Origin of the sequence: Sporocytophaga myxococcoides (assembly GCF_000775915.1) — a bacterium.
GTDB classification, from domain to species: domain Bacteria; phylum Bacteroidota; class Bacteroidia; order Cytophagales; family Cytophagaceae; genus Sporocytophaga; species Sporocytophaga myxococcoides_A.
Window position 1 is genome coordinate 57,672 of record NZ_BBLT01000001.1, and the last position, 57,671, is coordinate 115,342.

A 57,671-nucleotide genomic window follows, 5' to 3' on the forward strand; every position below is an offset into this window, starting at 1 on the left:
GAGCAAGGTATTGCAGTTAAGAGATTGATAAAACAATAACATTATTGCTCTTAAAATAAAGAGAAGCGGCTACCTCATAAGGGTAGCCGCTTTTGTTTTGTGATGTCAAGAAAATGAAATTTAAATGGAAAGTTTTTCAAAGGAATTTGATCCTATGTAGATACCCACTTTTAAATTATCAGAATAGATTTTGAAGAACTGAAATTTTATTAAAGTGTCAGCACTTAAATGCTATATAGATAATATAACTTTCTCGTTTTTAAGTTTCTTAATCTATTTGTTTAAAACAGACTATAAGTAATATAGGGTTGGATCTTACAACAGATTTATTGATCAAAAAAAAGAGTGTGAAAAAGCGATTGCTTTGATTCACACTCTTGCATTTTGCAGAGAGAGAGGGATTCGAACCCCCGGACCTGTTACAGTCAACGGTTTTCAAGACCGCCGCATTCGACCGCTCTGCCATCTCTCTGTGATTTGGACTGCAAATATAGGTAAAATGATTTTTTGTCCAAATAATTTTAATGTTTTTTTATTGAATTTTTTCCTTTTTAAAGTAACTGCCTGTGTTTCTTTCAAATTCCTCTGGAGCTAAACATGGTTTTCCTGTTTCAGAATTTACAAATACCAATGTTGTTTCTCCTATATTGAGTAGGATATTCTGTTCATTATAAGTTTCGTATTCAAATTTTATTCTGACCTTCGGAACCTCTTTGATAAAGACTTTAATCCTGAGCAAATCATCATAGAGTGCAGGTTTAATAAACTTAGTTTTGTATTCCAGCACCGGCATCATTATTCCACTTTCTTCTAATTTTTTATAGCTTAATCCCAAATGACGCATCATTTCAACTCGGGCCACTTCATAGAAAGCTGCATAATTGCCATAATAGACATAACCCATTTTGTCAGTTTCAGCATATCTGACTCTTACCTGAACCTCAAATTCAATCATTATTTAATGTTCAGTTTATTTAAAGCTCTCCGATATTTTTCAGCATTTTTCTGATGTTGCTCATAAGTCTCGGCAAAATTATGATGCCCTGTTAGATCATCACTAGCGCAAAAGTACACATACTTATGGATGGCTGTATTTAAAACGGCATCAATACATTTGGTTGAAGGAAGGTTTATCGGGCCAGGTGGTAGTCCTGTATACTTGTAAGTATTATAGGGAGAATCAATAGCAAGGTGTCCATCATATATTCTCTTAATTGAGAAATCTCCCACTGCAAATTTAACAGTAGGGTCTGCTTGTAATGGCATCCCTTGTCTTAGTCTATTAATATATACTCCAGAAATGATGGATCTTTCATCTTGTTTATTAGTTTCAGCCTCTACGATAGATGCCAGAATTGTAATCTCTACTGGAGTAAATCCAAGACTTTTAGCTTGAGACTTCCTTTCATCATTCCAGAAAATATCATATTCCTTTTTCATTCTATCAAACAGATCCTTTCCTTTAATATTCCAGTATACTTCATATGTATTGGGAATAAACATGGTAAGGATTGTGGTTGTATCAAAGCCATATTGGGAGACAAATTTCGGATCACCTAATAATTTTAAAATATCCTCTTTGGAAAGAGATAATTGGTTATCAAGTTTTTCAGCTAAATCTTGTTTCAGCCTGATAGTATTAAAAACCAGTTTGGTAGGTTCCTGTCTTCCTCTTTTTAACATCCTTACCGCATATAAATTTGACATATTTGCAGATATACGATACATGCCTGGCTTTACCGCATCTTGATAGCCTAGTAATCTGGATATAAATGCAAAAGATAAATAGTCTGTAACTATATTATTCTTTTTTAAACTGTCAGAAACGGTCTGAAAGTTAGCACCTTCCGGAATAAACAAATATGTATCTCCTTTTTTAAATTGCAGATTAGGAGTAAAGAAAATCTGGTATGCATAAAATGAAAAGCATACAAATGAAATTGCAAAAACAACTGCAAAGACTTTAAATTTGTACTTTCTATCTCTCATAAGTCTTCAAAAATAATCAATTCATTTGGAAACAAGAAAAGGGAGCAAACAGGTTCTACTTAAAAAGTGAATTTTTAATAAATAAAAAAAGGTTAATACTAAAACTGAAACGATGAAAGCTAAATTAGTAAAAATAAATTCTACAAATCCACAAATGAATAAAATCTTGGAGGTAGTAGAAGTTTTGCGAAGGGGTGGTATTATAATTTATCCAACGGACACTGTTTATGGTATTGGCTGTGATATACATAACCAAAAGGCAGTTGAAAGGCTATGTCAAATAAAAAACATTAATCCTCAGAAAATTAACCTATCTTTTATATGCTATGATTTAAGTCATATTTCCGAATACACAAGAAATTTACCAACACACATTTTTAAAATTATGAAAAAGGCCTTACCAGGTCCTTTCACATTTATTTTAAACGCTAGCGGAAAAGTTCCTAAAATTCTTCATACAAAAAAGAATACAGTTGGAATAAGAGTTCCAGATAATGCTATTCCGAGGCTTATTGTTAAGGAATTAGGTAATCCAATTATAACGACTTCAATAAAAGATGAAGATGCAATATTAGAATATTCAACAGATCCGGAATTGATTTATGAAAAATATAAAGGACTTGTAGATATTGTTATTGATGGAGGTTTAGGGAATTTGGAGGCTTCTACAATTGTAGACTGCACAAATGATGATCCAGAGATTATTCGGGAAGGATTGGGGAAAATAGAAGAAGTGTTATAGTCGGAAGAACCATTAAGAGTCCTTTAGTCTGGTGTTTTTCCACCTTTTATGTGACCAAAGCCAGTCTGAAGGAGATTCTTTAATAGTCTTTTCCAAAGCATTGCTGTATTTTTCTACCAGTGAAAACTTTTCCTCTGGAAATGGAGGCTCAGACAAAAGTTCATATGTAGTCTCATAATATCCTCTTTTGCTTCTTTTCATGCTAAGGTAAAATACGGGAAAGGAAGTATTACGTGCTATTTTGTCAGCTCCTACAAAAAAAGGAGTATCTTGATTCAGAAATTTTGTCCAATATTGAATTTCTCCTCCCGGTGGTGTTTGATCAGCAACCATAGCAATACCTCTGGTTATGTCTTTTCTCTTAATTATACTCCTTAGGGTATCTTTCATTGGAATTAAATTAGCTCCGAACTTGGACCTGATTTTTAAGAAAAAACAATCTGATTGTTTACTTTTTAAAGGGCGATAGATTGCATCTACACTATATTCCGAAAGCATTGAGGAACTTAATAGGAGCCATTCCCAGTTACATTGATGGCCTGTCAGAACCAGGATAGATTGACCTTTTCTGAGGTATTCGAGAGGAAGTTCAATGTTTTTTTGAATGACTTGTTTCTTTAATTGTTCTTTGGTAAGAGATGGAATTAATAGAGTCTCTAGGATCGTATCAGTAAGGTTAGTATAAAATTTTCTGGAAATTTTATTTATTTCATGAACCGACTTTTCAGGAAATGAATTTTGAAGGTTTTGAAACACAACTTTCCTTCTGTATTTAATTACGTGATAGAGTATAAAACTTAAAAAATCTGAGAACCAATAAAGCAATGTATTTGGGATAAAATAAAATGCAATTTTTAAAATTGAATACATTAAAGGAGATAATTAATACGAATGGATAAAATTATTAAAATCATTTCTAAAATTGTACTAAATTTTTAGAACATTGATGCAACAAGAATCAGAAAGAATAGTATTAGACTTACAATACCTTCCCTGTATCGAATATTTTTTAAATATAATGAATGCGAAGGAAGTTGTTTTTGAAAATTCGGAAAATTATCTTAGGCATACATACAGAAATCGTTGTAAAATATTAACGGCAGACAAGGTTTTGGAATTGTCTGTACCTGTAAAGCATGAAGGTAAAAAGCTATATACTGAAGTAGAAATCGATTATTCCCAGAAATGGCTTCAGGTTCATCAAAGGGCAATTGCATCTGCTTATAGAAATGCTCCTTATTTTGAGTATTATTGGCCGTTTTTTGAAGGTATTTATTCCAAAAATCATACATCTTTATTTGATATGAATTTTGATTTTCTGACACTTTGTCTGAAATTATTTCAAATTGAAAAGAATATTTCCTTTACAAACAGTTATATAAAAGAGTACGAGGGTGTTTTTGATATGAGAAATCGTATTATCCCTAAAAAAAGTCAGATAGACAACCCCAAACTTGGCAGAATAACGTATAAACAAGTGTTTGGCAGGAATTTTGTAAACAATATGAGCATAATTGATTTACTATTTTGTGAAGGAAATAATGCAAAAAATGTTATAAATATGTAAGGGATTGGAATGGAAAAGTGAGGTGGATCGAACAAAGGGAAAAATCAATTTGTTCTCTAATCAGGAGAAAGAAGAATAAAATATATTAAATAGTTGGTTATTTATAGTAAAAATAATTTAGATTTACGCTATTACTAAATAGCTCCTTTATAATATGGAAGCAAAATTTTCAAACCGAGTTAAAGAAGTAATTTCCCTCAGCAGGGAAGAGGCGCTTCGTTTAGGCCATGATTATATTGGAGCAGAACATCTTTTGCTTGGAATGATCAGGGAAGGGGAAGGAGTTGCAATCAGCCTGTTAAAAAAACTGGGTGTTTCTCTTGAAGAGTTGAGACTTGCGGTGGAGCAAGCTACAAAAGGTACTGCTACAGGCAATGTTAAAAACCTGGCCAACATTCCCCTTACAAGGCAATCCGAGAAAGTATTAAAGATTACTTATCTGGAAGCCAAAATTTTTAAAAGTGAATTAATAGGAACAGAGCATCTGCTTCTGTCAATATTAAGAGATGAAGACAACATTGCAACTCAGATTCTGGAAAAATTTGAAGTGAGTTATGATGTAATCAAAGAATTATTAGAATATCATCAGCAAAATCCTATGGCATCAGGCGATACAGACGACTCTGACGAAGATAGCTCAAGAATCTTCGGAGGAAGTGGTTCAGGTGCTGGCAAAGAGCCGGCCAAGGGAACCACAGAAAAATCCAGAACACCTGTTTTGGATAATTTCGGCAGAGACCTTACAAAACTTGCAGAAGAAAATAAACTCGACCCTATAGTGGGAAGAGAAAAAGAAATTGAGAGAGTAGCACAGGTTCTTAGCCGTAGAAAAAAGAACAACCCAATTCTTATTGGAGAACCAGGTGTGGGTAAAACCGCAATTGCTGAAGGTCTGGCATTGAGGATTATTCAAAAGAAAGTTTCAAGGGTACTTTTCGGTAAAAGAGTTGTAACTCTGGATCTTGCATCTTTAGTTGCAGGAACGAAATACAGAGGACAATTCGAAGAAAGAATGAAAGCCGTAATGAACGAGCTGGAAAAATCTCCCGAAGTAATCCTGTTCATTGATGAAATTCATACTATTGTAGGAGCAGGTGGGGCTTCAGGATCGCTTGATGCGTCCAATATGTTTAAACCAGCTCTTGCCAGAGGAGATATACAATGTATTGGTGCTACTACTTTGGATGAATATAGACAATATATTGAAAAAGATGGAGCTCTTGCAAGAAGGTTCCAGATTGTTATGGTTGATGCAACTACTCCGGAAGAGACAATAGAGATATTGACTAACATTAAGGATAAGTATGAAGATCATCACCATGTTAATTATTCTGACGAAGCAATTGCTGCTTGTGTAAAATTATCAGACAGATATATCAGTGATAGATTTTTACCCGATAAAGCAATAGATGTTCTTGATGAAGCAGGAGCAAGAGTGCATATAAATAATATACACGTTCCGGCTGATATCGTGAAGCTTGAAGAGCAGATCGAAAACATCAAGAAGGAAAAAAATAAGGTTGTAAAAAGCCAGAAATACGAAGAAGCTGCTCAACTTCGTGATAAGGAGAAAAAATTCCTTGAACAGCTTGATGCTGCTAAAGTTAGATGGGAAGAAGAAACCCGTAAAAAGAGATACTCTGTTACTGAAGAAAATGTAGCTGAAGTAATTGCTATGATGACAGGAATTCCTGTAAACAGAGTAGCTCAAAATGAAGGTAATAAATTGCTTGGAATGGGTAACGAGCTTAAAGGCAAAGTTATCGGTCAGGATCAGGCAATTGAAAAGCTTGTGAAAGCAATTCAGAGAACAAGAGTAGGATTAAAAGATCCTAAAAAGCCAATAGGATCATTCATTTTCCTGGGCCCTACAGGGGTTGGTAAAACAGAGCTTGCTAAAGTACTAGCAACATATTTGTTCGACAAAGAAGATTCTCTTGTTAGAATAGATATGAGTGAATATATGGAGAAATTCTCCGTAAGCAGACTTGTTGGAGCACCTCCAGGATACGTTGGTTACGAAGAAGGTGGGCAGCTTACTGAAAAAATCAGAAGAAAGCCATATAGTGTTGTTCTTTTGGATGAAATTGAGAAAGCGCACCCTGACGTATTCAACCTATTGCTTCAGGTACTTGATGATGGTATTCTGACAGACGGTTTAGGAAGAAGAGTTGATTTCAGAAATACAATTATAATCATGACATCTAACATTGGTGCAAGAGATCTAAAAGATTTTGGTGCCGGTATCGGTTTCGCTACAAAAGCAAAACAGGATAATATAGATGAATTGATGAGAGGAACCATTCAAAATGCTCTTAGAAAGGCATTTTCTCCCGAGTTTCTGAACAGATTGGATGATGTTATTGTGTTCAACTCTTTAGGCAGAGAAGATCTTCACAAAATTATTGATATTACTTTGAATAATGTTTTCAAAAGAATCAATACTCTTGGCTATTCTGTTGAATTGACTGAAAAAGCAAAAGATTTTCTTGCAGAAAAAGGATACGATCCACAATATGGAGCTCGTCCTTTGAACAGGGCGATTCAGAAATATCTTGAAGATCCTGTAGCTGAGGAGATCCTTAAAGGGGAAGTTCAGGAAGGCGATACTCTTACAGCCGATTATGATGGAAAGAGCGAGACTCTTACTTTCAAAGTAAAAAAGAAAAAAGTTGAGAAAACTGATGAATAGCAAAAAGGCCCGTTATGGGCCTTTTTTAGTTTCAGCTTAAATATTTTTTAACACCTGATAAGTTACTCCTCAAGTATGTGATCCACGTATATTCCTGAGTTTTTCATATGGTGAAGCAAGGTTATTTTCCATCCACCTTTAGGTTTAAATTCTTCATAAGCTATACCCTGAAAATTTAAGCCAGTTTCAATAAATTTATCACTTGGATAAAAGGCTATCAGATTTTTTAGAGATGATTGTCCGATAAAATATCCCAGTTCAAGCATTACATTGGAATTAGTCTGAAATTTACCTGTAGTTCCAATTTCCTGATCTGCAGAAAATAAGAAGATTCCATATTCACAATCTTTAGCATATTTCACGAATGTTTCAGGAGAATAAGGAGTATCTTCTTCATCAATAACCACGAAATCCATTTTAGTTTTACCAAGAAAAGTACATACCTTATCTTTCATTCTAGATTCTCTGCCAAAACTTACAAAGATCTTTTTATTCTCTTCTTTTATTTGATAAAGTAAGTCAATAATATGCTTTTGGTTTCTTCTGAATGTCAGCTTCTCTTCATGACCAAGACTATGGGGAAGATCCATCATGATGCCATTGAATTCATCAAGAGATTTTATATAGATATTTCTTTTGGGATAAAGAGAATTGTTTAACAGTTCGTAGGACTTTTCATACAAATGATAATATTGCTCTTTCCACTCTCCCTTATACCCAAAATCCTGGAATCGTTTTAGTAAAAAATTAACCTCTTTCATCAATGTAAATTTAAAGAATAGATAAGGACTATAGCGAATTAGCGGCTAAAATGTTATAGTCTTAATTAAAGATTAACTTACGTTTAGTAGCTTCCTTTAAATTTTCTGAAAAACCATTCTAAAGTAATAAGGCTGATTAACAGGAAGAATACCCACTTTAAATTAATAATTTCAGTTAGTTCTTCATTACTGTGAATAATATTTTGCGGAGCTGCATTTTTTAGTATTTCAGGTAAAGTAGAAAGCTTGGCAACAGGAAGAAATAAGCCATTATTCTTTTCTGAAATTGACCTTAATAAATCGAAATCAGAAGTTCCGTTAATTAGCTCAATGTTTAACTCTTTAATTAAAAATTCACCTTCAGAAGTTTCCTTTTTGCCATTAAGAACTGTATTAGCAATATATTTATAAATTCCCTGACTTAATCCTTTAATTTCAAATCGTGAATTTTCATTATTCACATATGAATAATGTTTCTTTTCATTTTTTTCTGATATAATTGTCAAATCAATGTTTTGTCCATAAATTTTTTCATAGATATCATTGTAAACTTCTGTTTCAAAAAGTACAGGATCACTGGAATAAAATTCAGAATTAATAGGGTAAACTTTAAATTTTCTTTTTTCTTCCCTAGAAGATAATAACTGTATTAAATTACCTACCAGTTTGTCAAAAACTTTTGTAGTGCCAGTTTCTTTAAATTCAAGCAATCTCCATTCCCATAGTCCTTCACCACAGAATACTGCTACTTTTTTATCGTTTGAGTTGGAAAAAAGAAGGAGTGGCTTTACGGTTTGAATATTACCCAATCTTTGATAAATAATTACATCAGCGTTATTCATTGGTTTGAATTCACCAAACGGGACAGATACTGGGGGATATTTGGAAATAACAGCGGCCTCTTCAGAAGAAAGTGAAAATTTGTTGAAGTCAGGATTGAACACTGCTGTGACCTGATCAAGTTGTTGTCCTCTTTGGTTAATCTTCAAAGCATTGTTAATTTGATTAAAATTGGTATAGTTTACTTTATTACCTGTGATGTACCAGACTGAACTATTGTCTTTACCAAATTTACTCAGAATATCAGCCGCTGTATTTTGAATATCAGGAATTTGATGAAAAATGATAAGATCATATTTCTCGTTTTTAAATTCAGTAATTCCTGGAATATAAATATTCAGACTAAAGTTTTCTTTTTGATCGGTTACACTTTTAATTGCTTTGATATCTGGATGAGGAGAGGAGGCTACTAAAAGAATTTTTTCTTTACCCTCAATCACATCGATATAAACATGTCCTGTATTGTTTTTATCGGTAAACTCACCTTCTTGAGGGGGTACCTCAATTTCATAATGCTGAAGGCCTTTCTCGTCAGATGTCAATCGAAATTCTATTTCTTTTAAATCATAGTTTTTGGAAAAGTTAATGACTTTTTTGTCAAGAACTTTCCCTTTGTTTTTTACAATAACTGTAATATCCTTCCCTTCAAAGCCTTGATTTTGAATTTCTACGACAATTGGAAAAGAATTTCCCTGATAAGTAAGCTTGTTGTATAGTGTATTTTTAAGGATAATATCTTTTTTGGCAGTCGTGTCTCCCAAGCCTACAGTATATAAAGGATAAGTCAGTTCTTTATAGGCAGGAGATAAACCTTGATTATAAATACCATCAGAAAATAGGATAGTGCCGGCAAGATTTCTATTTTCATAGTTGGATTCAATCTTGTCGAGCAAATAGTCAAGGTTGGTTGATTGATTTTTAAAGATAATATCGTTGATTGTTTGTTTACCTGATAAAGTAATTATATCAACAGTATAATCTTCTTGTTGAATGATTTTTTTAGTTTGCTCAATTTCATTTTTTAGAGCGTTTAATTTGGAAGGTCCGGTTGATATAGCATTTGATTCAGAATCGTCAATTGCAAATACAAAAATTGGTTTTTCAATTTCATTTTTGATGTATTGGAGCAATGGTCCGATAAGCAGAAAACAAAGTAGAAAAATCAGTATGAACCTTATGGAAAAAAGTATTTTGTTTAACTGAGGAGACCAAGGGCCTTTTTTTGAATAAAGAAGCCAGGAATAAGCACCAGCAACGCAAATCGCAGGTATTATAAACCAAAGAGAATGTTCTGTTATTAGTTTAAAGCTTGACATTGAGGATATAAATGAAACAGCCTTTCAAAGAACGTGAAAGGCTGTATTTTTATTTTTATACTTTATAAAACTAGGTAAGCATACCACCATCAACCTGAAGGACCTGGCCGCTTATATATTTTGATAAATCAGAACCCAGGAATACAGCACAATCAGCTACTTCTTCAGGTAGACCTGCTCTCTTCATCGGAATTGAATCTTTCCAGCCTTGAACTACTTTCTCATCAAGTTCTCCTGTCATTTCTGTTTCAATAAATCCGGGAGCAATGGAATTACAACGAATATTTCTTGAACCTAATTCAAGAGCGACAGATTTGGAGAAGCCAATGATTCCCGCTTTTGATGCTGCATAATTTGCCTGACCCGCGTTACCTCTGATTCCGACAACTGAAGTTATATTAATGATAGAACCGTATTTTTGTTTCATAAGCTGTTTTGTAGCAGCTTTAGTAAGGTTAAAAACAGATTTTAGATTGGTATTAATAACATCATCCCAATGTTGTTCTGTCATTCTCATTAAAAGGGTATCGCGCGTGATACCTGCATTATTTATTAATACATCTAATGTTCCGAACTCTGTAATGAAGCTGTTGACTAATTCTTCTGCAGCAACAAAATTGGACGCATCGGATCTGAATCCTTTAGCTTTAATACCTTTAGATTGTAATTCTGCTTCTAAAGCCTGACCTTTTTCTATACTTGAAAGAAAAGTAAAGCCTACATTAGCTCCTTCCTGAGCATATCTTAGAGCTATTGCTCTACCTATTCCTTTTGAAGCACCTGTAACTAGTACATTTTTTCCGGATAATAGTCCCATTTAAATTTTACGTTTTGAGTCCAAAAATAACTATATAATCCGAAAATCCTAAAATGATGGTTCGAATTCAGACCTATTTAATTGAAATCTTGTCAGATTGATAATATTTAGTGCACTAAATTTCCCTGAATTTTTTTATAATCCTAAATAATTTAAATTTGCCCCTTATAAACTAAAAGTACTTTATGTCTGCAAAATATGATTTAATTGTGATAGGAAGCGGTCCTGGTGGATATGTTGCTGCTATCAGAGCTTCTCAACTTGGAATGAAAGTAGGAGTGGTAGAAAAGGCAGAGTTGGGCGGTATTTGCCTTAACTGGGGATGTATTCCTACAAAAGCTTTGTTGAAAAGCGCTCAGGTATTTGAGTATGTAAAGCATGCTAAAGAATATGGTATCAATGTCGGCGAAAGTCAGGCTGATTTCTCAGCTGTTGTAAAGAGGAGCCGTGACGTTGCCAGTGGAATGAGTAAAGGTATCCAATTCCTTTTCCGTAAAAATAAGATCGATCATATTTCAGGTTTTGGTAAAATACTTCCAGGTAAAAAAGTGGAAGTAACTGATGCTTCAGGAAAAAAAGAAGTTTACAATGCAGATCACATTATCCTTGCAACTGGTGGTAGATCCAGAGAGTTACCTAATGTGAAGATTGATAACGAAAAGATCATTGGATACAGAACAGCCATGGTTTTGGAGAAGAAACCTGAATCTATGGTTATAATGGGATCGGGAGCGATAGGTGTTGAGTTTGCCTATTTCTACAATTCAATGGGCACTAAAGTTACGATAGTTGAGTTTATGCCTAATATAGTTCCTGTTGAAGACGAAGATGTATCTAAGCAGCTTGAAAAAGAATTTAAAAAGGCAGGTATAGCAGTAATGACCAACTCTGCTGTAGAATCTGTGGATACAAGCGGTGCCAAATGCAAAGTTAAAGTTAAGACTGCTTCTGGTGTTGAAACAATTGAGGCTGATATCGTTCTTTCTGCTGTAGGTATTGCTACCAACATTGAAGGTATAGGGCTTGAGGAAGTTGGAGTTGCTACAGATAAAGGAAAAGTTTTGGTAGATGATTATTACAGAACCAATATTCCGGGCATTTATGCAATCGGTGATATTGTAAAAGGGCAGGCCCTTGCTCACGTTGCTTCTGCTGAAGGAATTATTTGTGTTGAAAAGATAGCAGGGCAAAATCCACATCCATTAAATTATAACAATATTCCTGGTTGTACTTATTGCACACCTGAAATTGCATCTGTTGGTCTTACTGAAAAACAAGCTAAAGAAAAAGGGTACGAAATTAAAGTTGGTAAATTCCCATTCACTGCTTCAGGGAAAGCAAAAGCAGCAGGAGCAAGCGAAGGATTTATTAAAGTTATTTTCGATGCGAAATATGGAGAGTGGCTTGGCGCTCATTTTATCGGAGCAAATGTAACCGAGATGATTGCCGAAGTTGTAGTTGCAAGAAATCTTGAAACTACTGGACACGAAATCATAAAATCAGTTCACCCGCATCCTACAATGTCTGAAGCTATTATGGAAGCTGCCGCAGCAGCATATAATGAAGTAATACATTTGTAGACATCTTAATACCAAAATAGATAAGAGGCAGTAAAATCTGCCTCTTTTATTTTTATCACCTCTCTGCTTTTTTAAATATCCGGAAAGCATCCCTTAATACCTTAGCACTTTCCTCCGCAAGTTGAGAGCTTATGTTAGCCCAGGCGCCCATTTCAGACCCACCATGGAATTTTACATTGGAGGCATCTTTGAGTACTGGAGAAAATTCAATATGCAAGCTGTAGTAATTTTTACAATCAGAATATTCTTTCGAATGAATCGGAGCCTGATGAATGGACATTGTATACGGTAAAGGTTTTTTATAAACGGCATCTAAAGCACCAGTAACATCCTTTAAAATCGTCGCCAGATCAGTTATTTCTTCATTAGTGAAGTCGGCCAAAAAATTCTTTTGCCTTCTGGAAGAAATGAATACCCCTAATGGATGTTCCGAAAAATATGGAATGTATGCAAGAAAACTATTGTTAGAAGTAATAATCCTTTTTTGGTCTCTTTCTTCCTGTTCATTTAATTCGAGTATAAGATTCTTGTTGGTTTGTAAAAAATGCTCCTTACAAGAATCCAGCTCTGTTTTAAGTTTCAGAGGAATAAATGGATAGCCATATATCTGACCATGGGGGTGATGTATTGAAGAACCTACTTCCTGACCTCTGTTTTCAAATATATGAATATATCTAATTGAATGATCCTTGCTCATTTCATTACAGCGGTCTCTCCAAAGCTTTATAAGTTTTTCAATATGTTGATTTTCCAAATCATATAGTGTCGCAAAATGATCCGGAGAATATAGAATTACTTCACATTGACCATTACTTGATCCAGATTTAAATAAAGATTCGGTTTCCTGAATGGGGGCATTAAATTTAGGTGATAATACAGGGAATTCATTTGGAAGTGAGAGGACATCATATGTTTCTTTTATTTTTCCACTTCCTGGACAAAATGGACATTCGTCCGGGAATATAGGTCTCTCAGTTCTATTTGTGGCAATTAAAGTATAAGTTTTAAGTAAAGGATTCCACCTTAAATGATTCATGCGGTAAAAATTTAATCAAAATATAATTTCGGATAAATTGTTCCGGAACTTTAATTTTTAACTGGATATAGATTTAAAAGGTTACCAGGATATTAATTTTTCTTTAAAAAGTAATATTAATGATGATTTAAGTTCTTTTTGAGTTAATCTTTTAAAAAATATCAAAATCTCGAAACTTTATAAATTCATTTTAATTAACTTTAAATGAACGGATTTTTATTATAATGGAAGGTAAAACAATATTAGTAACTGGCGGAGCCGGATATATCGGTTCTCATACCGTAAGACTTCTTGCGGAAAAAAAATATAAGGTAATTGTCGTAGATAATCTTGTTTATGGTCATGAAGAGGCAATCCTGGATAAAAATGTAAAGTTAGTAAAAGCCAATATTGCAGATGGAAAGGCTATGACTACTTTGTTTTCCGAAAATAAAATAGATGCAGTTCTCCATTTTGCTGCATATGCTTATGTTGGTGAATCTGTTAAAGACCCTGCAAAGTATTATTTGAATAACGTAGCCGCTCCGCTTAGTTTAATTGAAATAATGCGTGCATATAACTGTAATAATTTTATATTTTCTTCTACATGTGCTTCTTATGGAAATCCTGTCAGGTTGCCGATAGATGAGAATCATCCTCAGGATCCAATAAATCCTTATGGACAAAGCAAATTGATGCTTGAAAAAATTCTTAAGGACTATGGTCCTGCTTATAATTTGAATTACTTTTTTTTAAGATATTTTAATGCCTCAGGTGCATCCAAAGATGGACTTATTGGTGAAGATCATGATCCGGAAACTCACCTAATCCCATTAGTAATTGAAGCTGCTAAAGGTACTAGGGGGCCTGTAACAGTGTTTGGTACAGATTATGATACGCCTGACGGGACATGTATCAGAGATTATATCCATGTTGAAGATCTTGGGAGAGCCCACATACTTGCTCTGGAACATTTATTAAATGGCAAGGGATCCGCAATTTGTAATTTGGGAACAGGAAAAGGATGCTCAGTAAAAGAGGTAATTGAAACGGTGGAAAAAGTTACAGGCTTAAAAGTGCCTGTCAAATTTGGACCAAGAAGGGAAGGAGATCCTGCACTATTGGTTTCAGATCCATCTGCAGCAAAAAATATACTTGGGTGGGTTGCTGAGTATCAAGATCTTTCTGCAATAATTGAAACAGCCTGGAAATGGCATAATGGAAAGAAAAGTGGTAAATATACCCCCAAAAGTAAATCGATAAATGCGATATAATTAATTAAAATAATTTACCTTAAGGAGATCAGTTTGAATAAAGCTGATCTCTTATTTTTTTATGAGGTTGTTTATTTATAAAAAACACTCCTGCTAGTATTAATATGCTATAAGCAATTTTTTCCGGTGTCAATTCATCTTTGTCCAATATTAAAGCAATAACAGCAGCAAATACGGGTTGTAGGTAGATGTAACTTCCTGCTACAGATGGGTTTACCTTTTTTAATACTCCAACATTGAGAATGTAGGAAATGTACGTTGCGAAGATTATTATAAAACCAACAGAAAGATAGGCGGTGGTATCAAAGTTTTGCCATTGGGTTTCCCAAAATGAATTAATACTAAATGGAAAAACTATAAAGAATCCAAGGTTAAACATCCACTTGGAAACTGTAATAAAATGGTATTTTGCTAGCAGTGGCTTTGCAATTACCAGAAATAATGCCCAGCTAACTGCATTTAGAAGGACAAGTATATCACCAATAAAAAGTTCGTGAAACTGATCAGTCCCAGAAAGTAATAAAGCACCAGTACCTACAGTACCCAAAATTAATCCTAAAATCCTGACAGGGGTAATTCTTTCAAAACCATTGATAGCAGAGATAATAAGGACAATAATCGGGCTTATTGTCATCATTAAAGAAGCATTGATCGGAGAAGTCAGGCTTAAGCCTTTATAAAACAGTAACTGATTGCACGCAACACCGAATAGTGCACAAAGGAAAATTCTTTTCCTGTCAGATAAATCTATTTTTTCTTTTACGAATAACCCTAGTGCATTGAAAAGAAGAATTGTTGCAATGATTCTCAGTAAGATAATTGCAGAAGGTGCAATATATTCCGGGGTTGCAAATTTTGAGATTGTATAATTAGCTCCTGCTATAAGGGTTGACAATAATAACAACCCATGAGATTTTAAATCCTGCTTCAAAATTCTGTTTCGTTGATAAACCGGAAATTTTTTTAATTTGTTAAACATAAGAAAATTTTCAAATTTTGATTTCCTAAACTCAGTTTAATCATAGAAAATAAATATACTTCCGGACAACCATTGGCTGAAAGGCTAAGACCTACTAGCCTTGATGATTTTATAGGTCAGAAACATCTTGTAGGGAAAGGTGCTGTATTAAGAAAAATTATAGAGACAGGATCTATTCCATCTATGATTTTTTGGGGACCTCCTGGGGTGGGTAAGACTACACTTGCTAATATTATTGCAGCTCAGTTAAAGACTCCTTTTGTTACACTTAGTGCTATTAGTGCAGGCGTAAAGGATGTAAGAGAAGTAATCGAAAAAGCCAAAGGTACCCGTAAGACAGTCCTCTTTATTGACGAGATTCACAGGTTCAATAAATCCCAGCAAGATGCCCTGTTAAATGCAGTTGAGAAAGGGATAATAACACTGATCGGTGCTACAACAGAAAACCCTTCATTTGAGGTTAATAGTGCTCTATTGTCAAGGTCACAGGTTTATACTCTTAAAACCTTAGAAGAGGAAGAGTTGAAAGGCATGTTATCTCAGGCCATGGAGAAGGATTTCCTTTTGAAACAAAAAAAAATTGAAATAAAGGAATATGCTGCAATGCTCAATCTTTCCGGCGGTGATGGCAGGAAGTTGTTAAATTTGTTTGAACTGGTGGTTGATAATTTAAGTGATAAAGAACCGGTCGAAATTACGGATGAAGTCGTCTTAAAGATAGCGCAGAGGAAAGTTGCTTTATACGACAAACAAGGTGAGATGCATTATGATATTATTTCCGCCTTTATAAAGTCAATAAGAGGGAGTGATCCAAACGCCGCTGTTTACTGGCTCGCAAGAATGATAGAAGGGGGAGAGGATGTAAAATTCATAGCGAGAAGATTGGTTATACTTGCTTCAGAAGATATAGGAAATGCTAACCCTACTGCTCTTGTGATGGCTACTACCTGCTTTCAGGCTGTTCAGGTTATTGGATACCCCGAGTCTGATATTATCCTTTCTCAATGTGTTACTTATCTTGCATCTTCACCCAAGAGCAATGCCTCTTATGCTGCCATCAAAGGAGCTCATGAATTGGTAAGACAAACAGGAGATTTGCCAGTGCCCATTCATTTGAGGAATGCCCCAACCAAATTGATGAAAGAACAAGGTTATGGGAAAGAGTATAAATACGCACATGATTATGATAATAACTTTGTAGAGCAGGAGTTTTTACCAGATAAAATTAAGGGACGAAAATTATTTGAGCCTGGAAACAATGCCAGAGAAAATGAACTCCGCACCAGGCTGAAAAAACTGTGGAAAACCAAGTATGGTTATTAAACCATTCCTGCTAATTTTTAGCATTAAAGGTTAAAAGAATTATCTGTCTGCACTAAAGAATCTTCAATATTTGTTAATTTATTAAGAGTAAAATATTCAAGATTATGAAGGTAAGAAGTTTTGACGATCTCTATATAGACCTCTTTCGAGATCTATATAGTGCAGAAACCCAATTGGCAGAAGCTTTGCCGGAGATTATAGATTGCAGTTCTAATCCAGACTTAAAAAAGGCTTTTGAAAAAAGTTTGAAAACCACGTTAAAGGACAAGGAAAGACTGGAGATGATTGCAAAAGAAATAGACGTTGATCCATTGGGACAAACTTGTCCTGTGATGGGAGGCTTATTAAGCGAGATAAAAGAATACTTTAAGGATATTGAAGATGACAATGTGATGGATGCTGCTCTGATTGTTGGCCTTCAAAAGGCAAGACATTACGAAATTGCAAGTTATGGCACTGTTGCAACATTTGCCCATATCCTGGATTATGGCAATATTGGAAATGTCTTTCATGAAATAAAGGATGAAAAACAAGAAGATGATGCAGAGTTGACCAATCTTGCAAAAGGTATGATTAATCAAAAAGCATTATTGCATTATTAATCAATAGAATGAAAAGGTTGAATTTATAAGGATATGATTTCAACCTTTTTAAGATTATTTTTTATTTTTTGCAATAAATTCTGTTTACTTAAATGCGAATTTCTATATTAAGGTAATGAGCGTTAAAAACGTCTAGTTTCAGTTAAATTCGTGAGAAACTTTTTATACATTTTTTTGTCGTTGTTCTTTATTGCTATCCAATCAGTGAGAGCACAACCTTATAATTACAGATGTAAATATCATTCGATTGTCATAGGAGGAGCTGGGAGTTATGCTAACGGAGATATTAAATCTACTTTGAGTACCATTAGACCAGGTTTATCCTTTGGCTTTAACAAAAGAATTTATCCAAGACTTTCTTATGAATTCGACTTCCTATGGTTTAGGCTTTTAGGAGATGATTTTTTAGCTTCAGATAAAAAACTTGAATCTGCTGATTATCTTAGAAATCTTCATTTTAGAAATGATATAAAAGAATTGTCATTTACTTTAAGATATGATTTGCTGCCAAATACGGATCACTACAGAAAACGTCCAATTTACAATGCTTATGTTTTACTGGGAGGTGGTGTTTTCTATCATAATCCAAAGGCAAAAAATGACAGGGATCATTGGGTAAGTCTAAGAAAACTTCAAACTGAAGGAAAGTCATATTCAAATATCCAATTCTCTGTTCCTGCTGGTTTTGGCTTCCGATATAAGCTTGCAATTCAATGGGATCTTGAACTGGAATTTACATATCGTTATACTTCTACTGATTACCTGGATGATGTAAGTCGAAACTATATTAATCCTGATCAGTTAAAAAGTGATCAGTCCAGACAAATGTCGAACCGCTCAGCATCTCTATTCGGATCATACAACGGAGCCAAAAGAGATATTGATTTTATTAATAATACACTGGAAGAGCAATTTTTTTATTCAGGCTCCGGATATTCTTATTCAACTTCCAAAGCCCCAGGAAGCAAAAGGGGCAGTAAAATAGGGCCTGATAGTTATGTCTTGGTTTCTCTGAGGCTAATTTATATTATTCCTGGTAAGATATATTGCCCAAAATTCAGATAGTTAGCCTAAAAAGAATATAGGAAATTTCATTTTTTAAAGATTTAAGTATTTTATGCTTAGGATTTTTTTATAAGAACCAAAAACTTTTATTTTTGTGGGGTATAATCTAACTAAAGATTCATGAGCGTACTAGTCAATAAACAGTCCAAAGTGATAGTGCAGGGTTTTACAGGCTCTGAAGGAACATTCCATGCCGGTCAAATGATCGAATACGGAACAAACGTTGTTGGAGGAGTAACTCCTGGTAAAGGCGGCACTAAACATCTTGATAAACCAGTCTTCAATACCGTTGAAGACGCCGTTAAAGAAACAGGTGCTAATGTTTCTATAATTTTTGTACCTCCGGCTTTCGCTGCTGATGCTATTATGGAAGCTGCTGATGCAGGTATAAAAGTAATCATATGTATTACAGAAGGAATTCCTGTAAAAGATATGATTAAAGCAAAAGAATATATCAAAGGAAAAAATTTAACGCTTATTGGACCTAACTGTCCTGGAGTAATGACTCCTGGAGAAGCTAAGGTTGGTATAATGCCTGCATTTATTCATAAGCCAGGTAAAATAGGTATAGTATCTCGTTCTGGGACATTGACTTATGAAGCTGTGGATCAACTATCTAAAGTTGGTTTGGGACAATCAACTTGTATTGGTATCGGTGGAGATCCAGTAATCGGTACTACTACCAAAGAAGCTGTTAAGCTATTGATGGACGATCCTCATACAGAAGGCATCATCATGATCGGTGAAATTGGTGGAAGCATGGAGTCTGAGGCGGCTAAATGGATCAAAGAAAATGGTACTAAACCAGTGGTTGGTTTCATTGCTGGTCAAACTGCTCCTGCAGGAAGAAGAATGGGACATGCCGGTGCTATCGTTGGTGGTGCAGATGATACTGCTGCTGCAAAAATGAAAATCATGAAAGATTGCGGCTTGTTTGTAGTTGAATCTCCTGCTGATATTGGAGAGACTATGCTTAAGGCGCTTCAAAAAAGCAAAGCAACTGCTTAAAACATAAAGAGGCTGTTTTATTAAAACAGCCTCTCTTTTTATTTTCCCAACATCCTGTTTTTAAGATCCTCATCTGCCGGTTCATCTCCAAGCCAGATTGTGAATAATAATTTTTTAAAATCCAGACCTTCAACCTGCGTTTTTAATTTCCCGTTTTTATAAAGTTTTACCCCAGAACCAGGCAAATAGATGATATCAATTACGTCTTTATTGTGGATTTCCTCCTTAAATGCCACCATTAACTGGTCAATTTTAGATTTATAAGGTGCAGTATTACCCTTTGTAGCTTTTTCAAAACCCTCTTTAATGGTTTCTTCCATTTTTTTATTCGTGATCTTATCCGAAATAATATACATTCTGATAGCTTGAGGGGAATCTTGGTTGATAACAGCTTTGGGATCCTTAGTTTTTTCCTTTAGATAGAGAGCACCAACATAAAGGTCAAATATATATTTGGTTCTAATTCCGGCTCCGTTTAACAGAAGTTTGCCCTTTTCTGTCTCAATGGTACCTGGAACATCCACTCCTTTAATTTTTGTCTGAGCATGGCTTTTAAAGGAAGTCAGTATTAAAATGCCAATGAAAAAAAGGATCTGAAGTTTTTTCATATTATTAAGTCAGTTTTAGTAAATAATTGCAGTAGTGATATTTTGTTTATTCCTTTGATTTTTAAGGAAAATTCTGATTTAATTTGAATTATGAAAGCAGAGGAACTGATAAACCAACTTGAACTGGAAAAACATCCGGAAGGAGGATATTTTAGAGAAATTTACAGAAGTGAATCAGAAATTCCAGAATCGGTCTTACCAGGAGATTATTCAGGGAACAGAAATTATGCCACAAGCATTTATTTTTTACTTACAGACAAAGAGTTTTCGGCCTTCCACAAAATCAAATCAGATGAAATTTGGTATTACCACCAGGGTAATTCTATAGAAATTTATATGTTATCCGGGAAAGGGCTGGAGGTTCATAAGCTAGGCGCACAAAATGGAGAGCATTTTCAATTGCTTATACCCCAAAATACCTGGTTTGGTGCAAAAGTAGTTGGAGAAGGATATACTCTTGTTAGTTGTATGGTAGCTCCAGGATTTTCGTTTGATGATTTTGAGATTGCCAAAAGAGAAGATTTATTGAAACTTTTTCCTGAGCAGACTACAATCATTAGGGAACTTTCAAGGTAAGTTGCAAACAAAGCTTTTCTGAATTTCTTCAAAACCGGTATTATTTTTCTCCTCATCTTCCTGAGCAGTTTGAAAAATAAGGCCTAGCGTTCTGCCTTTACAATTAAAACAAACAATTTTTCCGGAATGCTTTAGTCCTGATAATTGGGTTACAAATCCAGTACTTGAAACCTGAAAATGGCCAAGGTTTTTGATGGGTTGAATTTCATTAAACAGAATTCCTGTGTTTTTATAAAAAGAATTTTGGGACAATTGTTTCTTTAAAAGCAGTAAAAATTCCTCTTTGCTCACCTCCTGATTAATCCAGCTAAGAGTAAACATTCCACTCTCATTCATCCCTTTCTTTTCACAAGTAAGGAAAAATCCTAATGTGTCATTAATATTTTCAGATTGTGTAATTACCCAGCCCTCAGGAATGGTAAAAGAAACCCCATGCTCAGAAAAAGTGTTCTTCTGTGGTTTTTTACATGAGAAAAGTGCTACAAAGAAAAAAGCCCAAATTAAGGAATTTTTCATTTTTGGCATCTGTTGGATAATTGACATAAATATTAATTGGTCTTTATTTCTATAAAATGAAACTGCTGAAACTACTTTTGGTTTTTTCCCTCTTTGTCGGAATTAGCTATTTCTCTAAACTTAAAAGTTCCTCACCGCAAGATTCATTATCTAAAAATCGAACTGTGTCCAGCTATTCGTTTTTAAAACAAATCAGCAGATTTTCTGTCCTGACCTTTCAATAGTGATTTTCCGGTAATACCTTTGGGTCCAAACTTATCTTGAAAGATGATAACCATCAGATTAGGCGGAGTACCCGAGCATTTTAATTTACCTATACATTTAGCTAAGCAAAGTGGAAAATTTGAAGAAGCTGGCATTGATCTTTTATGGACAGATTTTCCTGGAGGAACCGGAGCAATGTGTTCAGCTCTGAAAGAAGATCAGATTGATTGTGCAATATTACTTACTGAAGGAATCACAGCGGATATTGTGAAAGGAAGTCCTCTTAAGATTCTGAAAGTATACGTAGAGAGCCCATTAATCTGGGGAATTCATGTTTTCGCAAATTCACCCTACGTCGATGTGGATCAGTTGGAAGGCAAAAGGTATGCGATAAGCAAGCAAGGCTCAGGTTCTCATCTTATGTCTTATGTAGATGCAGCTCAAAGAGGTTGGCAGTTATCCGAAAGTCAAATGGTTGCTGTTGGCAATCTCGAGGGGGCAAGAACTTTTTTATCTGAAGAAAAAGCAGATATTTTTTTATGGGAAAAATATATGACTAAACCTTTAGTTGATTCAGGTGAATTCAGGAGACTTGGGGAACGACTCACTCCGTGGCCCTGCTTTGTATTTGCCGCATCAGAAAACTTTCTTGAAAAACACGGTTCCATATTGGTTACGTTTTTTAAAATTGTTAATAAATCTGTAGAAGCTTTCATGCAAAATCCTGAAGCTCCTGATTTAGTCTCTGAGCGATATTCATTGAAGAGAGAAGATTCAAAGGCGTGGTTTGAAAGTACAAAGTGGAATACTGAAAATGGTATTGACGAAAAAATTCTTGATCATATTCAGGAATGGTTGTATAGACTTCATATAATTCCTCATAAAAAACAATTCAGTCAATTAGTTTATAAATATTGACTTTACAGCTAAAACAGGTTGTATTTTTATTAATGAATGATCTGATTTTATTAATTTTGCCGGTAACTTTTAAGTTTAAATAATTCAAATTTTTAACAAACAAAACTGATTTTTAATTCATGAAACAAAATTTTAGGAAGTTGTTTATTGATGGGGCTTTGGCTTTACTTCTAGGAATGACGATGATGGGATGTAAAAAGGATGATAATAATGGACCTGTTGTTTCAAATGGAAGGGCTACTATTATTGGATATCTGAAGGCACAATTAAATACTAACACTGCTGATTATGAACCAGCGGCAAATGTTAAAGTTCAAGCTATTATTAATTCAGGAGATTTATTAGCGAATCCGGATCCCAATAAAAATTATCCTAATATCGTCTACAATACAATAACGGATGTTAATGGAAAGTATACTTTCAATGTCGACGCAAATGGAAGACCTGTAAAAGTAACAATTTACCCTCAGGACTTTGAAGCAAAGCAAAACTATAATGGAGACGAAAGAGCAATGATTTATAAATACCCTGGATCATTTGTGGTATCTAAACTTGTTTATGCTGGATCCATAGTTTATCAGGATTCCGAGTTTTATGATTCTTATGTAAAGGCTGATTTTTAATCTGATTTTTTTAAGTGAAAATGATGAAAAAAATAATCCTAGTTGCATTGTTGACTATTTCAGCATGCAAGCTCACGACAGCGCAGGAAACAGGGGGAGGCCAGGAAAATGTTGAATTAAGATCTAAAAGAGGCGTTTTGATTTTACCTAAAAAAGGAGAGTATGCTATTGGATTTTCAGCTGATCCAGTTTTATTTTACTTGGGTAATTTCTTCCATGGAGATAATCAGTCTCCTGCTCCGTCAGTTCAATATCCGAATGGATTCAGTAATACAGTTTTAGGAGGAAGAATTGCTAATGCTTTTACCGGTAAATATCTTCTTGATGATCATACTGCTGTGAGAGCCAGATTTCAGTTTAACTTTACCAAAGCAACTAATAAATATATTGTTGCAGCAAATAATGATGGAGCAGGAAATAATCTTTCTCCTCAGTTTGCTGAAGATAAAGTAACAATAAGAAATAACTCTGTATTACTGGCTTTAGGACTTGAAAAAAGAAGAGGAAGCAGCAGAGTCCAGGGAGTGTATGGAGCAGAGGTTCTTTTAGGTTTTAACAAAGTAAAGGAAAAAGCTGATTATGGAAATGGAATGGGGGTAAATTTTCCCACACCGGTTTCTTATGAAAATGCTTACAATAGAATTCCAGGAGCAGATTCTACTATCTCAAGATGGACTGAATATAATCACGGCACTACATTATTTGCTGGAGTCAGAGGTTTTGCCGGAATAGAATATTTCTTCGCTCCAAAGCTTTCTATTGGTGCTGAATTTGGTTACACAATAGGAATTGCAAACAAAAAAAGTGATTCTGTAAAGCTGCAGGCGATGAATAATGCTACAGGAAATGCTGTTGTATATGAAGCGAAACCAACTCCCAATAATTCAACTGGAATTAATAACTTCGGGTTAGGCTTGGATAATCTGAATGCCAATCTGAATCTACATTTCTATTTTTAAGAAGAAAAAGTTTTATTGTTATAAAAAGCTGTCCCTAAAAAGGGCAGCTTTTTTTATAATGTATCACTTTATCCGCAAATGATAGAAGCTGCTGCTGGAAGGGCAGTTGGAAAGTCCAGACGATATTTTACTCTGCATTTGGTGCCATTGTCAAAGAGTTGAACACTATTCGTGTAGAATACTGCATCCCCTACATGAGGATTATTAGGAATTGACCACTCCATCATCCAAACTGTTATACATTTTGTCCCAAATGGCAGACTATGAATGATGACTTCATTATCTCCCGGTTGTGCATCAAGGGAAATTCTTGCGAAAAATCCGAAAAAAGTTCCTGCCATTCTTGTTTCTGAAGAGGCAATATCCATTGTTGTGGTTGAAGAAAGTATAGTTCTCATTTCCAATTCCTTTATAGGAAAACAGGCAGGGAATTAAAAAAGTTAAAAGTATTGCTGATGCTAATGAAAAAGGCTGACCATTAACCGGTCAGCCTTTGCTATAAATGAATGATTTTATTATTTCGCGTAGCTGACAGCTCTCATTTCTCTGATAACCGTTACTTTGATCTGACCAGGGTACTGCATATCTGTTTCAATCTTTTTAGATATATCGAAAGATAATGTTCCTGCTTTTTCGTCAGAGACATTTTCAGCATCAACCATTATTCTTAGCTCTCTACCTGCTTGTATAGCATAACATTTTGTAACTCCATCAAAAGACAATGCAAGTTCTTCCAGTTCTTTAAGTCTCTTAATGTAAGACTCCATAACTTCTCTTCTTGCTCCTGGCCTTGATCCGCTAACCGCATCACATACCTGAATAATAGGAGAAAGAAGTGAGGTCATTTCTATTTCATCATGGTGCGCTCCAATAGCATTGCACACTTCAGGACTTTCTTTGTATTTTTTAGCGAGTTCCATTCCTAGAATCGCATGGGGTAATTCAGGCTCTTCAGGAGAAACTTTACCGATATCATGAAGAAGTCCTGCTCTTTTTGCAAGTTTGGCGTTAAGTCCAAGTTCTGCAGCCATAGTAGCAGCAAGTTTAGCAACTTCTCTGGAATGCTGGAGCAGGTTTTGTCCGTATGAAGACCTGAAACGCATTCTTCCTACCATCTTGATTAATTCAGGGTGTAAACCATGAATACCAAGATCAATAACTGTGCGCTCTCCAATTTCAATAATCTCTTCCTCTATATTTTTGAAAGTTTTGGCAACAACTTCCTCAATTCTGGCAGGGTGAATTCTTCCATCCTGAACAAGTCTGTGCAATGAAAGTCTTGCGACTTCTCTTCTTACAGGATCAAAACCGCTGATAATAATGGCCTCTGGGGTATCATCTACAATAATTTCCACTCCAGTTGCTGCTTCTAGAGCTCTGATGTTTCTACCTTCACGACCAATGATTTTACCTTTGATATCATCACTTTCAATATTGAAAATGGAAACACAGTTTTCAATTGCATTTTCTGTCGCAGTTCTTTGAATTGTTTCAATGACTACTTTTTTGGCTTCTTTTGTAGCAGTAAGCTTAGCCTCGTCAACAATGTCTTTAATGTAGGAAGATGCTTTGGAACGAGCCTCATCTTTCAAAGCTTCTACCAGACTTTGTTTTGCTTCTTCAGCAGTAAGATTGGCAATTTTTTCCAATTTTGTCACTTGAGAAGCTTTCATTTTTTCAAGCTCATCCTTTCTTTTGTTGATGATCTCCATCTGAGCTGCAAGGTTTTCTTTCATGCTTTCCAACTCTGCTTCCTTTCTTGAATTGGTTTCCAGCAACTTTGAAAGATTACCTTCTCTTTGTTTCAGCTTGTTCTCATTTTGAATAATGATGTTTTTTTTCTTGTTAGCTTCCTCTTCAAATTCCGCTTTGATTTTCAAATAGTTTTCCTTAGCCTGTAGAATTTTTTCTTTCTTAATGCTTTCTCCTTGAATTTCAGCTTCCTTAATGATTAATTGAGACTTGGCCAGCGCTTCTTCCTCGTGTTTTTTGAAAACCTTCATAAGAAGGTATCTGCCAATTGCAAACCCGATTCCCAGGAATACAATTGCAGTTATGATATAAAATAGAACATCTACCATTTTTTTGGTTTTAGGGGTTAATTAAAAAAGGCAGAAGGGGAAATGAAAAAGTTTTCTAACTTTTAAGCAAAAACAATAGATCAGAAACAGGGATTCTAAATCAGATACCGGAATTTGAAATCAGGTGATCCAAATGGGTTATTTTGGACTCTAATTCATTTATATACTTTTGGTTTTCAGCATCTGTCCGCAGTCCTTCAGCAAAGCAGTCAAACGCGACCATTGCCAGAAGATCCTGCTTGTCATCTATTCCAAACTGATCCCTATACATTTTTATTCTTTCATTAATCAATCTGCCAGCGATCCTAAGTCGCTCTTCTTCAGCAGCATCTACACGCATGGGGTATTCCCTTTCTGCGATTCTGATTTTTATAGAAAGTTCTCCCATTCAGGGAATTATGATCTTAAATTATTCACTTAAATGTGCTATACACTTATCAATTTCTCTAATATACTCGTTAATTTTCAGCTTTAATTCTGAAGGATTATGAGCATCCTCTGCTATTGACGATACAATTTTACTAATTTTCTCTTGATTTTGAAAGTTTTTTATCTCTTGATTTTGGCGTTCGATTACCGCTTTTAAGTCTTGATTTTCTTCTTTAATCTTAATCAATTCAGCCTTGGCCGAATGCAATTCATTCAGTATGCTTTTGATTTTAGCCTCAAAAAAATCAAGTTTTACTAATAACTCACGCTTATCCTTCATTAATTACTTTCTGATAATAGCTCCAAGATCTTTTTCAAAGGAATCCATGAGTTTTTGCATGGTTTGATCAATAACTTTATCTGTTAAAGTTTTCTCATTGTCCTGAAGATAGAAACTTACAGAGTAAGATTTTTTGTTGTCTCCCAAATTTGAGCCTTCATATACATCAAAGACATTAACTTCCTGTAATAGCTTTCTTTCCTTGCTCTGAGCCAATTGTTTAATCTGTTCAAAAGTAACTCCTTTGTCAATCACTAATGATAGATCTCTTCTTACTTCAGGGAATTTTGAAATTTCCTGATATACAGTGTTTTCTGATAAAAGGTCTAAAAGTAAGGCTGCATTAAAGTCTGCAAAGTAAACAGCTTGTTTTAAATCTGTAGCCTTTAAAATTTTATCAGCTATTTTTCCGAACTGAACTAAAGTTTTACCTTTTATTTGGTAGTCAAGGCCTTCGGAGAAATAATTATTCGAAATTGTCTTAATTGCTAAACCTTTAATATTAAGTTTTTCAATAATTCTCTGAATGAAGTTTTTCAGTGTAAAGAAATCAGACGGTGTATCTTTTGTTATCCAGGATTCATCATGTTGATTTCCTGTAATAAATAATGCAAGACGATCTTTTTCGGTATAACCTTTCTCAGTTTTGAAATATGTTTTCCCAAACTCATAGAATTTCAGGTCTTTTTGTCTTCGATTTACATTGTAAGCAATGACTTCAAGGCCTGAGAAGAGCAATGTTTGGCGCATTACCCCCAAATCTTCACTAAGTTTATTTAAAATCAATACAGGATTTTCACTATTTTCAATTAGTTTCTGATAGCTTTCTTTTGTAAGAGAATTTGTCACAATTTCTGAAAATCCCGCTCCCGCAAGCAAATTTCCAAGTTTGTTGTGAAGTTTTGCTTTATCTTTTTTAGGGAAGTCAGCGATGTATTCTGTTCTGATTTTAGTATTGATTTCAATATTATCGTATCCGTAAATCCTTAAAACTTCCTCAACAATATCTGCCTCTCTCTGGACATCAACTTTAAAAGGCGGGACTGAAACTTTAAGATTATCATCTTTTGCTTCTAATATACTGATCCCAAGATTGGAAAGAATATCTATAATGGTTTCAGAAGGAATCTTTTTACCAATCAGTTTATGGATATAGGAAAATGAAGTTTCTATTTCAAAGTTTTGAATAGGAGTAGGGTAAATATCAATAAGGTCTGAAGCAATTTCTCCTCCAGCAATTTCAAGGATCAGATTTGCAGCTTTTTTAAGAGCATTAACGGTAATATTCGGATCTGTGCCCCTTTCAAATCTAAAAGAGGAATCTGTTTTGATTCCATGATGCTGAGCAGTTTTTCGAACAAAGTCGGGAGAAAAATAAGCACTTTCAAGAAAGATGGCAGTCGTATCAGCTTTTACACCTGAATCCAGTCCACCAAAAACACCTGCAATACACATAGGTTTTTCAGCATTGCAAATTATAAGATCTTTGGCAGTCAATCTTCTTTTATTTCCATCTAAAGTAACAAATTCAGTCCCCTCTGCCACTGTTTTTACTTTAACTGTATTTCCAACATTGGCAAGGTCAAATGCATGGAGTGGTTGGCCAAGGTCGTGCAGAATAAAATTGGTGACGTCTACAATATTGTTAATAGGGGAGAGGCCGATAGATTTCAATCTGTTTTTAAGCCATTCAGGAGATTCTTTTACTGAAATACCTTTAATGACTAAGCCAGAATATCTAGGGCATGCTTCTGAATTTTCTACTGAAACATTAAAATTAAGTTTTTCCTTTGGAGCTGGTAGAGATTTTTCCTCTCCTTTGCAAATTTCTCTTTTCAAAAGCGCTCTCAAATCTCTGGCCACACCAAGGTGAGAGGCAGCATCAGCACGGTTAGGAGTAAGGCCTATTTCAAAAGTATAATCATTTTCTACTTTAAAATATTCGGCAGCTGAAGTCCCTACAGGTAATTCGGTTTGAAGTACCATAATACCATCGTGAGATTTGCCTAAACCGATTTCATCTTCCGCACAAATCATTCCTTCAGAAACTTCTCCTCTTATTTTCGCTTTGCTGATTTTAAAAGGTTCGCCATCTGTAGGATATAAGGTGGCACCAACAGTTGCAACAACTACCTTTTGTCCTTCGGCAACATTAGCAGCTCCGCAAACAATAGGAAGAATGGTTCCATTGCCAATATCAACAGTCGTTTTTTTAAGTTTATCGGCACCAGGGTGTTTTTCAGAGGTTAAAACTTTCCCTATTACAATGCCGCTTAAGCCTCCCTGAATGCTTTCAAATTTCTCAATTCCTTCAACCTCCAGACCTGATTTTGTAAGCAGAGCACCTATTTCTTCAGCAGGTTCTGAAAGTTGGATATACTGCTGTAGCCAATTATATGAAATTTTCATTTGTAAATTTTAACCTTGATATGTGTAATTTGTAAAATTACTTAAAACGCTTATTTCTCCTGAGGCTTTTCCCATATTTTTTCTCCCGCAGGAATTTCTATATCCAGATGATTTTCTGGTGGAGGTAAAGGACAGCTGTATTTATAACTATACACACAAAATGGGTTATAAGCAAAGTTAAAGTCAATTACAGCATGTTTTTTATCAGTTATTTTTAAATCGAGGTATCTGCCTCCGCTATAAGTTTCGCCTCCGTTGGTTTTATCAGAAAAAGGAATAAAAGCATTTAGTTCATTGTTGGATGAATCTTTTGAAATGAGAAGGGTCAGTTGTAAAGGCTTTTTTTCTAATGTAAATGAAGCAGTCGCAAATTTTTTATAAGTGTCTTTTCTGCCATCATTCCTTGTGATTGTGATTTCTGAAGAATCAGAAAGGGGGTAGAGTTCTGCCTCCACTTTATATTTAGGATTTGGTATGAAGTAATTTAGTGTGGTGAATGCTTCCTTATCTTCTATGGGAGACAGTGGAGAATGTCTGAAAAAGTCATTTCTCTGTCTTCTGTAATCTTCCACGTTTTGTTTGTAGCTTGTTTTGATATTGCTAAACACAAAAGAGAGGATTACCAATACGAAAGCAACACCCATACCAGTCCAAAGGATGTGCTTGGTTTTTATTGTATCAAAGTTTGTCTTCATCTGCAAAACTATAATATCCATGATCAGTAAAGATCAGGTGGTCCAGTACAGGTATTTCCAGAAAGGATCCTGCTTGTTTTAATTTACGGGTTAACGAAATATCTGCCTCGCTAGGTTTCAGGTTGCCACTTGGATGATTGTGGACGAGGATTATTGCACTAGCAAGATGTTCAAGTGCATGTTTGTATATCAATTTAGGATCTGCCACAGTTCCGGCAATGCCACCTGAACTTATAAAGACTTTTTTAATAACAGCATTGGATCTGTTGAGCAAAATAATCCAAAACTCCTCGTGCTGAAGATCCAGCAGATTAGGTTTCATTATATCAAATGCATCAGAGGCGCAGGTAATTTTTTCCCTCTTATTCTGTAAAGCTTCTTTACGCCTTCTGCCAAGCTCGAGGGCGCTTATGATTGTAATGGCTTTAGCTTCGCCAATTCCCTTGAATTTTTGTAAGTCTTTGACACTCAGTTTTGCAAGATCGTTCAGATTGTTGTTACATTCCTTCAAAATGAGCTTTGCGACATCGACAGCACTTAAAGATACCGTTCCCGACCCTAATAATATTGCCATTAATTCGGCATCTGAAAGAGATTCTTTCCCTTTCAGAATAAGTTTTTCCCTGGGTCTGTCTTCTTCAGCCCAGCTTAAAATTTTTAAGTATTTAACATCTTCCATAGCTATTGAAAAAAAATATTGGGATAAATATAAAAATAAAAAAGTCTGACTCAATAGGAGATAAACTTTTTTAGGATTATATCAGCTGATTTTTTAATGTGATGGAGTATTGGAAAAAAAATATAAAGGAAATGTTTATAAGGGCTTGAGCATTAAAGAGATGAATGTGAGTACTATAAAAATAAAAACCTTGTACATTATTCAGTACAAGGTTTTTTATAACAAATTTATTCTTTGATACTTGTTATTAAGCTAAAGCAGCAACATGTTTTGCAAGAGCTGACTTTTTGTGAGCTGCATTATTTTTATGAATAATGTTTTTCTTTGCAAGTTTATCGATCATTCCAGATACTTCTTTTAAAAGTTCCTGAGCTTCAGTTTTATCTGTAGTGTTTTTTAATCTTTTGATAAAAGTACGAGTTGTTTTAGCCTGATATTTGTTTCTTAAAGCTCTAGCCTCGTTAGCTCTTATTCTTTTTAAAGCGGATTTATGATTAGCCATCTTATTATTAATTCTTATATTAGACTTTTCCTAAATAGGATTGCAAATATACGACTATTTTGAAAAAAACAAAAACTTTGTAAATATTTCCTTTATTTTACTGCACCAATATACAGCTATGAGATTTTTACTAATTATTACCGGATTTCTGATTCCAAACTATTTGAATGCCTGGGGCTTTTATGCTCATAAAGAAATTAATCGTCTGGCAATATTTGCTTTGCCATCGGAATTAATGGCCTTTTATAAACCACATCTTGCTTACCTGCAAAATCAGGCTGTTTTGCCGGATAAAAGGAGATATATTGTAAAGGAGGAAGCCTGCAGGCATTATATTGATATAGATATTTATGAAAGTTACACTAAAGATATTCCTGAAGGATGGGAGCAGGCAAAAGAAGTTTTTACTGAAGATACTCTTTTAAAGCATGGCATTGTGCCCTGGCAGATTTACAAAATGACATTTCAGCTTAAAAATGCTTTTCAGGAAAAGGACATTGAAAAAATTCTTAAAGTTTCTGCAGAACTAGGTCATTATATAGCAGATTCAAATGTACCACTTCATACAACAAGCAATTACAATGGACAAAAGACCAATCAGCATGGTATTCATGGCCTTTGGGAAAGCAGAATTCCTGAACTGTTTTCTGAAAAGTATGACTTTTTTGTAGGGCGGGCATTATATATAAATGATTTAAGAGCTGAGATTTGGAATAATGTCTGGAAAGCTCATTCGGCGGTGGATTCAGTTCTTTTTTATGAAAAGCAGGCAAGTCTTGAAATTCCGGAAGATCAGAAGTATGCATTTGAAGAACGAGGGGCAGCAACTGTTAAAGTTTATTCAAGAAGATATTCATCCTATTATGACAATCTCCTTAATGGGATGGTGGAACGGCAAATGAGGAATTCAATATTAATGGTAGCATCTGTTTGGTATACTTGTTGGAAAAATGCAGGGATGCCGGATCTGAAAAATGAACAAAATATACCTGAATTACCAATTAGAAAAGATAAGGAAGAGATAGCTGATGTATCTTCTGATTGTAATCATTAATTCAGCAAAAAGGCCGCAGTGCGCGGCCTTTTTGGAAATTACTTAACAAGCTTTTTATACTTAATCCTTTTCGGAGCAGTATCTCCAAGTCTTTTTTTCTTATTCTCTTCGTAATCTGAGTAGTTGCCTTCAAACCACTGTACATGTGAATCACCTTCAAATGCCAGAATGTGGGTTGCAATTCTGTCAAGGAACCATCTATCGTGAGAAATAATAACGGCGCAGCCTCCGAAGTTTTCAAGTGCTTCTTCAAGAGCCCTGATCGCATTAACGTCTAAATCGTTGGTAGGCTCATCGAGTAAAAGAAGGTTTGCTCCTGTTTTGAGTGTTAAAGCGAGATGAAGCCTGTTTCTCTCACCACCTGAAAGTATGCCAGCTTTTTTCTCCTGATCCGACCCTGTAAAATTAAATTTGCTAACATAAGCCCTTCCATTGATTTGTTTGCCACCAAGGTTAATAAATTCAGTTCCTCCTGTGATGGTTTCAAACACAGATTTGTTAGGGTCAATGTTTGTGTGTTCCTGATCAAGATAACCGATATCAACAGTTTCACCTACATCAAATGTTCCTGCGTCAGGTGTTTCAGCACCGGTGATAAGCTTAAACAGAGTTGTTTTACCAGCCCCGTTAGGTCCGATAATTCCAACGATACCACCTTGAGGAAGTGAGAAAGACAGATTTTCGAAAAGAATTTTATCTCCAAATGCTTTAGAAACATTATTCACTTCTATAACCTTACTACCAAGTCTCTGTCCTGGTGGGATGAAAAGCTCCAGTTTATCTTCTTTCTGTTTTGCTTCTTCTCCCAATAATTTTTCATATGAACTGATACGGGCTTTAGATTTTGCCTGCCTTGCTTTCGGAGCCATACGAACCCATTCAAGCTCGCGCTCCAAAGTTTTCTGTCTTTTAGATTCGGACTTTTCTTCCTGAGCTAAGCGACTTTTCTTTTGCTCCAGCCATGAAGTATAATTACCTTTCCATGGAATACCTTCACCACGGTCTAGTTCAAGTATCCAACCTGCAACATTGTCAAGGAAATATCTGTCGTGGGTTACAGCAATAACAGTACCTTTATATTGTTGTAAGTGCTGCTCAAGCCATTGAACAGATTCTGCATCAAGGTGGTTAGTCGGCTCATCAAGCAGCAATATATCAGGCTCCTTAAGAAGGAGTCTGCAAAGTGCCACTCTTCTTTTTTCTCCACCTGACAAATTACCTATTTTAGCTTCTCCAGGAGGACATCTCAAAGCGTCCATAGCCCTTTCAAGTTTGCTATCCAAATCCCAAGCATTAAATTGATCCAGCTTTTCTTGCACCCCCCCTTGCTTCTCAATAAGCTTAGTCATTTCATCATCGCTTAAAGGTTCTCCGAATTTAAGATTGATTTCTTCAAATTCTTTTAACAGATCCACAACTTCTTGCACACCTTCTTCGACAATTTCTTTTACTGTTTTTTCAGGGTCAAGCTTAGGCTCTTGTTCTAGAAATCCTACAGAATATCCAGGAGAAAAAGCGAGATCCCCCTGAAAGTCTTTATCAATACCTGCTATAATTTTAAGGAGTGTTGATTTCCCAGAACCGTTAAGTCCGAGCACGCCTATCTTTGCTCCATAAAAAAAAGAAAGATATATATCTTTAATAATCTGTCTCTTTGGCGGAATGATTTTGCTCACTCCTGCCATTGAAAAAATAATGGTTTCGCTCATTAAACTCAGTTTAAACTTGTTGTGAAAAACAAATATCAGAAAATTTTATTGAAAACGGATATTGTGCAAGGAGAAACAATCTATGATATATAAGGTTTAAAGAATAAAATGAATAGACAATTAATTTATAAATCTGCGAATTAACAAGAATGGGTTAGACGGCAAATTTTTTATAAGACAACTTTTTCAAAAGTCACACGTAGGACGAAAGAAATATAATTACCTCATAATCTTATAGAAAATTTGTTTATTATAATAAAATAAATTTTATTTTTGCGAAAACAAAATTAGGAATAGACTATGTACTGGACATTAGAATTGGCTTCTTACCTGGAAGATGCTCCCTGGCCTGCTACCAAGGATGAATTGATAGACTTTTCAATTCGTTCTGGCGCTCCAATGGAAGTTGTTGAAAACCTTCAGGAACTGGAAGATGATGGTCAGCCTTATGAAAGTATTGAGGAAATCTGGCCGGATTATCCGACCAAAGATGATTTCTTCTTCAATGAAGACGAGTATTAAAAATTGCCTGTACTTGAAGTTAAAGACCTTTCACTAGGCTTTGAAGGAAAGTTAATAATAGAAGGTGTTTCTTTTGCTATCGAAAAGCCTTCTTTTGTGGCAATTATCGGTCATAATGGTTGCGGTAAAACGACATTTTTCAAGTCTTTGATACAATCTCACCCTTATAAGGGTGAGATTTTTCTTTTTGATCAAAAGGTCAACAAAAGCCAAACAAGTCCACGTGAGATTGCAATACTGGAGCAAAGAAATCTGGTTAATTTTCAGATTAAAGTGAAGGATATTGTGGTGATGGGACTTTTTAGACGGAAAAGTTTTTTTGAAAATTATACAAATGAGGACTTTGACCGGGTTCGGGAGATATTGGAATTTTTGGAAAGACCGGACCTTTATGAAAAGGATTTTAATCATTTGTCAGGAGGGGAGCAGCAGCTTGTCTGGCTTGCTCAGATGATGATTCAGGAAGCAGAGATTTACCTGTTGGATGAGCCCACTCAGTATCTTGATCTATATTATAAGAAAGTGCTTTTCGATTTGATGGAGGCTTGGGTAAAACGGTTTAACAAGACAGTTTTCTGCATCACACATGATCTGTATTATCTTGAAACAATGGATGGATATCTGTTAAACTTTTCAGAGAAAGATCCCAGACCTCAGGTTTTGAATAGAGAATGTCTGAAAAAAAATATAAATTTAATTTTACAGCGTAAGCCTAACAAAAATTTTTAAGCAAAGCCTCTGCAATAATCAAATCTTCTGGGGTAGTTATTTTAATGTTTTCATAACCGCCTTCTACTAGTGAAATCTTATGACCCGCATGTTCAAATACTGTAGCGTCATCTGTGAAAGTAGGTAATTCTTCAGTGTCAAAAGCTTTTTTCAGTAAATTGAGGTCAAAGCATTGAGGAGTCTGAATGCATTTGTAAAGGCTCCTGTCAACAGCTTCAGATTCATTTCCTTTAAGTACTCTCAGAGAATCTTTAGAGTTGACAGCAACAATACCACTTCCATAAATTTCAGCTGATTTGAAGGCATTTTGAATAATATTCTTACGTATCAAAGGTCTTACTCCATCGTGAATGGCCACCAATCCGCGTTCTTCCTTGATGTGAGCTAAACCATTTTTTACAGACTGAAATCTTGTATTTCCTCCATGTACGATCTCTAAAGGAAAATTAAAATGGTGCTCTTGGCATAGGTGGTTCCATGCAGAAATCTGCGATGATGGTAGGACCAGTATGATTGTGATTTTAGAATCGTAGAAAAAAAAGTTTTTGACTGTATGCATCAAAATAGGAAGACCATTTAGCAGAATAAATTGCTTGGGCACCTCGCTGTTCATTCTGGTACCACTCCCTCCGGCAACAATGATGGCATATTTTGGCAGAGCTTCCATAAGAAAAAACATCCGGCATTGCTGCCGGATGTGTATTTAAGAGTTTTTACTTACAAGATAAGCATTGCATCACCATAGCTAAAGAATCTGTAGCGTTCTTTGATGGCTGTTTTATAAGCTTTCATTACCAGGTCATACCCTCCAAATGCGCATGTAAGCATAAGCAGAGTTGACTCAGGCATGTGGAAGTTAGTAAGCAAAGCATTGGCAATTTTGAAATCGTAAGGAGGGAAGATGAATTTGTCTGTCCATCCTTGGTTTGGTTTTAGTCTGTTGTTTGCTGAAGTAGAAGACTCCAGCGACCTGACAGATGTTGTTCCAATTGCACAAACTCGTTTTTTATTATCAAGTGCGGTATTCACTAATTTTGCAGTTTCATCACTAACTACAAAATTTTCAGAGTCCATCTTGTGTTTTGTAAGATCTTCGACATCTACAGGTCTGAAAGTACCTAATCCAACATGCAATGTTATCGGAGCAAAGTTAACGCCTTCGATTTCCAGACGTTTCATTACCTGTTTAGTAAAATGAAGGCCGGCAGTCGGAGCAGCTACAGCACCAGTATGTTCAGCATAGATGGTTTGATATCTGTCGCGGTCTGCAGGTTCCGCTTTCCTTTTTATGTATTTCGGAAGAGGAGTTTCTCCAAGGCTATCAATGGTTTTGTAAAATTCCTCATCAGTGCCGTCAAACAGGAATCTGATAGTTCTACCTCTTGATGTAGTATTATCGATAACTTCGGCGACCAGATCTCCATCTCCGAAGTAAAGTTTGTTTCCAACTCTGATCTTACGTGCCGGGTCAACAAGTACATCCCAGAGATGTGCTTCCTGATTTAATTCTCTAAGAAGGAAGACTTCAATTTTTGCACCGGTTTTTTCTTTATTTCCATAAAGACGTGCAGGAAATACTTTAGTGTTATTGATGACCATTACATCGCCTTCGCCGAAGTAATCAACAATGTCTTTGAAGATTCTATGCTCAATGGTTCCGTCAGCACGATTTACAACCATTAGTCGTGATTCGTCTCTGTTTTCTGCAGGATAAAGAGCAAGTAATTCTGAAGGTAGGGTAAACTTAAATTCTGAGAGTTTCATTCGTTAATATTACGGTATTAAATTTAAAATAGGGCTTGCAAAGATAATAATTGTTTTGATTTTCGATTCAGCCTTAATTTTTTTTTGTGTAATTAACTTTACCTGCGTGAAAATTCTGGCCTAATAATTTTAAATTTTAAGTTGAAATTTAATGGAAGAGAGCAGTTTAGCTGAGTCTCTCTAAAAGCAAAAAGCTGAACGCGATGGGGCTCAGCTTTTTGATTATGAATATATAAATAGGATGTCTGTTTATTTAACCTTTTCGGCTTTCTCAGCTTTTTCTGCCTTTTCAGCTTTTGCTGGTTTGGAAGGTGCAGGAGTTGGTTCTTCTTCTTTTTTTTCTTTATCGTCAAGAGCGTCAGAGGATTGCATGATCTTAGCTCTGATTTTAGCATCTATTTCCTCCATAAGTTCAGGATTGTCAGAAAGAATTTCTTTCACAGCATCTCTACCCTGACCTAGTTTGTTTCCTGAGTAGGAGAACCATGATCCGGATTTCTGAATAATTTCAAGCTCAACTCCAAGGTCAATTATTTCACCCACTTTAGAAATACCTTCTCCATACATGATATCAAACTCAACAACTTTGAAAGGAGGTGCAAGCTTATTTTTTACAACTTTTACTTTGGTTCTGTTACCGATAATATTCTCAGCACCTTCTTTAATCTGGCCTATACGACGGATATCCAGTCTTACGGAAGCATAGAATTTAAGTGCATTTCCGCCGGTTGTAGTCTCAGGGTTACCGAACATAACACCGATCTTATCTCTTAGCTGGTTGATGAATATACAGCAGCAGCCAGTTTTGTTAATAGCTCCTGTAAGCTTTCTAAGTGCCTGCGACATTAATCTTGCTTGTAAGCCCATCTTGCTGTCTCCCATTTCACCTTCAATCTCGCCTTTGGGAACCAAAGCCGCTACAGAGTCAATTACAATGATATCAATAGCTCCAGATCTGATAAGATGCTCTGCAATTTCAAGCGCTTGCTCACCATTGTCAGGTTGTGAAATAAGAAGGTTTTCAGTATCTATTCCCAACTTCTCTGCGTAAACTTTGTCAAACGCGTGCTCTGCATCTATAAATGCAGCAAGACCGCCTTGTCTTTGAGCTTCGGCAATGCAGTGCATCGTCAGAGTTGTTTTTCCTGAAGATTCAGGACCATATATCTCAACTATCCTTCCACGTGGCAAACCTCCAATACCTAAAGCAAGATCAAGTCCAAGTGAACCGGTTCCGATTGCAGGAACATCTGTAACTTTTTCATCACTTAACTTCATTACGGTACCTTTTCCGTATGTTTTTTCCAGCTTATCTATTGTCAGCTGAAGGGCTTTTAGTTTTTCGGCTTTGCTCATGTGAGATGATTAATATTTATGCAATATTACAAGTTGCTAAAATAATTAGCAAGAAATATTTTAAATTTTATTTTTTGTTTTAAAGTTGCTGGTATTTAATTAGATGTGTATGTTAAAATTTTTAACAAAGTAGATAAATGTAAAAGTTCGCCTTGGGAGAATTTTCATTTATAGTTGAAAATTAAAAATTTTAGTTCGGATCTCTAAAATTTGACTTGAAAAGTTATTAACAAGGGAGAAATGTAAAATATCCGGTTCAATGAAACTATTAAACGATTTTTTAGATTTACATCGAAAATGAATAAGAGCTCAATAAAAGTTAAAAAAGTCCTCAGATACTTTTTTTTAACATTAATCAGTTTGTTGATACTGTTTCTTGGATTTTATCATAAAGAACTAATTTATGGTCTTGGTCAGGCGAAAGGTCAAATTTCAATTATACGGAATACCAGACCTGTGAGTGAGGTTTTGGAGGATGTTCATGTTGCAGATTCTATCAAGCAGAAGATCAGACTTATAGATGAGATTAAGGCTTTTGCAAAAGATTCTCTTGGATTAGATGTTAAAGATCAGTATACATCATTTTATGATCAAAAAGGAAAGCCTATTTTGTGGGTTGTAACTGCCTCTGAACCATTTGAGTTAAAAGCATTTGAGTGGTCATTTCCTATCGCCGGAAGTTTTTCCTACAAAGGCTTCTTTGATTATGAAAAGGCTGTGGAAGAAGAAAGAAAAATGAGTCAAAGGGGATTTGACACATCAATAGATGAAGTAGGAGCATGGTCTACTTTAGGTTTTTTTAATGATCCTATTTTATCGAGTATGCTGGATAAAAGTCCTGGAGCGTTGGCCGATCTTTTTATTCATGAACTTACTCATAGCACATTGTATGCAAAAGATAATGTGGAATTCAATGAAAATCTGGCTAGTTTCGTTGGTTATGAGGGAGCTTTGCTATTCCTGAAATCCAAATATGGACCTGACTCTCCTGAATTGAAAGATTTTCAAAAATCAGAGGAAGTTTCGGATAAGTTTGCCGACCTGGTCCTTGCTCATTCAGATTCTCTGAAAATATTTTATAAAACATTAGGATCGGCAATGTCTTTGCAGGAAAAATTAAAAAGGAAAGAAATCTATCTGTCAAGAGTAACAACTATTTTCAGGGACTTTTTAATTTCTAACGGGAAAAAAGTTCGGAAGAATAAAAATGTCAACAATACTTTCTTTTTGGATTATCAAAGATATTTATCCAAACAGGATGAATTTAAAATTGAGTTGAATACCAAATTTAATGGTAATTTTAAAAGGTATTTGGATCATTTGAAAAAGAGATATCCTTTACTATAAATTTTGGAGTAATAATGGAGATCTCGTAGGTTCTTTTACCATAGTAAGTAGCATGAAAAATAAATTACTTTTTTTAATTGGCCTTATTCCTTTCCTGTTCGGATTTGTAGGACCTTCTTTGCCTATTTCCAGAGAGATGCCTTATGGTCCCAATGAAGTGCTGGAGTACAGAATTCATTATGGTTTTATGAATGCAGGTGAGGCGAGGATCGAGGTTCACCCTAAGCTTTATCTGGTTAATAATAAGGTTTGCTATAAGGCCACGGTAACGGGACGATCAACCGGCGCATTTGATTTTGCATTAAGAATCAGAGACCAATGGGGAACCTATATTGACACTTCCTCAAAAAATCCTCAGAGAGCGTTTCGTACAATTGAAGAAGGTAAGTACCGATTAAAGGAATATGCTTACTTTGATTACAAAAGTAATCAGGTGAATCTTGAAAGAGAGACAAAGGGGAATAAAAAAGAGACAAGAATATATTCTATTACAGATGATGTGCAGGATATTATAAGTGGTTATTATTTTCTCCGAACAATAAATTACAATGCCCTCCATTTAAATGATACACTTAAGGTAAATGCTTTTTTTGAGGATAAACTTTATGATTTTTCAGTAAAGTATCTAGGAAAGGGGCAGGTGAAAACAAAATTCGGTTCTATTACTGCAATTAAATTGTCACCTATAATGCCTGATAACGAATTGTTTAAAGGTGGAAGCTCCATCAGGTTGTGGCTTTCAGATGATAAAAATAAAATACCTCTGAAGGTAGAAGCAGATATGGTAGTTGGAGCTGTAGAGATTGATTTAAAAGGTTATGAGGGACTTAAGCACCCTATTTGTTTTAAGTAACACTGATTTCTCCAGTCAATTGCTTAAATTTATGCAAAAGTTTTACTGAGAACTTCCATGAATTTCACTAAATATTACAAGAGTTTATTCCTGTTTTTCCTATTTATAAGCCATTTATCTATTGGGAAAGGTGTAACTGTCACCGGAGAATTTAAAAATTCTGGTAAAAATCCATATGTATATCTTTACAGGATTTTTGGTCCTGAAATAACAAAATCGGATTCGGTCAAATTAAACAATGGCTTATTTTCTTTTAAGTTTAAAAATGCCCTTCCCCGCGGATTTTATAGAATAGGGGTATCTGAGGAGAATTCCTTTGTATGTATTTTAGGAGAAGAGAATCTTTCTGTATCAGCAGATTTGAATAATATCCCAGCGGGACTGCATATAGATAAAAGCAAAGAGAATGAAGGATATATTTTGTTTCTGAAACGCAATAACGAATATCAGCAACACCTGGCTAAACTTGACAAAGAAGCTCAGCATATCATGGCCCAAAATGCTTATAATTCTGAAAATTATTCAGTAGAGATTAAGAAATTACAGGTAAAGCTAGATTCTTTAAACAGAGATCTTAATAATTTTTATAAAGAAATCTCAAAGAATTATGATGGGTATTTTATAGGAAAGTTAGGGAACGTCTTCCATACTGATGATTCTACTACGAGGGAAAATTTCTTTAAGCCTTCTGATTTCAAAGATGATGAATTATCAAGAGGAGATATGCTCTCTTCAAAGATTTCCATGTATTTACAGCGTTTTGTTGAGCCAAACATTGAAGAATATAAGCTTGCAGCTAATAGGATCATGTCTCTAACTCTTCCAGGCTCACTGCAGCGGGAAATTGTTTATAGTACATTCATAAAGATATTTTTACCACACGATCAGTCCACTGCGAGGTCGCTTGCTGTTGCTTATGAAAAAGAATATCCAAAATCTCCTTTTGCAATAAAATTTATCAAAACCATTCCCAAAGGAGCTCCAGCGGTGGGTGAAGAAGCTCCGGATATTAAACTTACGGATCCTTCAGGAAAAGTAATTACTCTCTCATCCCTGAAGGGCAAGATTGTATTACTTGATTTCTGGGCTTCCTGGTGCGGCCCATGCAGAAAGGAAAATCCGAATGTAGTCAGGGCTTATGATATGTTTAAAGATAAAGGATTCACTGTCTACAGCGTATCTCTGGATAATAATAAAGATAATTGGACCCAGGCAATTCTAAAAGATGGATTAAAATGGGAGTCTCATGTATCTGATTTAAAGGGCTGGCAGTCATCTGCTGCCCAGCTATATGGGGTAAGGGGCATTCCAGCTACTTTTCTTTTAGATAAAGATGGCAAGGTCGTAGCAACTAATTTAAGAGGGGAAAGCCTCGTAAATATGCTGGAGTCACTTTGTAAATGATCTTATTGAATTGATATGAGTAAGAATAATAAAGTACTGATAGTAGACGATGAACCTGATATCCTGGAACTTCTTCAATATAACCTTGAAAAGGAAGGATATGAAGTTCGTACTGCTACCAGTGGTGTGAAGGGGATAGAAGTGGCAAAGGAATTTCTTCCTCAATTAATTCTTTTGGATATTATGATGCCAAAAATGGATGGCGTTGAAACATGCAGAAGGATAAAAGAAATCACTAAGCTAAAAGATGTCTTTATAATTTTTCTTACCGCCAGATCCGAAGAATATTCTGAAGTAGCTGCATTTGATGCAGGAGCTGATGATTATCTTACAAAGCCTATAAAGCCCAGGGCATTAATGAGCAGAGTATCAGCTTTTTTTAGGAGAGATTCAAAGAATAAAATTGAACATGAATCTGTTAAGATAGGCAGACTCATTATTGACAGATCAAGTTATGTGGTAAAGAAGGATGATGAGGAAATTGTCCTTCCGAAAAAAGAATTCGAATTGCTTTATTTTCTGACACAGCATCCTAATACGGTATTTAGCAGAGATGACCTGTTGAAAAAAATATGGGGTACGGATGTCTTTGTTGTTCCTCGGACAGTCGATGTACATATCAGAAAAGTACGAGAGAAAATAGGGGAGGATTATATCAAAACCGTCAAAGGTATCGGATATAAATTTGAGAACATTGATTAGTGATGTTATCTAATTCTAAAATTCTTCCTGTCCTATTGGCTTTGTGGACCGGAGTAATAACTGCCTGCTTCTTTTCATTATACACTGATATTAGCCAGCTTTATATTTTGGGAGCCACGGTGATAGTGTTTGTATTAACTTATCTTTTATACTATCTGGTGTTTGAGCATTTGATTTTTACAGAAATTCATAAGCTCTATACACTCCTTACCAAAGTAAAAAAGAAGGATTATGAGCTGACCAAAGGGGAACTTGTGAAAGTGGAAGACCCTCTTTCTAGACTGCATGAAGAGATTGTTGATTTTGCCTCGAGGAAAGAGCAGGAAATTACAGAATTAAAGAAGCTGGAAACCTTTCGCAGAGAGTTTCTGGCTGATGTTTCCCACGAATTAAAAACCCCTATCTTTGCAGCCCAGGGTTTTATTCATACTTTAATTGATGGGGCTATTGAAGACGAAGGAGTAAGGGATAAATTTCTTACTAAAGCTGCAAATAATCTCGATAGTCTTAATGTTCTGGTTGAAGATCTTCTAACTATTTCTCAATTAGAAATAGGGGAAATAAAAATGCAATGTCAGAATTTTGATATTCACAGACTTGCAGAGGATATATTTGAGCAGCTGGAGGAAACTGCAGGAAGAAGAGGCGTGAAGCTCAGATTTCACAAACATACACCCAGGTCATGTTATATTTATGCAGATAAATACAGAATAGGCCAGGTACTCACAAACCTCATAGTAAATGGGATAAAGTATGGAAAGGAGAGAGGCAACATTACTGTTTCCTTTAATTATCAGAATGATTATGTGTTCGTTTCTGTTCAGGATGATGGACCGGGAATAGAATCAAGGCATTTAAACAGAATTTTTGAGAGGTTTTACAGAGTTGAGAAAAGCAGATCAAAAGACAAAGGTGGGACAGGGCTGGGGCTGGCCATTGTAAAGCATATTTTGGAAGCTCATGACTCAAAGATTTATGTGTCAAGTATAATGGGAGAAGGAACTATATTCTCTTTTAAACTAAGGAAAGGTAAAGTAATTAATGAAAAGGGCTAGTTTTAAAGACCTGATAATTTTTGAAGATGAGGAATATTTATTGATAAATAAACCTCCTTATATATCTACACTGGAAGATAGAGATGCTACCAAGACCAACATTCTTGAAATGGCAAGAGAAATCTATCCGGATATTAAGGTTTGTCATAGGCTTGACAAAGAAACATCTGGTGTTTTGGCATTGGCAAAAACACCGGAAGCTTACCGTCACTTGTCTATTCAGTTTGAGGACAGAAATGTTACCAAACAATATCATGCTGTTGTTGATGGAGTTCATGAATTTGAGGGTGTGGATGTTTATTTGCCTATTTATGCCAGCTCAGATGGAATAGTGAAAATTGATAAACAAAAAGGAAAAATTGCGGAAACAATTTTTAATACGATAGAAGTATTTAAAAAGCATACATTAGTGGCCTGTTATCCTATTACAGGGAGGATGCACCAGATCAGGATACATCTGACATGTTTAAAAGCACCGATAACCTGTGATGGGCAATATGGTGGTAAACCTTTATATTTATCTTCATTAAAGAAAAATTTTAATTTGAAGCAGGATACAGAAGAAATGCCCCTTATTCAGAGAGTAGCCCTCCATGCCAGATCTTTGGAGTTTAAAAATAGCGAAGAAAAGACTATCTTTGCAGAAGCCCCTTATCCTAAGGATTTTGAAGTTTTGGTAAAACAATTAAAAAAATACTCCTAAATTGTTGATCCTTAGTTCTTTTAATGAATGTGGATAAAGAATTGCAAATTTTTTCGGTAAAGTTGTTTTTGAAAATATAAAGTTATATCTTTGTGTCCCTTTTTAAGGGGAAGTATGCTTTATATAGTAAACAGAATAAAAATTAAAAATGGATAGCATAAGTTATAGAACCAGTTTTGCGACTAATGAGACAGTTAAGAAAGACTGGGTTATCGTAGATGCAGAGAATCTGATTGTAGGTAGAGTTGCGAGTGAGATTGCAAAAATTATCAGGGGAAAACATAAAGCTAGTTTCACTCCCAATGTGGATTGTGGAGATAACGTTATCGTTATTAATGCTGATAAAGTTCGCTTTACCGGGAAGAAATTTGAAGATAAAGTTTACACAAGACACACTGGTCATCCAGGTGGACAAAGATTCACAACACCTCGTGAATTGAAAAACAAGTCTTCTAGATATATTATTGAAAATGCTGTAAGAGGAATGTTACCTAAAAACAGAATCGGAAGAGCTATTTTCAAAAATCTGTATGTATATGAAGGTGCAGAGCATCCGCATGCAGCTCAACAACCAAAAGTCATCAATCTATAATTAAGAAATATAGTTAATGGAAACTATTAACGCAATAGGCAGAAGAAAAACATCCGTAGCAAGAATATATTTAACTTCAGGCAAAGGAAACGTTACTGTAAACGACAGAGATTTAAAAGAGTATTTTCCGAATGAAATACTTCAGACTACAGTAAATCAACCATTTGCACTAACCAATGCTCTTGGTAAATATGATGTGAATGTAAATGTTCAGGGTGGAGGTATAAGAGGTCAGGCAGAAGCTGTTAGACTTGCAATCTCCAGAGCATTGATCGAAATTAGCTCGGATAGTCGTCTGCCACTGAAGAAGGAAGGTCTTACAACCAGGGATCCAAGAATGGTTGAGAGAAAGAAATATGGTAGAAGAAAAGCTAGAAGAAGATTCCAGTTCAGTAAACGTTAATATTATAGAAATTCAGATCTCGATTTGACGATGGCAAAGAAAATAGAATATAAAGACTTATTAGAGGCAGGTGTTCACTTCGGTCACTTAACCAGAAAGTGGGATCCTAAAATGGCTCCATACATCTTCATGGAGAAAAATGGAATCCACTTGATCGATTTAAATAAAACGCTTGCTTGTCTTGACGATGCTTGTGCTGCTATTAAAGGTGTTGTAAGATCAGGAAGAAAAGTCCTTTTCGTAGCAACTAAAAAGCAGGCAAAAGAAGTTGTAGCCGAAGAGGCGAAAAGACTTAAAATGCCTTATGCAACTGAAAGATGGTTAGGTGGAATGCTGACCAATTTTGTTACAGTAAGAAAATCTCTTAAGAAGATGTCTTCTATCGATAAGTTGATGAAAGATGAATCTTATACAGCACTTGCAAAAAGAGAAAAACTTACAATTACAAGAGAAAGAGAAAAATTGGAGAAAGTACTTGGAGGTATTTCTGAGTTAACTCGTCTTCCTGCAGCTCTTTTTGTTGTAGATGCTAAAAAGGAGCATATCGCAATCAAAGAAGCGAAAAAATTAAATATACCAGTGTTTGCGATGGTTGATACAAACTCAGATCCAAATACGGTTGAATTCCCAATCCCTGCTAATGATGATGCATACAAATCAATTGCAATTATCACACAGGCGATCGGTCAGGCTATCGAGGAGGGTTTGGTTGAGAGAAAGAAAGATAAAGATGATGCCAAACTGAAAGAGGAAGAAGAAACTAAGAGATCCGCAGATATCGAAGAATAATTAAAAATTCTTATCAATTATAAAGTTGAACATTGGACTTCCTTCAATGTTCAATTTTTTTTAGGGTGTTCACAATCAAAACTAAATAAAAACTTTAAACATACTTAAAGCGATGTCTATATCAGCAACAGATGTTAATAAGCTAAGACAAATGACAGGTGCCGGAATGATGGATTGCAAAAAGGCACTTACAGAAGCAAATGGAGATTTCGAAACTGCCATTGATATTCTTAGAAAAAAAGGTCAAAAAGTATCAGCTTCAAGATCTGATAAAGAAGCTAAAGAAGGTTCCGTATTTGTGAAAACAAATGACAAAGGCAATGAAGGTATTATTGTTGCATTGAACTGCGAAACAGATTTTGTAGCGAAAAATGAAGAGTTCCAGAAACTAGGATCAATGATCCTTGAGGTTGCTGACAAAAATAAACCAGCATCAATTGATGAGTTACTTAGCCTGAAATCTGGAAACCTTTCAATTCAGGAACATATCACAGATCTAGTTGGTAAAATTGGCGAAAAGGTAGAAGTAAGTTCTTACGAGAGAGTTACTGGTGATCAGGTTGTTCCTTATATCCATGGTGGTGCTAAACTTGGAGTATTGGTTGCTCTTAAAGGTGTAGCTGGCGGTAACTTTACTGAAGTTGGTAAAGATGTAGCAATGCAAATCGCTGCTATGAAGCCAATTGCTCTTGATAAAGGTGATGTAGATCCAAGTGTTGTTCAAAGAGAGATTGAGATTGGAAAAGAGCAGGCAAGAGCTGAAGGAAAAGCAGAAGCTATGCTTGAGAAAATCGCTCTTGGTAAATTGAATAAATTCTATAAAGACAATACATTGTTGAACCAAGAATTCGTAAAAGATAATTCTAAAACTATCAGCCAGATGCTTGATAGTGTTCAGAAAGGCTTGACAGTTTCTGCTTTCAGAAGAATTTCTGTAAACTAATTAAAAACATAAATTTTAATAAATAAAAAAGTCCCGAATTCCGGGACTTTTTTATTTATATACTTCTTCTTTTTATTCGAAGTGAATGGTAGTGTTTGGTAATAAGGCTTTTACCTTATCTTGTTCTTTTTTACTTAACTCATTTCCAACCAGAACAAGAGTTTTAAGATTTTTTAAGTTTGCTATTTCTATTGGCAAACTGGTTAGTTTGTTTAGCGCCAGGTCAAGAGTTTCAAGAGAGGATAAAGTTGCGACAGATTTGGGTAACTCTGCTAATGCGTTTTGTCTTAGATTTAATATCTTAAGATTTTTCAGATTCCCGAATTCATAAGGAAGCGTCGTAATTTTATTTTTGTTAAGACTTAATTCCTTGAGATGTACTAATTTTCCTATAGAAGGAGAAACAGTTGTTATCTGGTTACTATTAAGATCTAATGATAACAGAGCAGTTAGTTTCCCGAATTTATCAGAGATTGTAGTTGCTTTGTTATTAAAGAAATTAAGTTTTACCAGGTAAATCAGGTGGTCACTATTTGCCGGTAAATCGGTCAGAATTTTAGAGCTAAAATCCGCACAATAAACTACTTCCGGTTCAAAAAAAGCACCATCCAGGTCAAAACATTCGCCCATGCAGCTCTTTTCAAGTTTTGCAGCGGCATCTTCTTTCCCCAATTTCATTGCACTTACAAAATCAGTACATAGCTCTGAGCTGAAGAATCCCATTTTCTTGCCTAAAAGATCCTTAGCATATGCTCGATGGTAATAAGCATCTGCAAAATCAGGTTTTAAGCTAATTGCGTTGGTAAATTCCCCAATGGCCTGAATATATTCTTTTCTATTAAGACTAGCTAAACCATTTTCATAATAAGTCTTGGCATCAGGCTGATTAAAACTGGAAAGCGTTATGAAAATGAAAATAAGGCCTACGGTAAAAAACTGTTTCATAGGAGTAGTATTATTCCTTTTTGATTTGTACTTGAGCTTTTAAACAAAGGTTACAATAAGTTTTTCACAAATAATGCTTCCTCCTCATATTCAGAGGAAGATTTTTTTGAGAGTTGCCAAAGGTACAAAAATTATTTGCCTGAATTCATTAGTTCTTCAATTTCGTCAGCTTCAATTGGAATATTTTCCATTAAATCGATTGGTCCTTTTTCTGAAAGAAGTATATTATTTTCAATTCGTATGCCTAATCCTTCTTCTTTAATATAAATGCCTGGCTCGACGGTAAAAACCATTCCGTTTTCAAATATGGCATTTCTGCTGCCTACATCGTGTACGTCCAGACCTAGGTAGTGACTGACTCCATGCATAAAATATTTTCTGTATAATGGATTGGCTGGGTCTTGGTTTTTAACTTCCTTATTGTCAAGTAGTTTTAGTTTTATTAATTCTTCTTCCACAATTTTACCTACGGTTTCATTGTAGGTTTTAAAATTATTTCCTGCCACCAAGAGTTTTTTAGCTTCTTTCATGACTTTAAGGACGGCATTGTAAACATCTTTCTGTCTTGAGGTGTATTTTCCATTTACTGGTATACTTCTGGTGAGGTCTGCAGCATAGTTGGCATATTCCGCTCCAAAGTCCAGGAGCAGTATATCCCCATCTTTACACCTTTGGTCATTTACTACATAATGTAGAATACAACTGTTTGCTCCAGAAGCGATTATGGATTGATAAGCAGGTCCGCGTGAACGGTTTTTAAGAAATTCGTAAGCTATTTCTGCCTCAATTTCGTATTCCATTACTCCAGGTTTTACGAAGTTTAGTACTCTCCTGAAAGCTTTTTCTGTGATATTCACAGCTGTTTTCATCTGTTCTATTTCTATTTCTGATTTTATTGACCGGAGTTTATGAAGAATGGGAGCAGATCGTTCATAGGTATGTAAGGGGTAATTTTTCTTACACCATTTTGCAAATCTTTCTTCCTTTGACAATACTTGTTTATCTGCTCTGGTATGCTCATTGTAGTTTAAGTAAATCGAAGAGCAGTCGAATATTAAAGAGTTTAATACAGATTTAAACTGAGAAGACCAGTATATAGTGGGAATCCCTGATGCCGCTGAAGCTTCGGTTTTAGTAAGTTTGTTTCCTTCCCAGGTTGCGATATGTTCATTCGTTTCTCTGATAAAAAGAATTTCCCTTAGAGACTCACTTTTTGCATCAGGAAATAAAACAAGAATAGTCTCTTCCTGGTCTATACCTGAGAGGTAAAATAGATCGTTATTTTGTCGGAAGGGCAGAGTGCCGTCAGCATTGGTGGGATATATATCATTGGAAACAAATATTGCAATGGACCCGGGTTTAAGTTGACTAACAAAATTTGATCTGTTTTTTACAAAAAGGCCCTTATCAATAGGTAGGTATTTCATTTTAAAGTAATTTTATAAATCGTTTTGAAAATTGATATTTATGAATAAAATAATAAAAACCATATTCTTTTGTTTCATTTCAGTTTATTCGTTCGGCCAGAATAAATACTGGGTTAATTTTAAAGATAAAGATATTCAGAATTATGATTACGAAAAGTATTTAAGTTCCGAAACGATCAAAAACAGAAAACGATTTAATCTGGCACTATATCAATACTCAGATGTGCCTGTTAATCCGCTATATATTAAGACGCTCACTAATTCCGGTATTGACATTCAAAGTAAATCACGATGGTTTAATTCCGTCTCTGTATTTCTTAATCAAGACCAGTTGAAGCAAATATCCGAAATGCCTTTTGTTGCATCAGTGGAACCGGTTAACAGGGATATTATCATTACTGGTAGCGAAACTAATTTGAAACCGGAAAACTATCATATCGCAATGATACAGATGCAGTCGAATGCAATGCTGGCTAAAAACCTTACAGGGGAAGGTGTTACCATAGGTGTAATAGATGCAGGTTTTCTTCAGGCTAATTCAGATAGATATCTTGTTCATTTATTTGAAGAAGAAAGGATTAAAGGCCAGAGAGATTTTCAGGATCCTTCCAGAAAGGACATAATGAGTGAATCTGCTACTGATGCTGATTCTCATGGAACAACCGTACTTCAGATGATAAGTGGATATTACCCCCAGCAGAAAACTCAGACAGGTTTGGCAGTAAACAGTAATTTTTACCTGGCAAGAACTGAAAATGGTGCAAGAGAATACAGAGGAGAAGAAGATAAGTGGATTGAAGCCATAGAATGGTTGGATAGTTTAGGAGTAAGGCTGGTGAATACTTCTCTGGGATATGCGATAAATATGGATGATCCTAAAGAAAATTATAAACCGGAAGAAATGAACGGAAAAACAACCAGAATAAGTAAAGCAGCTCAGACTGCAGTGGCAGATAAAGGAATATTTGTTGTTGTATCTGCAGGAAACGAAGGTAGTAATCCTGGTTGGAGAATTATTTCTTCTCCTGCTGATGCAGAAGGTGTATTATCTGTGGGAGCAACCAGAGACAGATATTGGGATAAAATTTCATACAGTAGCATTGGTCCTGAGTTTTTAAATTACATGAAACCTAATGTTAGCTGTTTTTCACCAAATGGTACTTCATTTTCTGCTCCCGCTGTTGCAGGATTTGTCGCTTGTCTGATGCAAATGGATCCTAATAAATCTAATAAGGAATTAAAAGCCATTATGGAAAAAAGCGGACATTTATATCCTTATGGGAATAACTTTATCGGATATGGAGTTCCTCTTGCTTCAAGAGCCATAGCGCTAATGGAAAATCCAGATTTCAAGTTAACTCATTCTGATGAAAAACATGTTTCAGGCTCCAAGGTTCAGATAAAGATTGATAAAAATCTCAATGCAGATGTAGTTCTGTTTCACAAAAAGAATGAAACAATAGTAAAATACCAGGAAATCGGTACGGTACACAAAGGCAGACTGAAAATCAAGAGAATACCAGGAATCGCCAGAACTACTGTAGCTTTTGGTCAGGAAGTACTGGAGATCATCTGGGACTAGTTGATTTCGATTTGTCAGTACTTATGAGTTAATTTGTTTAATGAAAGATTATGAAATTTTTACCCTGAGCAATGGGCTCAGGGTTGTTCATAGATTTGTATCCCATACTAAAATAGCCCATTGCGGATTTGTACTGGATGTTGGCAGCAGGGACGAGCATCCGGAGGAACATGGCATTGCCCACTTTTGGGAGCATATGGCTTTCAAGGGCACACAAAAACGTAAATCTTTTCATATCATCAACAGACTTGAGGTATTCGGAGGCGAGTTGAATGCATATACTACAAAAGAAAAAATCTGCTTTTATGCCTCAATCCTTGATGACCATTATGAAAAAGCAGTAGATCTGCTGGCTGACATAACTTTTAATTCTACATTTCCTGAGAAAGAAATAGAAAAAGAAAAAACTGTTATACTTGAAGAAATGTCAATGTATGAAGATTCTCCAGAAGAGTCCGTGCATGAAGATTTTGAAGAGCTCATTTATGGCAAGCATTCTTTAGCCCACACCATTCTGGGAAAAAATAATACGGTTAAATCATTTCAGAAAAAACATTTTATTGATTTTCTAAAAGAAAATCTTGATACCAGAAAAATCATATTTTCTTCTGTCGGCAATATTCCTGTGAGTAAAGTAAAGAAACTTGCAGAAAAGTATTTTTCAGAAATTCCACTTAGAGCAGTTAAGAAAAAAAGGAGTCCATTTAATGCTTATAAGCCCAGAATCCTTGTGGTTAATAAGAAAATTCAACAAGCGCATTGTATATTGGGCAATAAAGCATATTCCATAAAAGATGAAAAGAGATTACCATTTTTTATGCTGATAAATCTACTGGGAGGGCCGAGCATGAACTCAAGGTTAAATATGTCTCTGAGAGAAAAACATGGTCTTGTATACAATGTGGAAGCCAATTATAATTCATTTGTAGACACGGGTAACCTTTCAATATATTTCGGTACTGAAAAGAAGCAGGTTGAAAAAAGTCTTAACCTCGTTAAAAAAGAACTGCGGAAACTCAAAGACAATCCTCTTGGAAGTCTTCAATTGCATACCTGCAAGGAACAACTTATAGGACAATTAGCGATGGCAGAAGAAAGTAATATTTCCTTCATGCAAATGATGGGAAAGAGCTTACTTGACCTTGGTCAGATTGAAGACCTGAATGAGATATTCAAAAAGATCCGAAAAACTTCTGCACTGGAGTTGCAGGAGATTGCGGAAGAAATCTTTGATGAAGATCAGTTTAGTTACCTCACTTACCTTCCTGAATAAAATAATGGAATTCATATCAAAAGATCTGGAACAATATGTAGAACAACATTCTACTCCTGAGTCAGACCTGCTAAAGAGACTTGACAGGGAAACACATGCCAAGATTTTAATGCCGAGAATGGTTTCCGGGCATATACAGGGAAGATTTCTTTCAATGATTTCTCATATGATTAAACCTCAAATTGTGCTTGAAATAGGTACTTTTACGGGGTATTCTGCTATTTGCCTAGCTGAAGGGTTACCTCCTGAAGGAAAACTCATTACAATTGATGTTAATGAAGAAATAGAGTCTTTTGCACGTAGCTTTATTGAAAAGTCAGATAAGGGAAAGCAGATTGAACAAAAAATAGGAAATGCTCTTGATATAATTCCAGAGCTGGATATGCAATTTGATCTTGTGTTCATAGATGCGGATAAAATCAATTATCAGAAATATTATGATCTGGTGTTTGACAAAGTTAAGCAAGGGGGATATATACTTGCTGATAACGTGCTTTGGAGCGGTAAGGTATTTAAAGATATTCCCAGGATGGATAAAGATACCAAAGCACTTATGGATTTTAATGACATGGTTCAGAATGATGAAAGGGTTGAAAATGTGATGTTACCTGTCAGAGACGGGCTTTTACTGATAAGAAAAAAATGATGAGAAAAGGATTGTTTGTTTGGTTATTATTCATTCATCAGCTTGTACTTGGCCAGATCCCGGAAGTACCGGAAAAAATATATTTTGTCGATATGGAGCTGAGGTTTACGGATAAAGCCAGAAAGACTATACAAGCAGAAGTAGATGCGCTCTATCGTAACCCAAAATATTTAGATTTAAAAGTTGAAAAAGCAGATTTATACTTTCCACTTGTAGAAAAAGTATTTAGAGAAGAGGATTTCCCGGATGAGTTTAAATACCTGGCTATCCAGGAAAGCAGCCTTGTTCCTGATGCTGTCTCTTCTTCAAAGGCTGTAGGATATTGGCAGTTTAAGAAGGAAAGTGCCATTGAAGTCGGACTGCGTGTGGATCATGATATCGATGAGCGAATGAATATAGTCTCTGCTTCCAGAGGTGCCGCAAAATATCTTAAGAGAAACAATGCAACTTTGAACAACTGGATCTACGCTCTATTGTCCTACAACCTTGGTCTTGGTGGAGTTCAGCCACATGTTGAAAAAAAATATGTTGGTAGTAAGAAGATGGAAATTGATGGCGGAATGCATTGGTATGTTATCAAGTTTCTGGCACATAAAATAGCTTACCAGGACAAAGTAGGTAAAAATCCCAAGCCAAATTTTAAACTTGTAGAATATACAAATTGTCATCATAAATCTCTTGAAGAAATAGCTGATGAAACCCGTGTAGCAAAAGAAGATGTGTTGAGCTATAACAAATGGGTATTGAGCAGAAAGATTCCTAATGATAAAACATATGTAGTTGTCTTGCTTTCAAAAGCAGATCAGCAGATAGTGATGGCAAGTCAGAATGAATCTGAAAAAGTGGTTAATTCAGAGAGAAAAGGGGGATGGCATTTATTCAGAAGGAAACAGGAAATTGTACCCGATATTCCTGTGGGTGAAATTCCTATTTTGTCAGAGATAAATGGATTAAAGGTAATTAAAGCAAAAGAAGGAGATTCATTCGCTAAGCTGGCCTATCAGGGGGGAATTACAACAACTCAGCTTTTAGCTTATAATGATCTTAATACTTTCGATAAAGTGAAGCCAGGTAAGATCTATTATCTGGAACCTAAAAGAAGCAGAGCTATTGTAATGTTTCATACAGTAAAGCCCGGAGAAACCCTCCAAGACGTTTCCGATCAATACGGAATTAGAGTTAATGATATTAAGAGGAAAAACAGGATGAAGCTGTCTGAAAAGGCTCTTAAACCTGGACGAGTATTATGGCTGAAGAAAAGACGTCCAAAGGATACGCCAATTGAAATTAAGCCTGTCATTATTGATAAGATTCCTGAGACAGTAAAGACTCCGGTTGAGAATAATGAGGTCATCAAAGATCTAAAAACTGAAGAAAAGCCGGAGGCAAAGGTTGTAGAAGCAAAGCCAGAGGTTAAAAATAAGGCGGCTGAACCAAAAGATGAGTCTATATTTATGGACAGCTATATCAGGACAACCGATCCGGATATTGAGAAAAATTATCAGATTCACATTGTGGAAACAGGTCAGACTTTATACGGTATCTCAAAAATGTATTCAACTACTGTTGATTCTCTTAAATATTTTAATTACCTGGAAGGTGGCTTGAAACCAGGATATCAGTTAAAAATCAGAGAGATCAATACTACTCGCAAAACAGGAAGCACAGAAATTAAAGGTTCTGGATCAGGTAATTTTTTCATTCATAAAGTAGAGAAAGGAGAAACGCTTTACAGTATTTCAAGAAAATATAGTGTTTCGGTAAAGGAAATTCAGGAGTGGAATAGTAAAAATGATAATGCGGTTTCAATTGGTGAAGAACTGAAAATTTTGAAGGTTAAGTAATATTTTGGCTTAACTTCAACAGAAGGTTTACTACAAATTATCTAGATTTAAGATTAAAGAAGCTTGAATATCAAAAATCTAGATAAAAAAGGTTTAAACTCAATCCTTGAATCTGCTCCTGTTCCATTAGTTATTACAGACAGGACTTTTTCAGTACTCTACCTTAACAGAAAGGCAAAAGATCTGTTAGGTGAAAAGTACCTTGCGCGCAAGGAAGACAGTTTTCTTGAAATTTTTTCTCAGGATCTAAATTCAATTCCTTCTAATGCTTTGCCGGACAGTCCATCCCGAGTGCTTCTAGCACCATTTGGGAAAGAAGGAAAGTTTTATGAGTGTGAACTCAATTATGACAAATCCAGTGATGATCAGATACTACACTTCTGGTTGAATGAAAAACAGGGCGGCTTCCTAAAAGGGGATTTTGCCAAACTCTTTGATTCAGTTTTGGAAGGAATTTTTTTAATAGGTAATAATGGTATCATTCTCGAAGCAAATCCTGCAGCAGCAAGAATCTATAATTTATCTATAGAAACAATTAGGAATAGTAATATCAAAGATCTCTTCCCTCACCAGCCTGTAGAAGATCAAAACAGCTACTGGAATGGATTTATGAAGAATAAATTCATTGATGGTTTTTATAAATATAAAATCAGCCAAGAGGAAATCAGATATATACAGTTCAGAGGAGTAGCAGACTTTCTCCCAGGTATTCATCTCGCTGTATTTGAAGATGCCACTGAAAGAACAAATGCAGGAAAAGCTTATAGGTCTTCAGCTGCAAGTCTTAATGCAATTTTTGAAAATAGTAATCAGTTTATATTTCTTTTCGACCTTCATGCTAAAATAGTAACTGCTAATACCAAAGCTTTTGAATGGATAGCAGATTTATTCACTACTAAAATTGTACTAGGTACACCTCTCTCAGGCCTTGAAAAGAAAGGGCTATCGTTTTTTTCGGTCTCTTTTTTTGAAGAGGTAAAAAAAGGATTATCGTTGGTAAAGGAATATAAACTTTCTTTAGCCAGGAAGGAACTAAGCTGGATAGAAGTAGATTATTTTCCAGTTTTTGAAAATGAAATAGTGGTGGGAGTCTGTATCAAAATTACAGACATTACAGAAAGAAAAAGAACTCAGGCTGTTCTTGAAGAAAAAGAAGCACGCTTTCGTTCTTTATTTCTTAATTCTTCAGATCTTATAATGGTTCTGGATGATTCTGGTACTATAAAGTACTCAAGTTCTTCCAGCAACAGGATCATTCAGATGAATGCAGAGGAACTGAGTGGTAAAAAGTATGTGTCATTTGTTCATTCTGAAGAGAAAGAAAGCTTTAATAACAAGTTTGAAAATATTTTACAGAATAAACTTCAGGTTTCTATAGAGCACCGCTTTGTTTCAGAGAGCGGTAAAACAGTATATGTAGATTGCATCTTCAATAATTTGACTGGAGACCCCTATGTCCAGGGAATTGTAGTGAATATGCGGGATATTTCAGAATCAAAGAGCAGAGAGGAATATTTACTGCTATTAGAGAGGGCCATAGACAATAGTAAAAACGGTGTTATCATTACAGATTTTTTGCAGGACTATAATCCTGTTATCTATGCAAATAGAGCTATTGAGACAATTACAGGATACCCGATTCATGAAGTAGTGGGTAAGAACAGCGAATTTCTGCTGGGACCTGAGCCAAATCTGAAAGATCTGAAAAGAATAGCAGAGGTTAAAAACAATACAATACCTGTTAAAACAGTTGTAAAAAGCTATAAGAAAGACGGAACCTTATTTTATAAAGAATTATCAATTTCTCCCGTTTTTAACAAAGAGGGGTTATTAACAAATTTAATCGGAATATTAAATGATGATTCGGAAAGGATAATTGCGGAAAAGTCATTACTAGAAGTTTCTAAAGGAATTGATGATAATAACTCCAACGCATTTTATGCTTCACTTGCAGAACATTTAGGAAAGCATTTTGCTGCTGATCATATACTTTTCATTGAGAAAGAAGAAGACGGAAGAATTTTAATTAAAGGACAATGGAGTTCACAGTTTGATGAGTTCACAGTTTCAAATGATCAAAAGAATCCTTTCTGGTCAAGAGTATTCAGCGAAACCTCATTTTTTCATTATGAAGAGGAATTAAAAGAATTTCCGGAAATCTATAACAAGGGCATTCGAAACCTTTGTGCCTTACCTCTAACAGGCAATTCAGGTAATTCAATTGGAGTTATTTTATTATTGAGAAAAGGGAAATTTTTAAATCACGCCTTTCTTGAAATAATATTAAATCTACTTTCATTACGTCTGCTTGCTGAATTTGAAAGAGACAGGAATATTTCTGCATTGCTGTCAAGTGAGGGAAAATTCAGGAGCCTTGCAGAAAATTCTCCGGATATCATTTACATTATAAATCTTGAAGAAAGAAAGATTAAATATTTTAACAGAGATAAAATTCTGGGATTTCCCTCGACTGACCTTATTTATTCAGATGCCTGGGAAAAAATAGTCCATCAGGATGATGTAAATAAGGTTGCAAGGCATTGGAATAAATATTTAAAATCCAAAGGAGTGGACAGTGCTTCCATTGAGTACAGGCTGAAGCATAAAAATGGTTATTATGAATGGGTAAACAATCGTCATGTAATAATAGAAAGGGATCCGGGAGGAAAGCCCTTGAATGTGCTTCTGAATATTACTGTTATAACTAATAGGAAAAGAGCTGAAGATGCTTTAAGAGAAAACCAGGCAAGGCTTACGGCACTGATAGAGAATACAAACGATATTGTCTGGTCAATCAATACACAATATCATTTCACAACAATGAACAATGCTTTTCAGGCATTTGCAAGAAAATATTTTCATTATGAGGCAAGGGTTGGGGATAAATTAACAGATATCTTTCCTTCACAAGTCAGAGATTATTGGAAAGAACAGCATACAAGAGCATTGAAAGGAGAACGATTTGCGGTTGAATTACAGA

At 35.3% G+C, this 57,671-nt stretch carries 56 protein-coding genes and 1 tRNA gene (2 of these 57 cut by a window edge); 32 read left to right on the top strand and 25 right to left on the bottom strand.

Going from position 1 to position 57,671, the window contains the following annotated elements; all coding sequences use genetic code 11:
• On the top strand, positions 1-39 hold the 3' end of the coding sequence (locus MYP_RS00245) for a glycosyl hydrolase family 8 (RefSeq protein WP_052429837.1). It extends 6,483 nt beyond the left edge of the window; only the last 39 of its 6,522 coding nucleotides appear in the window; its start codon lies off the left edge, out of view; the stop codon is at positions 37-39.
• A gap of 348 nt (positions 40-387) precedes the next feature.
• Here the strand turns inward: MYP_RS00245 and MYP_RS00250 are convergent.
• The 3 genes from MYP_RS00250 to mltG all read right to left on the bottom strand — a co-directional run bounded on the left by MYP_RS00250 (position 388) and on the right by mltG (position 1,989).
• A tRNA-Ser gene (locus MYP_RS00250) sits at positions 388-472 on the bottom strand.
• A 60-nt stretch (positions 473-532) separates the two neighbouring features.
• Positions 533-955, bottom strand: coding sequence for an acyl-CoA thioesterase (locus tag MYP_RS00255; RefSeq protein WP_045456903.1), 423 nt, complete (start codon positions 953-955; stop codon positions 533-535).
• The gene (gene mltG / locus MYP_RS00260; protein WP_045456904.1) at positions 955-1,989 is read right to left on the bottom strand and encodes an endolytic transglycosylase MltG; all 1,035 of its coding nucleotides are present in this window, start codon (positions 1,987-1,989) and stop codon (positions 955-957) included. Before mltG ends, MYP_RS00255 begins: the two co-directional genes overlap by 1 nt.
• Before the next feature lie 112 nt (positions 1,990-2,101).
• Between mltG and MYP_RS00265 the strand changes: the two genes are divergently transcribed.
• Positions 2,102-2,731: an L-threonylcarbamoyladenylate synthase gene (locus MYP_RS00265; protein WP_045456906.1), complete on the top strand. Its 630-nt coding sequence runs from the start codon at positions 2,102-2,104 to the stop codon at positions 2,729-2,731.
• Between the two features lie 12 nt (positions 2,732-2,743).
• Here the strand turns inward: MYP_RS00265 and MYP_RS00270 are convergent, their stop codons facing one another.
• Entirely contained in the window at positions 2,744-3,601 is an 858-nt protein-coding gene (locus MYP_RS00270; protein ID WP_045456907.1) for a lysophospholipid acyltransferase family protein, read from the bottom strand.
• Between the two features lie 76 nt (positions 3,602-3,677).
• Between MYP_RS00270 and MYP_RS00275 the strand changes: the two genes are divergently transcribed.
• The gene (locus MYP_RS00275; protein ID WP_045456909.1) at positions 3,678-4,298 is read left to right on the top strand and encodes a WbqC family protein; all 621 of its coding nucleotides are present in this window, start codon (positions 3,678-3,680) and stop codon (positions 4,296-4,298) included.
• Positions 4,299-4,452: 154 nt separating this feature from the next.
• Positions 4,453-6,990 (top strand): ATP-dependent Clp protease ATP-binding subunit, encoded by a 2,538-nt coding sequence (locus MYP_RS00280; RefSeq protein ID WP_045456911.1) that lies wholly within the window; start codon positions 4,453-4,455, stop codon positions 6,988-6,990.
• A 62-nt stretch (positions 6,991-7,052) separates the two neighbouring features.
• Here MYP_RS00280 and MYP_RS00285 read toward each other — a convergent pair whose 3' ends face one another.
• From MYP_RS00285 to fabG, 3 genes are all read right to left on the bottom strand, one after another.
• Positions 7,053-7,751, bottom strand: a complete 699-nt coding sequence (locus MYP_RS00285; RefSeq protein ID WP_045456915.1) for a TIR domain-containing protein — start codon at positions 7,749-7,751, stop codon at positions 7,053-7,055.
• A gap of 83 nt (positions 7,752-7,834) precedes the next feature.
• Entirely contained in the window at positions 7,835-9,907 is a 2,073-nt protein-coding gene (locus MYP_RS00290; protein WP_045456918.1) for a hypothetical protein, read from the bottom strand.
• 70 nt (positions 9,908-9,977) lie between these two features.
• Positions 9,978-10,724, bottom strand: a complete 747-nt coding sequence (fabG, locus tag MYP_RS00295; protein WP_045456921.1) for a 3-oxoacyl-[acyl-carrier-protein] reductase — start codon at positions 10,722-10,724, stop codon at positions 9,978-9,980.
• Positions 10,725-10,909: 185 nt separating this feature from the next.
• On the opposite strand from fabG, the gene lpdA reads away from it, so the two are divergent.
• Positions 10,910-12,304, top strand: coding sequence for a dihydrolipoyl dehydrogenase (gene lpdA, locus MYP_RS00300; RefSeq protein ID WP_045456923.1), 1,395 nt, complete (start codon positions 10,910-10,912; stop codon positions 12,302-12,304).
• A 55-nt stretch (positions 12,305-12,359) separates the two neighbouring features.
• On the opposite strand, the gene galT is transcribed toward lpdA, so the two are convergent.
• Positions 12,360-13,340 (bottom strand): galactose-1-phosphate uridylyltransferase, encoded by a 981-nt coding sequence (galT, locus tag MYP_RS00305; RefSeq protein ID WP_045456926.1) that lies wholly within the window; start codon positions 13,338-13,340, stop codon positions 12,360-12,362.
• A 224-nt stretch (positions 13,341-13,564) separates the two neighbouring features.
• Here galT and galE point away from each other — a divergent pair, with 224 nt between their 5' ends.
• Positions 13,565-14,593 carry a UDP-glucose 4-epimerase GalE gene (galE, locus tag MYP_RS00310; protein WP_045456930.1) on the top strand — a complete coding sequence of 343 codons (1,029 nt, stop codon included), beginning with the start codon at positions 13,565-13,567 and terminating at the stop codon, positions 14,591-14,593.
• Between the two features lie 28 nt (positions 14,594-14,621).
• Here galE and MYP_RS00315 read toward each other — a convergent pair whose 3' ends face one another.
• On the bottom strand, positions 14,622-15,524 hold the full coding sequence (locus MYP_RS00315) for a DMT family transporter (protein WP_197059974.1): 903 nt from the start codon (positions 15,522-15,524) through the stop codon (positions 14,622-14,624).
• Positions 15,525-15,644: 120 nt separating this feature from the next.
• On the opposite strand from MYP_RS00315, the gene MYP_RS00320 reads away from it, so the two are divergent.
• The 4 genes from MYP_RS00320 to sucD all read left to right on the top strand — a co-directional run bounded on the left by MYP_RS00320 (position 15,645) and on the right by sucD (position 19,570).
• Entirely contained in the window at positions 15,645-16,895 is a 1,251-nt protein-coding gene (locus tag MYP_RS00320) for a replication-associated recombination protein A (RefSeq protein ID WP_231569982.1), read from the top strand.
• Between the two features lie 104 nt (positions 16,896-16,999).
• Positions 17,000-17,497, top strand: a complete 498-nt coding sequence (locus MYP_RS00325) for a YciE/YciF ferroxidase family protein (RefSeq protein ID WP_045456937.1) — start codon at positions 17,000-17,002, stop codon at positions 17,495-17,497.
• 150 nt (positions 17,498-17,647) lie between these two features.
• Positions 17,648-18,562 carry a DUF6089 family protein gene (locus tag MYP_RS00330; RefSeq protein WP_197059975.1) on the top strand — a complete coding sequence of 305 codons (915 nt, stop codon included), beginning with the start codon at positions 17,648-17,650 and terminating at the stop codon, positions 18,560-18,562.
• Between the two features lie 120 nt (positions 18,563-18,682).
• The gene (gene sucD / locus MYP_RS00335; RefSeq protein ID WP_045456943.1) at positions 18,683-19,570 is read left to right on the top strand and encodes a succinate--CoA ligase subunit alpha; all 888 of its coding nucleotides are present in this window, start codon (positions 18,683-18,685) and stop codon (positions 19,568-19,570) included.
• Between the two features lie 38 nt (positions 19,571-19,608).
• Here the strand turns inward: sucD and MYP_RS00340 are convergent, their stop codons facing one another.
• Positions 19,609-20,178 carry a chalcone isomerase family protein gene (locus MYP_RS00340; RefSeq protein ID WP_045456946.1) on the bottom strand — a complete coding sequence of 190 codons (570 nt, stop codon included), beginning with the start codon at positions 20,176-20,178 and terminating at the stop codon, positions 19,609-19,611.
• A 90-nt stretch (positions 20,179-20,268) separates the two neighbouring features.
• Here MYP_RS00340 and MYP_RS00345 point away from each other — a divergent pair, with 90 nt between their 5' ends.
• Positions 20,269-20,754 carry a cupin domain-containing protein gene (locus tag MYP_RS00345; protein ID WP_045456949.1) on the top strand — a complete coding sequence of 162 codons (486 nt, stop codon included), beginning with the start codon at positions 20,269-20,271 and terminating at the stop codon, positions 20,752-20,754.
• Here MYP_RS00345 and MYP_RS00350 read toward each other — a convergent pair.
• Positions 20,746-21,270, bottom strand: coding sequence for a hypothetical protein (locus MYP_RS00350; RefSeq protein ID WP_156140213.1), 525 nt, complete (start codon positions 21,268-21,270; stop codon positions 20,746-20,748). The two genes, MYP_RS00345 and MYP_RS00350, sit on opposite strands and share 9 nt — an antisense overlap.
• 267 nt (positions 21,271-21,537) lie before the next feature.
• On the opposite strand from MYP_RS00350, the gene MYP_RS00355 reads away from it, so the two are divergent.
• The 3 genes from MYP_RS00355 (at position 21,538) to MYP_RS00365 (ending at position 23,974) form a co-directional block, all read left to right on the top strand.
• On the top strand, positions 21,538-22,392 hold the full coding sequence (locus MYP_RS00355) for a substrate-binding domain-containing protein (protein WP_045456952.1): 855 nt from the start codon (positions 21,538-21,540) through the stop codon (positions 22,390-22,392).
• A 119-nt stretch (positions 22,393-22,511) separates the two neighbouring features.
• Complete coding sequence (locus tag MYP_RS00360) at positions 22,512-23,015, top strand: hypothetical protein (protein WP_045456955.1); 504 nt, start codon at positions 22,512-22,514, stop codon at positions 23,013-23,015.
• 20 nt (positions 23,016-23,035) lie between these two features.
• Positions 23,036-23,974, top strand: coding sequence for a hypothetical protein (locus tag MYP_RS00365; RefSeq protein ID WP_045456957.1), 939 nt, complete (start codon positions 23,036-23,038; stop codon positions 23,972-23,974).
• 68 nt (positions 23,975-24,042) lie between these two features.
• Here MYP_RS00365 and MYP_RS00370 read toward each other — a convergent pair whose 3' ends face one another.
• The 8 genes from MYP_RS00370 to rpsT all read right to left on the bottom strand — a co-directional run bounded on the left by MYP_RS00370 (position 24,043) and on the right by rpsT (position 31,049).
• Positions 24,043-24,372, bottom strand: coding sequence for a hypothetical protein (locus MYP_RS00370; protein ID WP_045456960.1), 330 nt, complete (start codon positions 24,370-24,372; stop codon positions 24,043-24,045).
• Between the two features lie 117 nt (positions 24,373-24,489).
• Positions 24,490-26,055, bottom strand: a complete 1,566-nt coding sequence (gene rny, locus MYP_RS00375) for a ribonuclease Y (RefSeq protein WP_045456966.1) — start codon at positions 26,053-26,055, stop codon at positions 24,490-24,492.
• 100 nt (positions 26,056-26,155) lie between these two features.
• Positions 26,156-26,443 carry a cell division protein ZapA gene (locus tag MYP_RS00380; RefSeq protein ID WP_045456969.1) on the bottom strand — a complete coding sequence of 96 codons (288 nt, stop codon included), beginning with the start codon at positions 26,441-26,443 and terminating at the stop codon, positions 26,156-26,158.
• A gap of 21 nt (positions 26,444-26,464) precedes the next feature.
• On the bottom strand, positions 26,465-26,764 hold the full coding sequence (locus MYP_RS00385) for a hypothetical protein (RefSeq protein WP_045456972.1): 300 nt from the start codon (positions 26,762-26,764) through the stop codon (positions 26,465-26,467).
• A gap of 3 nt (positions 26,765-26,767) precedes the next feature.
• Positions 26,768-29,173 carry a phenylalanine--tRNA ligase subunit beta gene (gene pheT, locus MYP_RS00390; RefSeq protein WP_045456975.1) on the bottom strand — a complete coding sequence of 802 codons (2,406 nt, stop codon included), beginning with the start codon at positions 29,171-29,173 and terminating at the stop codon, positions 26,768-26,770.
• Positions 29,174-29,223: 50 nt separating this feature from the next.
• The gene (locus tag MYP_RS00395) at positions 29,224-29,868 is read right to left on the bottom strand and encodes a DUF1684 domain-containing protein (protein ID WP_052429838.1); all 645 of its coding nucleotides are present in this window, start codon (positions 29,866-29,868) and stop codon (positions 29,224-29,226) included.
• Positions 29,852-30,547 (bottom strand): RadC family protein, encoded by a 696-nt coding sequence (gene radC, locus MYP_RS00400; protein ID WP_045456979.1) that lies wholly within the window; start codon positions 30,545-30,547, stop codon positions 29,852-29,854. Before radC ends, MYP_RS00395 begins: the two co-directional genes overlap by 17 nt.
• Before the next feature lie 247 nt (positions 30,548-30,794).
• Positions 30,795-31,049: a 30S ribosomal protein S20 gene (gene rpsT / locus MYP_RS00405; protein ID WP_028981865.1), complete on the bottom strand. Its 255-nt coding sequence runs from the start codon at positions 31,047-31,049 to the stop codon at positions 30,795-30,797.
• Positions 31,050-31,167: 118 nt separating this feature from the next.
• On the opposite strand from rpsT, the gene MYP_RS00410 reads away from it, so the two are divergent.
• The gene (locus MYP_RS00410) at positions 31,168-32,103 is read left to right on the top strand and encodes a zinc dependent phospholipase C family protein (protein ID WP_045456981.1); all 936 of its coding nucleotides are present in this window, start codon (positions 31,168-31,170) and stop codon (positions 32,101-32,103) included.
• A 38-nt stretch (positions 32,104-32,141) separates the two neighbouring features.
• Here MYP_RS00410 and ettA read toward each other — a convergent pair whose 3' ends face one another.
• A complete protein-coding gene (gene ettA, locus MYP_RS00415; RefSeq protein ID WP_045456984.1) occupies positions 32,142-33,812 on the bottom strand; it encodes an energy-dependent translational throttle protein EttA in 1,671 nt (556 codons plus the stop codon).
• A 300-nt stretch (positions 33,813-34,112) separates the two neighbouring features.
• Here ettA and MYP_RS00420 point away from each other — a divergent pair, with 300 nt between their 5' ends.
• Together MYP_RS00420 and MYP_RS00425 are read left to right on the top strand one after the other, a co-directional pair.
• On the top strand, positions 34,113-34,334 hold the full coding sequence (locus MYP_RS00420; protein WP_028981867.1) for a DUF2795 domain-containing protein: 222 nt from the start codon (positions 34,113-34,115) through the stop codon (positions 34,332-34,334).
• Positions 34,335-34,337: 3 nt separating this feature from the next.
• The gene (locus MYP_RS00425; protein WP_052429839.1) at positions 34,338-35,063 is read left to right on the top strand and encodes an ABC transporter ATP-binding protein; all 726 of its coding nucleotides are present in this window, start codon (positions 34,338-34,340) and stop codon (positions 35,061-35,063) included.
• Here MYP_RS00425 and MYP_RS00430 read toward each other — a convergent pair.
• The 3 genes from MYP_RS00430 to recA all read right to left on the bottom strand — a co-directional run bounded on the left by MYP_RS00430 (position 35,047) and on the right by recA (position 38,183).
• Positions 35,047-35,730: a 2-C-methyl-D-erythritol 4-phosphate cytidylyltransferase gene (locus tag MYP_RS00430; protein WP_197059976.1), complete on the bottom strand. Its 684-nt coding sequence runs from the start codon at positions 35,728-35,730 to the stop codon at positions 35,047-35,049. The two genes, MYP_RS00425 and MYP_RS00430, sit on opposite strands and share 17 nt — an antisense overlap.
• A gap of 50 nt (positions 35,731-35,780) precedes the next feature.
• Entirely contained in the window at positions 35,781-36,827 is a 1,047-nt protein-coding gene (queA, locus tag MYP_RS00435; RefSeq protein WP_045456987.1) for a tRNA preQ1(34) S-adenosylmethionine ribosyltransferase-isomerase QueA, read from the bottom strand.
• Between the two features lie 249 nt (positions 36,828-37,076).
• Positions 37,077-38,183 carry a recombinase RecA gene (gene recA, locus MYP_RS00440; protein ID WP_045456989.1) on the bottom strand — a complete coding sequence of 369 codons (1,107 nt, stop codon included), beginning with the start codon at positions 38,181-38,183 and terminating at the stop codon, positions 37,077-37,079.
• Positions 38,184-38,543: 360 nt separating this feature from the next.
• Between recA and MYP_RS00445 the strand changes: the two genes are divergently transcribed.
• The 10 genes from MYP_RS00445 to tsf all read left to right on the top strand — a co-directional run bounded on the left by MYP_RS00445 (position 38,544) and on the right by tsf (position 46,974).
• Positions 38,544-39,530, top strand: coding sequence for an aminopeptidase (locus tag MYP_RS00445; protein WP_231569983.1), 987 nt, complete (start codon positions 38,544-38,546; stop codon positions 39,528-39,530).
• 52 nt (positions 39,531-39,582) lie between these two features.
• The gene (locus MYP_RS00450) at positions 39,583-40,383 is read left to right on the top strand and encodes a DUF3108 domain-containing protein (RefSeq protein ID WP_045456995.1); all 801 of its coding nucleotides are present in this window, start codon (positions 39,583-39,585) and stop codon (positions 40,381-40,383) included.
• Between the two features lie 57 nt (positions 40,384-40,440).
• Positions 40,441-41,787: a TlpA disulfide reductase family protein gene (locus MYP_RS00455; protein ID WP_045456998.1), complete on the top strand. Its 1,347-nt coding sequence runs from the start codon at positions 40,441-40,443 to the stop codon at positions 41,785-41,787.
• A 15-nt stretch (positions 41,788-41,802) separates the two neighbouring features.
• Positions 41,803-42,489, top strand: a complete 687-nt coding sequence (locus tag MYP_RS00460) for a response regulator transcription factor (RefSeq protein WP_045457001.1) — start codon at positions 41,803-41,805, stop codon at positions 42,487-42,489.
• Between the two features lie 2 nt (positions 42,490-42,491).
• On the top strand, positions 42,492-43,544 hold the full coding sequence (locus tag MYP_RS00465) for a sensor histidine kinase (RefSeq protein WP_045457004.1): 1,053 nt from the start codon (positions 42,492-42,494) through the stop codon (positions 43,542-43,544).
• A complete protein-coding gene (locus MYP_RS00470; RefSeq protein WP_045457008.1) occupies positions 43,531-44,247 on the top strand; it encodes an RluA family pseudouridine synthase in 717 nt (238 codons plus the stop codon). Before MYP_RS00465 ends, MYP_RS00470 begins: the two co-directional genes overlap by 14 nt.
• A 148-nt stretch (positions 44,248-44,395) precedes the next feature.
• Entirely contained in the window at positions 44,396-44,839 is a 444-nt protein-coding gene (rplM, locus tag MYP_RS00475) for a 50S ribosomal protein L13 (protein ID WP_028981878.1), read from the top strand.
• Positions 44,840-44,855: 16 nt separating this feature from the next.
• The gene (gene rpsI / locus MYP_RS00480) at positions 44,856-45,242 is read left to right on the top strand and encodes a 30S ribosomal protein S9 (RefSeq protein ID WP_045457013.1); all 387 of its coding nucleotides are present in this window, start codon (positions 44,856-44,858) and stop codon (positions 45,240-45,242) included.
• Positions 45,243-45,272: 30 nt separating this feature from the next.
• Positions 45,273-46,031, top strand: coding sequence for a 30S ribosomal protein S2 (gene rpsB / locus MYP_RS00485; RefSeq protein WP_028981880.1), 759 nt, complete (start codon positions 45,273-45,275; stop codon positions 46,029-46,031).
• 112 nt (positions 46,032-46,143) lie between these two features.
• Positions 46,144-46,974, top strand: coding sequence for a translation elongation factor Ts (gene tsf, locus MYP_RS00490; protein ID WP_045457016.1), 831 nt, complete (start codon positions 46,144-46,146; stop codon positions 46,972-46,974).
• Positions 46,975-47,046: 72 nt separating this feature from the next.
• Here tsf and MYP_RS00495 read toward each other — a convergent pair whose 3' ends face one another.
• Together MYP_RS00495 and MYP_RS00500 are read right to left on the bottom strand one after the other, a co-directional pair.
• Positions 47,047-47,919 (bottom strand): leucine-rich repeat domain-containing protein, encoded by an 873-nt coding sequence (locus MYP_RS00495; protein ID WP_052429840.1) that lies wholly within the window; start codon positions 47,917-47,919, stop codon positions 47,047-47,049.
• 131 nt (positions 47,920-48,050) lie between these two features.
• A complete protein-coding gene (locus MYP_RS00500; RefSeq protein WP_045457019.1) occupies positions 48,051-49,346 on the bottom strand; it encodes an aminopeptidase P N-terminal domain-containing protein in 1,296 nt (431 codons plus the stop codon).
• Positions 49,347-49,386: 40 nt separating this feature from the next.
• On the opposite strand from MYP_RS00500, the gene MYP_RS00505 reads away from it, so the two are divergent.
• The 5 genes from MYP_RS00505 to MYP_RS24610 form a co-directional block, all read left to right on the top strand.
• Positions 49,387-50,928: a S8 family serine peptidase gene (locus tag MYP_RS00505; RefSeq protein ID WP_045457021.1), complete on the top strand. Its 1,542-nt coding sequence runs from the start codon at positions 49,387-49,389 to the stop codon at positions 50,926-50,928.
• A gap of 40 nt (positions 50,929-50,968) precedes the next feature.
• Entirely contained in the window at positions 50,969-52,201 is a 1,233-nt protein-coding gene (locus MYP_RS00510; RefSeq protein WP_045457025.1) for a M16 family metallopeptidase, read from the top strand.
• A 4-nt stretch (positions 52,202-52,205) separates the two neighbouring features.
• The gene (locus MYP_RS00515) at positions 52,206-52,847 is read left to right on the top strand and encodes an O-methyltransferase (protein ID WP_045457029.1); all 642 of its coding nucleotides are present in this window, start codon (positions 52,206-52,208) and stop codon (positions 52,845-52,847) included.
• Complete coding sequence (locus tag MYP_RS00520) at positions 52,844-54,691, top strand: LysM peptidoglycan-binding domain-containing protein (protein WP_081990360.1); 1,848 nt, start codon at positions 52,844-52,846, stop codon at positions 54,689-54,691. Before MYP_RS00515 ends, MYP_RS00520 begins: the two co-directional genes overlap by 4 nt.
• A 63-nt stretch (positions 54,692-54,754) precedes the next feature.
• On the top strand, positions 54,755-57,671 hold the 5' portion of the coding sequence (locus MYP_RS24610) for a PAS domain S-box protein (RefSeq protein ID WP_052429841.1). Its footprint extends 818 nt past the window's final position; 2,917 of the gene's 3,735 nt are visible here — the first part of the coding sequence; it begins with the start codon at positions 54,755-54,757; its stop codon lies off the right edge, out of view.

Coding starts and splice junctions, on each gene's coding strand:
- rpsT (WP_028981865.1), bottom strand. CDS start 31,049: ATGGCTAATCATAAATCCGCTTTAAAAAGAATAAGAGCTAACGAGGCT.
- MYP_RS00290 (WP_045456918.1), bottom strand. CDS start 9,907: ATGTCAAGCTTTAAACTAATAACAGAACATTCTCTTTGGTTTATAATA.
- MYP_RS00505 (WP_045457021.1), top strand. CDS start 49,387: ATGAATAAAATAATAAAAACCATATTCTTTTGTTTCATTTCAGTTTAT.
- MYP_RS00380 (WP_045456969.1), bottom strand. CDS start 26,443: ATGGGAGAACTTTCTATAAAAATCAGAATCGCAGAAAGGGAATACCCC.
- MYP_RS00395 (WP_052429838.1), bottom strand. CDS start 29,868: ATGAAGACAAACTTTGATACAATAAAAACCAAGCACATCCTTTGGACT.
- galT (WP_045456926.1), bottom strand. CDS start 13,340: ATGAATCATTTAAGGTGGAATCCTTTACTTAAAACTTATACTTTAATT.
- radC (WP_045456979.1), bottom strand. CDS start 30,547: ATGGAAGATGTTAAATACTTAAAAATTTTAAGCTGGGCTGAAGAAGAC.
- MYP_RS00325 (WP_045456937.1), top strand. CDS start 17,000: ATGAAGGTAAGAAGTTTTGACGATCTCTATATAGACCTCTTTCGAGAT.
- MYP_RS00495 (WP_052429840.1), bottom strand. CDS start 47,919: ATGAAACAGTTTTTTACCGTAGGCCTTATTTTCATTTTCATAACGCTT.
- MYP_RS00340 (WP_045456946.1), bottom strand. CDS start 20,178: ATGAAAAAACTTCAGATCCTTTTTTTCATTGGCATTTTAATACTGACT.
- MYP_RS00365 (WP_045456957.1), top strand. CDS start 23,036: ATGATGAAAAAAATAATCCTAGTTGCATTGTTGACTATTTCAGCATGC.
- MYP_RS00460 (WP_045457001.1), top strand. CDS start 41,803: ATGAGTAAGAATAATAAAGTACTGATAGTAGACGATGAACCTGATATC.
- MYP_RS00275 (WP_045456909.1), top strand. CDS start 3,678: ATGCAACAAGAATCAGAAAGAATAGTATTAGACTTACAATACCTTCCC.
- MYP_RS00255 (WP_045456903.1), bottom strand. CDS start 955: ATGATTGAATTTGAGGTTCAGGTAAGAGTCAGATATGCTGAAACTGAC.
- MYP_RS00355 (WP_045456952.1), top strand. CDS start 21,538: ATGATAACCATCAGATTAGGCGGAGTACCCGAGCATTTTAATTTACCT.
- MYP_RS00410 (WP_045456981.1), top strand. CDS start 31,168: ATGAGATTTTTACTAATTATTACCGGATTTCTGATTCCAAACTATTTG.
- MYP_RS00520 (WP_081990360.1), top strand. CDS start 52,844: ATGATGAGAAAAGGATTGTTTGTTTGGTTATTATTCATTCATCAGCTT.
- rny (WP_045456966.1), bottom strand. CDS start 26,055: ATGGTAGATGTTCTATTTTATATCATAACTGCAATTGTATTCCTGGGA.
- mltG (WP_045456904.1), bottom strand. CDS start 1,989: ATGAGAGATAGAAAGTACAAATTTAAAGTCTTTGCAGTTGTTTTTGCA.
- MYP_RS00345 (WP_045456949.1), top strand. CDS start 20,269: ATGAAAGCAGAGGAACTGATAAACCAACTTGAACTGGAAAAACATCCG.
- fabG (WP_045456921.1), bottom strand. CDS start 10,724: ATGGGACTATTATCCGGAAAAAATGTACTAGTTACAGGTGCTTCAAAA.
- MYP_RS00430 (WP_197059976.1), bottom strand. CDS start 35,730: ATGGAAGCTCTGCCAAAATATGCCATCATTGTTGCCGGAGGGAGTGGT.
- MYP_RS00370 (WP_045456960.1), bottom strand. CDS start 24,372: ATGAGAACTATACTTTCTTCAACCACAACAATGGATATTGCCTCTTCA.
- recA (WP_045456989.1), bottom strand. CDS start 38,183: ATGAGCAAAGCCGAAAAACTAAAAGCCCTTCAGCTGACAATAGATAAG.
- ettA (WP_045456984.1), bottom strand. CDS start 33,812: ATGAGCGAAACCATTATTTTTTCAATGGCAGGAGTGAGCAAAATCATT.
- MYP_RS00280 (WP_045456911.1), top strand. CDS start 4,453: ATGGAAGCAAAATTTTCAAACCGAGTTAAAGAAGTAATTTCCCTCAGC.
- tsf (WP_045457016.1), top strand. CDS start 46,144: ATGTCTATATCAGCAACAGATGTTAATAAGCTAAGACAAATGACAGGT.
- MYP_RS00265 (WP_045456906.1), top strand. CDS start 2,102: ATGAAAGCTAAATTAGTAAAAATAAATTCTACAAATCCACAAATGAAT.
- queA (WP_045456987.1), bottom strand. CDS start 36,827: ATGAAACTCTCAGAATTTAAGTTTACCCTACCTTCAGAATTACTTGCT.
- MYP_RS00385 (WP_045456972.1), bottom strand. CDS start 26,764: ATGAAGGATAAGCGTGAGTTATTAGTAAAACTTGATTTTTTTGAGGCT.
- MYP_RS00450 (WP_045456995.1), top strand. CDS start 39,583: ATGAAAAATAAATTACTTTTTTTAATTGGCCTTATTCCTTTCCTGTTC.
- MYP_RS00360 (WP_045456955.1), top strand. CDS start 22,512: ATGAAACAAAATTTTAGGAAGTTGTTTATTGATGGGGCTTTGGCTTTA.
- MYP_RS00285 (WP_045456915.1), bottom strand. CDS start 7,751: ATGAAAGAGGTTAATTTTTTACTAAAACGATTCCAGGATTTTGGGTAT.
- MYP_RS00470 (WP_045457008.1), top strand. CDS start 43,531: ATGAAAAGGGCTAGTTTTAAAGACCTGATAATTTTTGAAGATGAGGAA.
- MYP_RS00420 (WP_028981867.1), top strand. CDS start 34,113: ATGTACTGGACATTAGAATTGGCTTCTTACCTGGAAGATGCTCCCTGG.
- pheT (WP_045456975.1), bottom strand. CDS start 29,173: ATGAAAATTTCATATAATTGGCTACAGCAGTATATCCAACTTTCAGAA.
- MYP_RS00500 (WP_045457019.1), bottom strand. CDS start 49,346: ATGAAATACCTACCTATTGATAAGGGCCTTTTTGTAAAAAACAGATCA.
- rpsI (WP_045457013.1), top strand. CDS start 44,856: ATGGAAACTATTAACGCAATAGGCAGAAGAAAAACATCCGTAGCAAGA.
- MYP_RS00455 (WP_045456998.1), top strand. CDS start 40,441: ATGAATTTCACTAAATATTACAAGAGTTTATTCCTGTTTTTCCTATTT.
- sucD (WP_045456943.1), top strand. CDS start 18,683: ATGAGCGTACTAGTCAATAAACAGTCCAAAGTGATAGTGCAGGGTTTT.
- MYP_RS00270 (WP_045456907.1), bottom strand. CDS start 3,601: ATGTATTCAATTTTAAAAATTGCATTTTATTTTATCCCAAATACATTG.
- rplM (WP_028981878.1), top strand. CDS start 44,396: ATGGATAGCATAAGTTATAGAACCAGTTTTGCGACTAATGAGACAGTT.
- MYP_RS00510 (WP_045457025.1), top strand. CDS start 50,969: ATGAAAGATTATGAAATTTTTACCCTGAGCAATGGGCTCAGGGTTGTT.
- rpsB (WP_028981880.1), top strand. CDS start 45,273: ATGGCAAAGAAAATAGAATATAAAGACTTATTAGAGGCAGGTGTTCAC.
- lpdA (WP_045456923.1), top strand. CDS start 10,910: ATGTCTGCAAAATATGATTTAATTGTGATAGGAAGCGGTCCTGGTGGA.
- MYP_RS00350 (WP_156140213.1), bottom strand. CDS start 21,270: ATGAAAAATTCCTTAATTTGGGCTTTTTTCTTTGTAGCACTTTTCTCA.
- MYP_RS00465 (WP_045457004.1), top strand. CDS start 42,492: ATGTTATCTAATTCTAAAATTCTTCCTGTCCTATTGGCTTTGTGGACC.
- MYP_RS00515 (WP_045457029.1), top strand. CDS start 52,206: ATGGAATTCATATCAAAAGATCTGGAACAATATGTAGAACAACATTCT.
- galE (WP_045456930.1), top strand. CDS start 13,565: ATGGAAGGTAAAACAATATTAGTAACTGGCGGAGCCGGATATATCGGT.